At 60.4% G+C, this 54,791-nt stretch carries 59 protein-coding genes and 1 pseudogene (1 of these 60 cut by a window edge); 16 read left to right on the forward strand and 44 right to left on the reverse strand.

From position 1 onward, the window contains the following. The 10 genes from ACD590_RS34625 to ACD590_RS34670 form a co-directional block, all read right to left on the reverse strand. A protein-coding gene (locus tag ACD590_RS34625) for an ABC transporter permease (RefSeq protein ID WP_247264111.1) crosses the window boundary here: on the reverse strand, positions 1-430 show its start. The gene continues 443 nt to the left of window position 1, outside the view; 430 of the gene's 873 nt are visible here — the first part of the coding sequence; it begins with the start codon at positions 428-430; the stop codon falls past the left edge of the window. Positions 431-543: 113 nt separating this feature from the next. Beyond that, the gene (locus tag ACD590_RS34630) at positions 544-1,554 is read right to left on the reverse strand and encodes an ABC transporter substrate-binding protein (protein WP_018446105.1); all 1,011 of its coding nucleotides are present in this window, start codon (positions 1,552-1,554) and stop codon (positions 544-546) included. A 44-nt stretch (positions 1,555-1,598) separates the two neighbouring features. Next, positions 1,599-1,922, reverse strand: coding sequence for an NIPSNAP family protein (locus ACD590_RS34635; RefSeq protein ID WP_003538302.1), 324 nt, complete (start codon positions 1,920-1,922; stop codon positions 1,599-1,601). Positions 1,923-1,927: 5 nt separating this feature from the next. Next, entirely contained in the window at positions 1,928-3,391 is a 1,464-nt protein-coding gene (locus ACD590_RS34640) for an aldehyde dehydrogenase (RefSeq protein ID WP_439004351.1), read from the reverse strand. Between the two features lie 4 nt (positions 3,392-3,395). Next, entirely contained in the window at positions 3,396-4,436 is a 1,041-nt protein-coding gene (locus ACD590_RS34645; protein WP_439004352.1) for an LLM class flavin-dependent oxidoreductase, read from the reverse strand. Further along, positions 4,433-5,368 carry a flavin reductase gene (locus ACD590_RS34650; RefSeq protein ID WP_018246710.1) on the reverse strand — a complete coding sequence of 312 codons (936 nt, stop codon included), beginning with the start codon at positions 5,366-5,368 and terminating at the stop codon, positions 4,433-4,435. The genes ACD590_RS34645 and ACD590_RS34650 overlap by 4 nt, the downstream gene beginning before the upstream one ends. Then, positions 5,365-6,210: an alpha/beta fold hydrolase gene (locus ACD590_RS34655; RefSeq protein WP_247264114.1), complete on the reverse strand. Its 846-nt coding sequence runs from the start codon at positions 6,208-6,210 to the stop codon at positions 5,365-5,367. The genes ACD590_RS34650 and ACD590_RS34655 overlap by 4 nt, the downstream gene beginning before the upstream one ends. Before the next feature lie 15 nt (positions 6,211-6,225). Then, positions 6,226-6,828: an amino acid synthesis family protein gene (locus ACD590_RS34660; RefSeq protein WP_003538313.1), complete on the reverse strand. Its 603-nt coding sequence runs from the start codon at positions 6,826-6,828 to the stop codon at positions 6,226-6,228. Positions 6,829-7,252: 424 nt separating this feature from the next. Then, positions 7,253-7,945 carry a GntR family transcriptional regulator gene (locus ACD590_RS34665; protein WP_028732331.1) on the reverse strand — a complete coding sequence of 231 codons (693 nt, stop codon included), beginning with the start codon at positions 7,943-7,945 and terminating at the stop codon, positions 7,253-7,255. A gap of 201 nt (positions 7,946-8,146) precedes the next feature. Then, positions 8,147-9,508: an FAD/NAD(P)-binding protein gene (locus ACD590_RS34670; RefSeq protein WP_439004353.1), complete on the reverse strand. Its 1,362-nt coding sequence runs from the start codon at positions 9,506-9,508 to the stop codon at positions 8,147-8,149. Between the two features lie 217 nt (positions 9,509-9,725). Between ACD590_RS34670 and tauA the strand changes: the two genes are divergently transcribed. Genes tauA through ACD590_RS34685 form a run of 3 tightly spaced genes read left to right on the forward strand, consistent with a single transcriptional unit; the run spans position 9,726 to position 12,435 of the window. Continuing rightward, positions 9,726-10,739, forward strand: a complete 1,014-nt coding sequence (tauA, locus tag ACD590_RS34675) for a taurine ABC transporter substrate-binding protein (protein WP_210068444.1) — start codon at positions 9,726-9,728, stop codon at positions 10,737-10,739. A gap of 56 nt (positions 10,740-10,795) precedes the next feature. Next, the gene (locus ACD590_RS34680) at positions 10,796-11,584 is read left to right on the forward strand and encodes a taurine ABC transporter ATP-binding protein (protein ID WP_168278218.1); all 789 of its coding nucleotides are present in this window, start codon (positions 10,796-10,798) and stop codon (positions 11,582-11,584) included. Further along, positions 11,581-12,435 (forward strand): ABC transporter permease subunit, encoded by an 855-nt coding sequence (locus ACD590_RS34685; protein ID WP_131702954.1) that lies wholly within the window; start codon positions 11,581-11,583, stop codon positions 12,433-12,435. The genes ACD590_RS34680 and ACD590_RS34685 overlap by 4 nt, the downstream gene beginning before the upstream one ends. 24 nt (positions 12,436-12,459) lie before the next feature. Here ACD590_RS34685 and ACD590_RS34690 read toward each other — a convergent pair whose 3' ends face one another. The 7 genes from ACD590_RS34690 to msuE form a co-directional block, all read right to left on the reverse strand. Next, positions 12,460-13,227 carry a gamma-glutamylcyclotransferase gene (locus tag ACD590_RS34690; protein ID WP_247264117.1) on the reverse strand — a complete coding sequence of 256 codons (768 nt, stop codon included), beginning with the start codon at positions 13,225-13,227 and terminating at the stop codon, positions 12,460-12,462. A gap of 3 nt (positions 13,228-13,230) precedes the next feature. After that, the gene (locus ACD590_RS34695; protein WP_247264118.1) at positions 13,231-13,539 is read right to left on the reverse strand and encodes a hypothetical protein; all 309 of its coding nucleotides are present in this window, start codon (positions 13,537-13,539) and stop codon (positions 13,231-13,233) included. Between the two features lie 11 nt (positions 13,540-13,550). Continuing rightward, positions 13,551-14,132 (reverse strand): RBBP9/YdeN family alpha/beta hydrolase, encoded by a 582-nt coding sequence (locus ACD590_RS34700; RefSeq protein WP_018246701.1) that lies wholly within the window; start codon positions 14,130-14,132, stop codon positions 13,551-13,553. A gap of 70 nt (positions 14,133-14,202) precedes the next feature. Beyond that, positions 14,203-14,352, reverse strand: a complete 150-nt coding sequence (locus ACD590_RS34705; protein ID WP_018246700.1) for a hypothetical protein — start codon at positions 14,350-14,352, stop codon at positions 14,203-14,205. A gap of 13 nt (positions 14,353-14,365) precedes the next feature. After that, the gene (locus ACD590_RS34710; protein WP_018246699.1) at positions 14,366-14,542 is read right to left on the reverse strand and encodes a hypothetical protein; all 177 of its coding nucleotides are present in this window, start codon (positions 14,540-14,542) and stop codon (positions 14,366-14,368) included. A 129-nt stretch (positions 14,543-14,671) separates the two neighbouring features. After that, the gene (locus ACD590_RS34715; protein WP_018246698.1) at positions 14,672-14,869 is read right to left on the reverse strand and encodes a hypothetical protein; all 198 of its coding nucleotides are present in this window, start codon (positions 14,867-14,869) and stop codon (positions 14,672-14,674) included. A gap of 11 nt (positions 14,870-14,880) precedes the next feature. After that, positions 14,881-15,441, reverse strand: coding sequence for an FMN reductase (msuE, locus tag ACD590_RS34720; protein ID WP_247264119.1), 561 nt, complete (start codon positions 15,439-15,441; stop codon positions 14,881-14,883). Between the two features lie 421 nt (positions 15,442-15,862). Here msuE and ACD590_RS34725 point away from each other — a divergent pair, with 421 nt between their 5' ends. Both ACD590_RS34725 and ACD590_RS34730 read left to right on the forward strand, forming a co-directional pair. Further along, on the forward strand, positions 15,863-16,051 hold the full coding sequence (locus tag ACD590_RS34725) for a hypothetical protein (protein WP_439004354.1): 189 nt from the start codon (positions 15,863-15,865) through the stop codon (positions 16,049-16,051). After that, on the forward strand, positions 16,041-16,661 hold the full coding sequence (locus tag ACD590_RS34730) for a helix-turn-helix domain-containing protein (RefSeq protein ID WP_018446120.1): 621 nt from the start codon (positions 16,041-16,043) through the stop codon (positions 16,659-16,661). Before ACD590_RS34725 ends, ACD590_RS34730 begins: the two co-directional genes overlap by 11 nt. A 57-nt stretch (positions 16,662-16,718) precedes the next feature. Here the strand turns inward: ACD590_RS34730 and ACD590_RS34735 are convergent, their stop codons facing one another. Both ACD590_RS34735 and ACD590_RS34740 read right to left on the reverse strand, forming a co-directional pair. Continuing rightward, complete coding sequence (locus ACD590_RS34735; RefSeq protein ID WP_334545341.1) at positions 16,719-17,048, reverse strand: hypothetical protein; 330 nt, start codon at positions 17,046-17,048, stop codon at positions 16,719-16,721. A gap of 282 nt (positions 17,049-17,330) precedes the next feature. Continuing rightward, complete coding sequence (locus tag ACD590_RS34740; RefSeq protein ID WP_439004404.1) at positions 17,331-18,374, reverse strand: saccharopine dehydrogenase family protein; 1,044 nt, start codon at positions 18,372-18,374, stop codon at positions 17,331-17,333. A gap of 103 nt (positions 18,375-18,477) precedes the next feature. Between ACD590_RS34740 and ACD590_RS34745 the strand changes: the two genes are divergently transcribed. Further along, positions 18,478-19,074, forward strand: coding sequence for a TetR/AcrR family transcriptional regulator (locus ACD590_RS34745; RefSeq protein ID WP_028732321.1), 597 nt, complete (start codon positions 18,478-18,480; stop codon positions 19,072-19,074). A gap of 140 nt (positions 19,075-19,214) precedes the next feature. Here ACD590_RS34745 and ACD590_RS34750 read toward each other — a convergent pair whose 3' ends face one another. From ACD590_RS34750 to ACD590_RS34795, 10 genes are all read right to left on the reverse strand, one after another. Then, positions 19,215-20,129, reverse strand: a complete 915-nt coding sequence (locus ACD590_RS34750) for a fatty acid desaturase (RefSeq protein WP_439004355.1) — start codon at positions 20,127-20,129, stop codon at positions 19,215-19,217. Positions 20,130-20,258: 129 nt separating this feature from the next. After that, positions 20,259-20,855: a 2-hydroxychromene-2-carboxylate isomerase gene (locus ACD590_RS34755; RefSeq protein WP_018246690.1), complete on the reverse strand. Its 597-nt coding sequence runs from the start codon at positions 20,853-20,855 to the stop codon at positions 20,259-20,261. Positions 20,856-20,910: 55 nt separating this feature from the next. Continuing rightward, positions 20,911-21,948 carry an LLM class flavin-dependent oxidoreductase gene (locus ACD590_RS34760; RefSeq protein ID WP_439004356.1) on the reverse strand — a complete coding sequence of 346 codons (1,038 nt, stop codon included), beginning with the start codon at positions 21,946-21,948 and terminating at the stop codon, positions 20,911-20,913. A 7-nt stretch (positions 21,949-21,955) separates the two neighbouring features. Next, complete coding sequence (locus ACD590_RS34765) at positions 21,956-22,891, reverse strand: ABC transporter substrate-binding protein (RefSeq protein WP_047620422.1); 936 nt, start codon at positions 22,889-22,891, stop codon at positions 21,956-21,958. A 68-nt stretch (positions 22,892-22,959) separates the two neighbouring features. Further along, positions 22,960-23,904 carry an ABC transporter substrate-binding protein gene (locus tag ACD590_RS34770; RefSeq protein WP_439004357.1) on the reverse strand — a complete coding sequence of 315 codons (945 nt, stop codon included), beginning with the start codon at positions 23,902-23,904 and terminating at the stop codon, positions 22,960-22,962. A 92-nt stretch (positions 23,905-23,996) separates the two neighbouring features. Further along, positions 23,997-25,772: an amino acid ABC transporter permease/ATP-binding protein gene (locus tag ACD590_RS34775; protein WP_439004358.1), complete on the reverse strand. Its 1,776-nt coding sequence runs from the start codon at positions 25,770-25,772 to the stop codon at positions 23,997-23,999. A 37-nt stretch (positions 25,773-25,809) separates the two neighbouring features. Beyond that, entirely contained in the window at positions 25,810-26,367 is a 558-nt protein-coding gene (locus tag ACD590_RS34780) for a GNAT family N-acetyltransferase (RefSeq protein ID WP_026230616.1), read from the reverse strand. After that, a complete protein-coding gene (locus ACD590_RS34785) occupies positions 26,364-27,563 on the reverse strand; it encodes a M20 aminoacylase family protein (protein WP_028732315.1) in 1,200 nt (399 codons plus the stop codon). Before ACD590_RS34785 ends, ACD590_RS34780 begins: the two co-directional genes overlap by 4 nt. 17 nt (positions 27,564-27,580) lie before the next feature. Further along, entirely contained in the window at positions 27,581-28,930 is a 1,350-nt protein-coding gene (locus tag ACD590_RS34790) for an LLM class flavin-dependent oxidoreductase (RefSeq protein WP_439004359.1), read from the reverse strand. A 24-nt stretch (positions 28,931-28,954) separates the two neighbouring features. Continuing rightward, on the reverse strand, positions 28,955-29,947 hold the full coding sequence (locus ACD590_RS34795; protein ID WP_115157801.1) for an LLM class flavin-dependent oxidoreductase: 993 nt from the start codon (positions 29,945-29,947) through the stop codon (positions 28,955-28,957). Between the two features lie 220 nt (positions 29,948-30,167). Here ACD590_RS34795 and ACD590_RS34800 point away from each other — a divergent pair, with 220 nt between their 5' ends. Then, positions 30,168-30,449 (forward strand): type II toxin-antitoxin system Phd/YefM family antitoxin, encoded by a 282-nt coding sequence (locus ACD590_RS34800; RefSeq protein WP_003591561.1) that lies wholly within the window; start codon positions 30,168-30,170, stop codon positions 30,447-30,449. Next, entirely contained in the window at positions 30,449-30,775 is a 327-nt protein-coding gene (locus ACD590_RS34805) for a type II toxin-antitoxin system RelE/ParE family toxin (RefSeq protein ID WP_047620417.1), read from the forward strand. The genes ACD590_RS34800 and ACD590_RS34805 overlap by 1 nt, the downstream gene beginning before the upstream one ends. Positions 30,776-30,857: 82 nt before the next feature. On the opposite strand, the gene ACD590_RS34810 is transcribed toward ACD590_RS34805, so the two are convergent. Next, the gene (locus ACD590_RS34810) at positions 30,858-31,769 is read right to left on the reverse strand and encodes an alpha/beta hydrolase (RefSeq protein WP_115157800.1); all 912 of its coding nucleotides are present in this window, start codon (positions 31,767-31,769) and stop codon (positions 30,858-30,860) included. 459 nt (positions 31,770-32,228) lie between these two features. After that, positions 32,229-33,992, reverse strand: a complete 1,764-nt coding sequence (locus ACD590_RS34815) for an adenylate/guanylate cyclase domain-containing protein (protein WP_439004360.1) — start codon at positions 33,990-33,992, stop codon at positions 32,229-32,231. A gap of 225 nt (positions 33,993-34,217) precedes the next feature. Here ACD590_RS34815 and ACD590_RS34820 point away from each other — a divergent pair, with 225 nt between their 5' ends. Both ACD590_RS34820 and ACD590_RS34825 read left to right on the forward strand, forming a co-directional pair. Next, the gene (locus ACD590_RS34820) at positions 34,218-35,450 is read left to right on the forward strand and encodes a protein-L-isoaspartate(D-aspartate) O-methyltransferase (protein ID WP_439004361.1); all 1,233 of its coding nucleotides are present in this window, start codon (positions 34,218-34,220) and stop codon (positions 35,448-35,450) included. A gap of 10 nt (positions 35,451-35,460) precedes the next feature. Further along, the gene (locus tag ACD590_RS34825; protein WP_168299700.1) at positions 35,461-35,913 is read left to right on the forward strand and encodes a DUF421 domain-containing protein; all 453 of its coding nucleotides are present in this window, start codon (positions 35,461-35,463) and stop codon (positions 35,911-35,913) included. Between the two features lie 82 nt (positions 35,914-35,995). Here ACD590_RS34825 and ACD590_RS34830 read toward each other — a convergent pair whose 3' ends face one another. The 7 genes from ACD590_RS34830 to ACD590_RS34860 form a co-directional block, all read right to left on the reverse strand. Next, positions 35,996-36,760 (reverse strand): FadR/GntR family transcriptional regulator, encoded by a 765-nt coding sequence (locus ACD590_RS34830; protein ID WP_003549481.1) that lies wholly within the window; start codon positions 36,758-36,760, stop codon positions 35,996-35,998. 24 nt (positions 36,761-36,784) lie between these two features. Continuing rightward, entirely contained in the window at positions 36,785-37,849 is a 1,065-nt protein-coding gene (locus ACD590_RS34835; protein WP_247264130.1) for a four-carbon acid sugar kinase family protein, read from the reverse strand. Beyond that, the gene (locus ACD590_RS34840; RefSeq protein WP_028732307.1) at positions 37,846-38,838 is read right to left on the reverse strand and encodes an ABC transporter ATP-binding protein; all 993 of its coding nucleotides are present in this window, start codon (positions 38,836-38,838) and stop codon (positions 37,846-37,848) included. The genes ACD590_RS34835 and ACD590_RS34840 overlap by 4 nt, the downstream gene beginning before the upstream one ends. Then, positions 38,838-39,845: an ABC transporter ATP-binding protein gene (locus ACD590_RS34845; protein ID WP_439004362.1), complete on the reverse strand. Its 1,008-nt coding sequence runs from the start codon at positions 39,843-39,845 to the stop codon at positions 38,838-38,840. Before ACD590_RS34845 ends, ACD590_RS34840 begins: the two co-directional genes overlap by 1 nt. Continuing rightward, the gene (locus ACD590_RS34850; protein WP_018246674.1) at positions 39,842-40,798 is read right to left on the reverse strand and encodes an ABC transporter permease; all 957 of its coding nucleotides are present in this window, start codon (positions 40,796-40,798) and stop codon (positions 39,842-39,844) included. Before ACD590_RS34850 ends, ACD590_RS34845 begins: the two co-directional genes overlap by 4 nt. A gap of 2 nt (positions 40,799-40,800) precedes the next feature. Beyond that, entirely contained in the window at positions 40,801-41,757 is a 957-nt protein-coding gene (locus ACD590_RS34855; RefSeq protein ID WP_003552254.1) for an ABC transporter permease, read from the reverse strand. 129 nt (positions 41,758-41,886) lie between these two features. After that, positions 41,887-43,521: an ABC transporter substrate-binding protein gene (locus tag ACD590_RS34860; protein WP_439004363.1), complete on the reverse strand. Its 1,635-nt coding sequence runs from the start codon at positions 43,519-43,521 to the stop codon at positions 41,887-41,889. Between the two features lie 326 nt (positions 43,522-43,847). On the opposite strand from ACD590_RS34860, the gene ACD590_RS34865 reads away from it, so the two are divergent. The 5 genes and pseudogenes from ACD590_RS34865 to ACD590_RS34885 all read left to right on the forward strand — a co-directional run. After that, positions 43,848-44,753 (forward strand): dihydrodipicolinate synthase family protein, encoded by a 906-nt coding sequence (locus ACD590_RS34865; protein ID WP_439004364.1) that lies wholly within the window; start codon positions 43,848-43,850, stop codon positions 44,751-44,753. An 11-nt stretch (positions 44,754-44,764) separates the two neighbouring features. Further along, entirely contained in the window at positions 44,765-45,949 is a 1,185-nt protein-coding gene (locus tag ACD590_RS34870; RefSeq protein ID WP_439004365.1) for a sialidase family protein, read from the forward strand. A 358-nt stretch (positions 45,950-46,307) separates the two neighbouring features. Then, the gene (locus ACD590_RS34875) at positions 46,308-47,441 is read left to right on the forward strand and encodes an iron-containing alcohol dehydrogenase (protein ID WP_130719351.1); all 1,134 of its coding nucleotides are present in this window, start codon (positions 46,308-46,310) and stop codon (positions 47,439-47,441) included. Positions 47,442-47,472: 31 nt separating this feature from the next. Then, positions 47,473-48,459, forward strand: coding sequence for a 4-hydroxythreonine-4-phosphate dehydrogenase PdxA (pdxA, locus tag ACD590_RS34880; RefSeq protein ID WP_130719352.1), 987 nt, complete (start codon positions 47,473-47,475; stop codon positions 48,457-48,459). Between the two features lie 884 nt (positions 48,460-49,343). Next, a pseudogene (locus ACD590_RS34885) lies at positions 49,344-49,622 on the forward strand (HlyD family type I secretion periplasmic adaptor subunit); the annotation flags it as partial. 15 nt (positions 49,623-49,637) lie between these two features. On the opposite strand, the gene ACD590_RS34890 reads toward ACD590_RS34885, so the two are convergent. Both ACD590_RS34890 and ACD590_RS34895 read right to left on the reverse strand, forming a co-directional pair. Next, positions 49,638-50,120, reverse strand: coding sequence for an RES family NAD+ phosphorylase (locus tag ACD590_RS34890; protein WP_130719353.1), 483 nt, complete (start codon positions 50,118-50,120; stop codon positions 49,638-49,640). Further along, positions 50,117-50,548, reverse strand: coding sequence for an antitoxin Xre-like helix-turn-helix domain-containing protein (locus ACD590_RS34895; protein ID WP_018070805.1), 432 nt, complete (start codon positions 50,546-50,548; stop codon positions 50,117-50,119). The genes ACD590_RS34890 and ACD590_RS34895 overlap by 4 nt, the downstream gene beginning before the upstream one ends. 170 nt (positions 50,549-50,718) lie before the next feature. Here ACD590_RS34895 and ACD590_RS34900 point away from each other — a divergent pair, with 170 nt between their 5' ends. Next, positions 50,719-51,564 carry an alanine--tRNA ligase-related protein gene (locus tag ACD590_RS34900; protein ID WP_247264884.1) on the forward strand — a complete coding sequence of 282 codons (846 nt, stop codon included), beginning with the start codon at positions 50,719-50,721 and terminating at the stop codon, positions 51,562-51,564. A 113-nt stretch (positions 51,565-51,677) separates the two neighbouring features. Here ACD590_RS34900 and ACD590_RS34905 read toward each other — a convergent pair whose 3' ends face one another. Genes ACD590_RS34905 through ACD590_RS34920 form a run of 4 tightly spaced genes read right to left on the reverse strand, consistent with a single transcriptional unit; the run spans position 51,678 to position 54,778 of the window. Then, positions 51,678-52,448: an ABC transporter permease gene (locus ACD590_RS34905; protein WP_439004366.1), complete on the reverse strand. Its 771-nt coding sequence runs from the start codon at positions 52,446-52,448 to the stop codon at positions 51,678-51,680. Further along, the gene (locus ACD590_RS34910; RefSeq protein WP_439004367.1) at positions 52,445-53,233 is read right to left on the reverse strand and encodes an ABC transporter ATP-binding protein; all 789 of its coding nucleotides are present in this window, start codon (positions 53,231-53,233) and stop codon (positions 52,445-52,447) included. Before ACD590_RS34910 ends, ACD590_RS34905 begins: the two co-directional genes overlap by 4 nt. 8 nt (positions 53,234-53,241) lie before the next feature. Then, positions 53,242-54,288, reverse strand: a complete 1,047-nt coding sequence (locus ACD590_RS34915; protein WP_439004368.1) for an ABC transporter substrate-binding protein — start codon at positions 54,286-54,288, stop codon at positions 53,242-53,244. 52 nt (positions 54,289-54,340) lie between these two features. Continuing rightward, complete coding sequence (locus tag ACD590_RS34920; RefSeq protein WP_018246661.1) at positions 54,341-54,778, reverse strand: VOC family protein; 438 nt, start codon at positions 54,776-54,778, stop codon at positions 54,341-54,343. Positions 54,779-54,791: the final 13 nt, after the last annotated feature.

Here is a 54,791-nt window from a genome sequence, read left to right on the forward strand (position 1 = left end):
TTCCGATCAGCATCTTGTTGATCAGCCCCGTCCGCTGCAAAAGCACCATCCAGGCATAGGTGCGGGCAAGCAGGTTGGTCCACATCGACAGGAGCAGGATCGCAAAGATCACCGACGTCAGGCGGCCGGGCATGATCGCCAGTGCCCAGGCGACGGGAAATCCGATCAGCAGCGAAATCACCGTGACGAGACCGGAGACGATGAAGGTGTTGGCGAAAATCTTGAGATAGGTCACGGACCCGATCAGCTGGGCATAGTTTCCAAAGCCCGGAACCGGTTCCAGCACGCTGCGCAACAAGAGCACCGCCACCGGCGCGATGAAAAAGATCGCCACGAAGGCGAGAGCCGGAACGACTCCGCCAAAACCCGTTGCCCTGCGCGCCTTTGGCAGGGGCGCAATTGCGCCGGAGGCATCGCTATACGTCGACATGACAGTCCTTCCCACCCGCCAATTTCCACAGGCGCCGAGGTCCAACAAACGGGCACCGACGCTGCGGGAGGCACGGCGAACATTCGCCGTGCCTGATCATCTCAAGTTTCAGGCTATTTTGCCTGCCATGCGTACCATTTCTCGCCGATGGCATCGCGATTATCAGCCCAATAGTTCATGTCGGCATTCACCTGGCTTGCCGTCTGCTGATCCGGCAGGGTCTTGGCCGTCTCCGGATCCATCAGCTTGGCCGAGTCAACATTGATTGGTGCATATCCGGTGGCCTTTGCAAGGGCGGCCTGCGGTTCGGCCGAGGTCGCCATTGCAATGAACTTCATCGCGGCTTCCGCGTTCGGCGAACCCTTCGGCACGACGAGCGAATCCGCAGCGGTGATGTTCTGTTCCCATGAGGTCTCGGTCTTGATACCGCTCGCCGCAAGCGCGGTCATGCGGCCATTCCAGACACTGCCGAAGGGAGCCTCGGCGGATGCCAGAAGCTGCTGCGACTGTGCGCCGCCCGACCACCAGACGATATCCGATTTGATCGTATCGAGCTTCTTGAAGGCGCGGTCGAGATCAAGCGGATAGAGCTTGTCGGCAGCCACGCCGTCGGCAAGCAGCGCCGCTTCGATCACGCCGGGAGCCGACCATTTGTAAAATGTGCGCTTTCCCGGAAACTTTGCCGTGTCAAACAGGTCCGCCCATGTCTTTGGGCAGGCGCTGACGGCATCGGCATTGCAGCCGATCACGAAGGAATAATAGAAGCTGCCGACCGAATAATCGGTTACGAAGCGCGGATCGAGCTTGGATTTATCGATGACGGAGAAATCGAGTTTCTCGAGCTGGCCATTCTTGCCGGCCTGAGCGGCATAGTCGCCTTCGACGTCGACAACGTCCCAGGTGACCTGGCCAGCCTCGACCATCGCCTTGAGCTTGCCGTAATCCGTCGGCCCGTCCTGTACGACGGTGATGCCGGTCTTCTCGGTGAATGGGCTGGCCCATGCAGCCTTCTGCGCGTCCTGGGTCGTTCCTCCCCAGCTCGAGAAGACCATGTTGTCGGCGTGCGCCGGTCCGGACACAGCCACGAATGCGGCAACCGCCGCGAAAGCAAATGTTGTTTTCATGTTCCCTTATCCTTGTTCTGGTTTGTCCTGTATGCCTTATGCCGTCAGTGCGCCTCGCTCCTGGGAGAAAAGTTAGCTGGCTTCATAATCTTGTTTTCCGCCACCTCGATGAGATCGCGGATCTTGGGCAGGAAGGCCTGCCACCGGGGATCGGCCAAAAGCCTCTGGCGCCTCGCTTCCCGGTCGTCCAGGCTCGCAAAGGCCCAGATGTGGACGATTTCGTTGATCGTCCCGATCTCCGAAAAGAAGTAACCGACGAGCGTGCCGAGATGGCTCTTCTGGATCTCGATCCCCTCTTCCTCGACGACCTTGAGATATTGCGGGATCGTGCCGTTCTTCAGTCGATAGGTGCGGATCTCGTAAAACATCGGCGTTACCTCATCACGAAGGGATCGGGGATCGGATCGTCCGATGTCCTGAGCCAGATCGTCTTGGTGCGGGTATAGTCGAGCGCCGCGGCCATGCCGCCTTCCCTGCCATGGCCAGACAGGCCGAAACCGCCGAACGGCGCCATCGGTGATACCACGCGGTAGGTGTTGACCCAGACGATCCCGGCACGGAGCCCCTTCATCAGCCGGTGCGCCCGGGTGAGGTTCTGGGTGAAGACGCCGGAAGCCAGGCCATAACGGGTATCGTTGGCGAGCCGCAGCGCCTCGGCCTCCGTCTCGAACGACACGACGGACAGGACCGGTCCGAAGAATTCCTCGATCAGGGACGGCGAGGCGACATCGTCGCAATCGAGAATCGTCGGCGGGAAATAATAGCCGTCGCCGTCGATCTTGCTTCCGCCCGTGACGAGGCGGGCGCCGCTTTCAATCGACTTGGCGACGAGGGCGCCGATATTGTCCTGCTGGCGCTTGGTGGCAAGCGGGCCGACTTCTGTCGCCATATCGAGCGGAGCACCGATCCGGATCGCCTCCGCCTTCTCACGCAGCATGGCGACGAACTTGTCCTTGATGCTGCGTTCGACGATCAGCCGCGATCCGGCAACGCAGCTCTGCCCTGTCGCGGCGAAGATGCCCGCGACCTGAGCATTGGCAGCGCTCTCGAGATCCGCGTCGGCAAAGACGATGAATGGCGACTTGCCGCCAAGTTCAAGCGAGGTGGAGGCGAGGTTTTCGGCCGAGTTGCGAACGACGTGCCGGGCGGTTTCTGGACCGCCGGTAAAAGCGACGTGCGCGACCTTCGGATGGCGGCCGAGGGCGGCGCCGCAGGAGGCGCCGAAACCCGTGATGATGTTGACGACGCCGGCGGGAAAGCCTGCCTCGTGCACGAGCCGCGCAAATTCGAGAAGCGGCGCCGGCCCATCTTCCGAGGCCTTGACCACCATCGTGCAGCCGGCCGCAAGCGCCGGGCCGATCTTCACAGCCGACAGGAAGAGCTGGCTGTTCCACGGCACGACCATCGCAACGACGCCGATCGGCTCGCGGCGAAGCCAGACATCCATGTCGGGCTTGTCGATCGGCAGGTAGGCGCCTTCGATCTTGTCGGCGATACCGGCATAGTAGCGATAGTATTCGGCGACATAAGCGATCTGCGCCGATGTCTCGCGGATGATCTTGCCGGTGTCGCGTGTCTCCAGTTCTGCGAGGATCTGCGCGTTGGCGGCAACCAGGTCGGCCAGCTTGTAGAGCAGCTTGCCGCGTTGCGTGGCCGTCAGTTTCGGCCAGGCGCCTTCGCAAAGCGCCCTGTCGGCCGCGTTGACAGCCCGATCGACATCCCCTTCGCGCGCTTCGGGCATATCAGCCCAGACCGCGCCGGAGGCTGGATCGATGCTCGGATAGCTGGCCTCGCCATCCGAGAATTCGCCGTCGATGTAGTGCTGGAAACGCCGCATGGTCTTACTCCTGAAATGCTGGCATGACCTCGGTGATGAAGCGCTCGAGCGACGCCTTCTTGCGCTCGAAGCTCATGCCGGTGTCGATCCAGAAGGAATATTCGTCATAACCGAGCGCTTCATAGGCCTTGAGCCGGTCGATGACGGTCTCAGCGTCGCCAACGACATTGTTGGTGCGCATGACCTGATCCGACAGCATCGCGTTTGCCCTGACCTGTTCGTCCGGGATCCGTTCAATCAGACCCTGGGTAACCGGCTTCTCATTCTTGAACCAGGCGAAGAAATAATTGTAGTAGACGCTGAGTTCATGGGCGGCTTGCGCGACATCGTCCTCTGACGAGCCGACATAGGTGTGACGCAGCAACATGATCTTGGGCCGCTCGATCTCGGGATTCTTCGCGCAGGCATCGTTGAAGCGCTCCATCAACGACTGAACCTCGTCGTCGCCCTGCCAGAGCGGCGTCACCTGAACGTTGCAGCCGTTGGCGACCGCAAATTCGTGCGAGTTCGGATCGCGCGCTGCCACCCATATGGGCGGGTTCGGCTTCTGCAGTGGTTTCGGCGCCGACGTGGTCGACGGAAACTTGAAGAATTCCCCGTCATGCGCGTAGTCGCCGGCCCATATGCCTTTGACCGCCGGGATGAGTTCGCGCATGCGCTGGCCAGCACCCCAGGCATCGAGACCGGGCAGCAGACGCTCGTATTCGAAGGAATAGGCCCCGCGAGCTATGCCGATGTCGAGTCGTCCATCGCAGATGATATCGGCCATGGCCGCCTCACCGGCGAGTTTGATCGGATGCCAGAAGGGGGCAATTACTGTTCCCGTCCCAAGCCGTGCCCGCGATGTGCGGCGCGCCAGATCGGCAATGGTCACGAAAGGGTTGGGCGCAATGGTGAAATCCATGCCATGGTGCTCACCCGTCCAGATCGCGTGCATGCCGCCTTTGTCGGCGATCTCGCAGAGCGCGACGAATTCCTCATAGAGGCTCTTGTGGCTTTGGCTGGCGTCGAGCCGTTCCATATGGACGAAGAGGGAGAATTTCATGCTTTTGCGTCCTTGGCTGGAATTGGGTGTACAGTGCCGCCGGTCTCGTCGCCGAAATAGACTCCGAAATTGCCGATCGAGCTTTCCATCGCAAAACGGTTGACGATATCGGCAGTCGAACTGGTCTTGAACTTTGCCGCAACCAATGCGTCAGGCTTCAGGAACCTGCCGCCGGCAGGCTCGCCCTCTCCGGCAACGGCGTGATAGACAATGTGCTGCTTGCCGTCGCTCTTGCCCTCATAAACCGAATAGAGAAAGCCGATGCTGACCTTCAGCCCGGTTGATGTCTCCAGGTATTTTTGCAGTGCCTCGGTCGGGCTGCCGTCATGGGCGTCGACGCTTGGCAAGGAGAGCACATCCTCGCCGAGCAGCAGAACTTCACCGCGCCGCTCGACAACGGCCGCAAGTTCCATATTGCCTTCGCTTGCCGCGGACACTGCCTTGCTTGCGAGCGTCGGCGTGAAATAACCGCCACGCGCATAGCCGAGACCGTTGCGGCCGCTATTGTCGAAAGCTTCGATGCGCCCCATCAAGATGACGTGGTCGCCAGCCTCGATGACCTGCTCCATGGCACATTCGAACCAGGCCGCCACGCTCGAGAATATCGGGCAGCCTGCCGATCCCCTCGCCCACTCGACCGCCGCAAATCTATCCTCGACCGGTCGCGCAAAGGTGTTCGACACGTCTTTCTGCGTTTCCGAAAGCACGTTGATCGCAAAATGCTGCGCTCCGGTCATGATGGCGAAATTGCGTGACGTCTTGGCAAGGCAGACGAGGAGAAGCGGTGGATTGAGCGAGACCGAGGTGAAGGAGTTCGCCGTGAAGCCGATCGGATTTCCGTCCCCGTCGCAGGCGGTGACGACAGTCACCCCGGTCGGAAAAGCCCCGAATGCATCTCGCAGCGCTCTTGGGTCGACAGTCTGGATTGTCATCGTTCATCCTCCCCGAACGACAGCCACTCAGCGAGCAGCGAATTTACGATATCAGGCGCGGTCAGGTTCACCATATGACGATGGCCTTCGACGATGCGGGCATAGCCCCGCGGCGCAAGCCCTGCCATTTGCGTTGCCATCAAGGGCGTCGAGTTCGGATCATCGGACCCGGTCAGAAACAGGGCCGGACCAGCCACGTCTTTCCAGCCGTCAGCATAGGTCTCGTCTCCGCCCGCGAAGGCAGCGTAGGCAACGGCATATCCCTGGGGATCGACGAGGTTCAGCCATTTTCGTGTCAATTCACGCGCAGTGACGCTGTCCGCATCCTCGCCGAACCAGCGGGCCAGAGGGCCTTCCTTGTCGACGCCCGATACCGGAATGGCCGCGGCGCGCGAAAGCACGGCGGCCTTTGCCTCGGGGTCACGCCTGTAGACACCGTTGAGGTAAGCGACGCGGCTGATACGCTCGCCAAAGGTCGCGGCTGCCCCTCCCGAAACCAGTGCGCCCATCGAGTGCCCGGCAACATTTGCCGGGCCGATTGCCATCTCGTCGAGAAAGCGTCCGAACCAGGCGACGAACTCCTCGAGCCGACTGCCCACCGGCAGCTTTGCGCTTTCCCCATGTCCCGGCATATCGACAGCGATGACGCGATGGCCTGCAGACAGGAATGCGATCTGCGGAGCCCAGGCCTCAAGCCGCATGCCGACGCCGTGAATGAGAACCAGCGGCTCGCCGCTGCCGGCCTCATGATAGGCCGTTCCGCTTGCCGTCGTCTTTCGGGGCAAGGCACCGGCGGCGTTTGTTGCTGCAGCGGTGCGTGTGGTCGATCCGGCCGTCAGCATCTCAGAGCCGCTCCCTCAAACGCCCGCAGGATTGGCAACGTCCTGCCCCAGGTCTTTCAGATCCTGGTAGCGGTCGCCGATGCGGTGATGCGGGCGCCCGCCTATCGAAGCCCCGAGAGCCACGACGATCTCGTCGGCGGCAGGCGCGTCGGGGATCGACGTCTGGATGGTCAGGTAGTGCGAACGGCGGCCCTCATCGTTCTTGTCCATCAGCGGGATCATGATCGGCGCGTTGGCAGGACCGCGTGTGTTGCAGAAGGCGAGATAGGACTTGGCGCCGACGGCCTGGCGATAAAAATTGCCGAAGCGCAGCGTGTGGATGAGCGCCGACCCGTGTTCGATCTCGCCGTCCAGGCCGACGACAGCGGACTTTCCATATCCTTCGACAGCCTCGCCGGACCCGACCGCATCGATGATCATCTTGGTCAGCAACTCGCCGAGCACTGGAGCGCCTGCGTGAATTTCGGGCTTGAGGTCGTCGACAAAGCCGCGCCCTGCCCAGGGATTCTTCACGACCGCAAAGGCGGTAAACAGCTTCAGCGGAACCGCCGCGGCCTTGCCGCCTTCGATCAATGTCGTTTCGATCTGCAGTCCCGTCTTGCGAATTTGAATGGCCATCGAACACCTCATCTCTCAACTTCGTATTATGGTATACCATACTATATGAGTGTCAAGTTGGCTCCTGCATGGATGCAGTTCAGGCCGAGGCGGAGATTTTCAATTTGGCACGCGTGCGCTCTCACGCTTCGAAAGCGCCTCTTCTTTCAGCTTATGGTCGGCAGCCACAGACCCCGCGACGGCAGCGCCGAAGGCGCACGACAAGTCCGGAGGTCACGATTGTCCCAGTTCATATGATGCCGCCTTATGTATTATTTATTATGGCATACCATCTCATTGAGCAAAGTTGGGTGTCAAGCTTGGAGTGCGGAGTCTGCTAAATTCCTAGGAATATGATTGCGCTTACTGGAGTGACATCGACAGATGTTCGGTGCAGGCGCTTTGCCATCCGCCTGCGACGAAGGCCACAGCGAGTCCGCCGCGCCTAGTCGGCAGGCTTCTTCGCCGACAGCACCGCTTCGGCAATCGCGCTCGCGGCGGCGACGTGATCCATCGCCGCCCGGTAAGCCCCCTCGCCGTCACCGCGGCGGATGGCGTCCACGATCTTCGACATCTGCAGCGGCCCTTCGATGCCGCGCCTCTCCGTCTTGATCGTCATCGAGCGCAGGTGGTTTATGCGCACGGTGAGGAGATTGACGACACCCCAGGCAACGTTCCTGTCAACCATCGTGAACAGCGTATGATAGAAGGAAGAGGTGTTCGTCAGCACAGCCGACATGTCGTTATCGCGGTAACTGTTGCGTATCCCGGCCAGCGATTCCTCCAGCGCAGCGACGATCTCGGGGCTGCGGCGCTCCGCGCACAGCCGCGCCGCCATGCCTTCCAGCGCGCCACGGATCTCATAGATCTGCTTGGCTTCCTCGATGTCGAGCTGCGCGACGATCGGCCCCTTGTTCGGCAGATTGGCGACAAGCCCTTCCGATTCCAAATGCCTCAGAACCTCGCGCACGACTGTTCGGCTGACGCCGAGCTGGGCGCAGAGGTCACGCTCGACAAGGCGATCTCCGGGACGGAAATATCCGTTGACGATCGCCTCGCGGACCTTGTCGAGCGCCAATTCCCGCAAGGTCTTTGCAGGACGCTCAACTCTGATTGCGTCCTTCAGAGCACCGCTCATTCTGTACCTCAGTGTTGGACTTTGCACGCTCAACTTCCGCCGCGGCAGCCGAATGCAAGAATCGTATTATGGCGTACCAGATACTGTAGCTGTCGGCGGCCGGCAATTCAACAAGCGCCGTGCCGACCTATAGGGCCGCGCGTCTTTCAGACGTGCAAAGGATGCTGTAGCACTTAGATCTGCTGCTCTAGAAGTCGCGAGCTAGCCTCTTGAAACAATCTCCTCGACCACGGCCTTGGCCTGCACCCGGATATCCGGAACGGCCGTGATCTCCCAGAATTGCCCCGCCGTCAGGGCGCCGACCGCGAATAGTCGGGCAGGCGAGATCCGGGACGAGGCTATCACCTCGGAAGCGGCATCCACCTGGATTCCAAGGCCAAGAGGATCGGGGACGATCAACTCAAAGCGGCTCATTTCCTTCAAAAGCGGTGAATGACTGATCCCGGCCCGCTCCATTCCCGTGCAGTTGACGAGCCAGTCCGCCCTGATCTCGGCGATCTCGCGCGTCGATCTGACCCTGTAGCTGGCAGCAAGCCGCCCCTCCTCGGCTCCGAGCGATTTCAGGAAGCCCGCGTGGAAGCGAACGGTTCCGTCTAAGACCAGCTTCTCAAACCTGTCGAACACGTCAGGCGCGACCCGGTGACGGTGGATGTTCCACCAGGGAAGCGCATGCCTGAGGAAGCGTGCCCGCTCCTTGTTCGAAAGCCGTTGCCAGAGAGCCTGCGTTGCAGGCCTCAGGCCGTCCATCACGGCTCGCCAGTCGGTAACCGTCCTGCTCTTCCCCCGCAGGGTCTTCAATATGCCGCTGATCGTCTCCGGAAGCCTCTCGACGTCGATCGGCAGAGGCACCGGCGGCTTCCACGCGTGTCCGAGCGGTGCGAGCCCGCGCCGCGAAAGCACATCAATCTTGCCGCTGTGGCCATGGGCGCGAAGTGCGAGAACCTGATCGATCATCGTCAAGCCGGATCCGAGGATACACACCGCATCGGATGGTGCGACGCGCCTCAGCCACGAAAGCCGCCATGGGTTCTCGATGATCCGCGATCGCAGCGATGGCGGGACGTCATCCGGAGCGACCGGAAGGCTCGCGTTACCGACGCCGAGGCAGAGCACCACGTTCTTCCCGGCAATCTCGTCACCATTGCCGAGATGGAAGGCCAGTGTGCTGCTGTAGCGTTCCACGTATCCCGCCGCCTTGGCTTTGATGAAATCGACCCGGCAACGGCCGTCCCGCTTTCGAAGCAGCCGTGCAAGCGTGTCGCGGACATAAAGACCGTAATCGCTGCGCGAGGCGAAATCGCCTGCCTGCGTCAGGCGGCCATGGCTTTTCAGCCAGTCGACAAAGTCGTCGGGTTGATGCGGTAGCAGGCTCATGCGGCCGGCGGGAACATTGAGGCGATGGAGATAGAGCTCCGTCCGGTACGCCGTCCCGCGGCCGAAACCGGGATCGTCGCCGACGACGGCGACCTTCGCCGAAGCGGGAAGCTGTTCGATGAGATTGCAGGTAACCGCGATCGCTGAAAAACCGGAACCGACGACGATAACATCATATGTCAAATGCATTCTCCCTGAAGCTCAGAACGTCATCGAGACATGTCGTCATTCAAGCCCCGTGTCGCTCACCGGTCCCTGCTGATCGCACGAGCGGCAGAATCACGAAAACAATTATCTCTATAGTCTATAAATATAGTTTGTTATTTCTCCCGCTAGCCCCTTCCCGACCATTACCCTTTTGAGGGTGAGATCAAGAGCCGAGCGGCTCTGAACAAAGGGGCTCAAGATGAATTTCAGGAATTTGGTTGCCGCAATCGCCGTCGGCGTCGGCACTCTTGCAACGGCTGTTGTCGCTGAAGCGGCGGACAAGAAGGTCGTCGTCGCCTATCAAACCGACGCCTTGCCGTCTTCCGTGGCGATCGCCAATGGCGAATTCGCCAAGGAAACGGGATACGACATCGACTTCCGCAGGTTTAACTCCGGCGCCGAAATCTTTGCGGCGATTGCTTCCGGTGACGTCCAGGTCGGCTATGTCGGCTCGAGCCCGTTTGCGGCTGCGGTATCACGCGGGCTCGAGGTCAAGGCCTTTTACCTCGCCTCCATCTCGGGCATCGACGAGGCTCTCGTCGTCCGTAACGGCTCCGGGATCGAAAGCCTGAATGATCTGAAGGGCAAGAAGCTTGCTGCTGCGCCGGTGTCGACGGACCACTATCAGCTTCTGGCGCTGATCAAATCGCTGGGCCTGACCGAAAAAGACGTTCAGGTCTTCGCAATCCCTCAGCCTGAGATCGTCGCCAGCTATAACCGCGGCGATATCGATGGCGGCTTCGTCTGGGATCCGGCGCTCACCGAACTGAAGAAGAACGGCAAGGTTCTGGTGACCTCCAAGGAGGTGGCAGATAAGGGCGCGCCGACATTCTCGGCCTGGGTCGCGACCTCGACGTTTGCCGCCGACAACCCGCAATTTTTGAAGGGTTTCGCTTCGGTCATCAACAAATACTACGCGTCTTTCGCCTCGGACAAATCCGCCTGGGGTCCCGACAGCGACAACGCCAAGTCACTCGCCAAGCTTCTCGGCGGCACAGCCGACCAGCAGGCATCGGCCCTGAAGAACCTGACGCTACTGACACCTGATGTCCAGGCATCGGATGCCTGGCTTGGCGGCGGCGAAAAGGCCGGTGCCGGCAAGATCCTCAAGGACACCGCATCGTTTCTGAAGGAACAGGGCAAGGTTTCCGATGTGCTGGCGAATTACGGCGCCTTCGTCACCGCAGACGCCCTCGCCGGCGTCAGCAACTGATCCTCCCCAACGCCGGCGCGGCTTGCCGCGCCGGCGTCGAACCTGCGAGCGGCAACATGCTTAAAGTCGATCACGCCAGCGTTTTCTTCGCAGCCCGCGACGGGCGGACCGTTCACGCACTCGATCGCGTTTCCTTCGATATTCCCGAACGGGGCTTCGTCGTTGCGCTCGGAGCGTCGGGATGCGGCAAGTCAACACTTCTCAATGCTATCGCCGGTTTCCTCCCGCTTTCGGATGGCCGGATCACCCTCGATGGCCGCGCGGTCGAAAAACCCGGCGCGGACCGTGGCGTCGTCTTTCAAAAGGACTCGCTGCTACCTTGGAAATCGGTTGTCGACAATGTCGCGCTCGGTTTGAAATTCGCCGGGGTCAAGCGCAAGGAGCGCGAAACCCGCGCGCTGGAGCTTCTCCGGCTCGTCGGCCTCGATGAATTCGCCGGCGCTTTTCCCTACGAATTGTCGGGCGGCATGCGCCAGCGTGTCGGTATCGCACGGGCTCTGGCGACAAATCCCGACATCCTGCTCATGGACGAGCCGTTCGGCGCGCTCGACAGCCTGACGCGCGAGCAGATGCAGGAACTGCTGGTTTCCATCTGGGATAAAACGGCAAAGAAGATTTTCTTCATCACGCACTCGATCGAAGAGGCCTTGTTTCTGGGCACGCAGGTGCTGGTCATGTCACCGCGACCGGGCCGCGTCGTGGCACGCTTCGATCTCGATTTCGTTCGCCGCTTCGCCGAAACCGGCGACGCCCGGTCGATCAAGGCGTCGCCGCAATTTGCCGAGCTGCGCGAGGAGATCCGCGCCATTCTCCACAGCACCGAAGACCTCAGGAGCGCCGCATGAGCGACATAGTGCAGGCCCCGCCGATTGCGGCGGGCAGAGAGGACCGCCCGGTCAAGCTGGTAAAAATGGCAAGCTTCGGAGCCGGCGAGAAATCGACGGTGGCCATCAGCATTGCCACGGCACTCGCCATCCTTCTGCTGTGGTGGCTGGTATCGGCGCTCGGTGTCGTCCCACACCTGTTCCTGCCGCGTCCAGACGAGGTGCTGACACAAATCGGCGCCATTTATCGCGACGGTTACGCCGGAGCGTCACTGTCCGAGCATGTTTTTGCGAGCTTGTTCCGCATCGTGGTCGCCGCTCTCATCGCCGTTTCCGCCGGCATCCCGCTCGGGTTGCTCATGGGCCTGAATCGCTGGGCAAAAGGGGTGCTCGACGCGCCGATCGAATTCTACTGGCCGCTTCCGCCACTCTCCTACCTGCCGCTGATGATCATCTGGCTCGGCATTGGGGAGACGTCGAAGATCACGCTGCTGGTGCTTGCGATGTTCGCGCCGATCTGCCTCTCGGCCCAGGCCGGCGTTCGTTCGCTGCCGATCGAGCGCGTCAATGCCGCACGTTCGCTGGGCGCGAGCCGGCTGCAGCTCTTCCTTGATATCGTCCTGCCGTCGGCCCTTCCCGAGATCCTCACCGGTATCCGAATTGCGCTCGGTGTCGGCTGGGGCACGCTGGTCGCGGCTGAATTGATCGCATCCACGCGTGGGATCGGTTTCATGATCATGTCGGCTTCACAGTTCCTGGCGACCGACGTCGTCTTCGTCGGCATCGGCATCATCGCGATCTGCGCATTCACCTTCTCGGCCGCCATTCGTTTTCTCGAGGCGTTCCTCGTGCCCTGGAAGGGCAAGCTCTGACCAAGTGGCGGCAGGGATGCCTATTCAATGGCTTCCTGCCGCCGCGTTCAGCCCGTGTATAGCGACAAGCTCGGCTGCGACCAGCTTCTGAAGCCGCCATAAATTGCGGTCCCTGATGCCGCGTTCCTCCAGATGCTTCACCGTCAGATACAGATATTCGGCGCAGGAGCCCATGTGTCCGCAGGCTCTCGCAAGCACCTGCGCCACCGTCTCCAGCGGCAATTTGCGGGAAACCCGCTCGCCCTTCGGACCAGCCCAAAAGACCAGCGCACGCACCAGCCCATGCGCGGTCGCGACCGGGATCCAGCGAACCGTCGCAGCGTCTTCGATCGTGCCGACCTCACGGCGGATCAACCGCCTAATCTGGCCAAGGCGATCATCATCGGCAAGCCTGAAGACAATGCCGTTGCAACGTCCACCGCGGTCAAGTGCCATCATCAGGCCCGGCTGTGCTCGCGTTCCCCGCCAGCGGGTCATCTGCAGACAGAAGGAGCGATGCCACCCTCTTGTTGCGCCATGCTGCGATTCGACGGCATCGAAGTCCGGCTTCCATATCAATGATCCATAGGCGAAGATCCAAAGCGGCGCGCCGATAGACTCATCGAGAAGCCGGTTGGCGAGCATCTCCACCTCTGCTTCGGTCAGCGGTGTTCGGTGTGGCTCGGGGCCTACATCGACCGCAGGGCGAAGGCTCAGCGATACGAGCTCGTCCGTTAGAGCCATTCTTGATCCGGTCATCAAAAGTTTGCTTCCCCGGACCGTCACCAGCTTATGCTCCCGCATATCCGTCATGCGTCAGTGCACCGTAAATCTGGCCGCATCGGCCTGGCGCCGCTGCAGGCTGCGTATCAGCATCGCGGCCTCCCTGACGATTGCCGAAAACGTCGCATCATCGGCCTCTGCGATCCTTCCCGTCATCTCGCGGATGGTCGTCGTCAAATGAATGATGGAATGGCGATGCTGCGCATCTCCCGATCCTATTTCGGCATCGGCCATGGCGAGCAGCGCCTGCACCAGCCGCTCCATGGTTTGGCGGCGCCTGGTCCTCGGGTCGGCATTCGGATCTTCGCTAAGGCGCAGCAGGTCGGCGACAATGTCGGACATTGCGATTCCAATCACATTGCAAAGGCCGGGGGCATGGAAACGACATGCCTTCGACCGCGCGTTTGCGTCTTCAAGCCCTCCAGCAATCGGTAGCCGTTGCGCCAGCGGCCAAAGCCGCTGGAGACATTGATGTGTCCGGCAAGGCCGATATTCCTGGTCTCGGCGTTCCACAGGCGGCCGAACAGGGTCAACCGATCGACCGTCATGTAGGCATCGTTCATGCTGCCGACGACGATGCTTGGAAAAGGCAAAGGCGCCGTCGGCATGGCGCCAAACGAGATAAGCCCCGGATGCAGGTTTTCCGTGGCCGGCAGATCGCATGGAGCAACGAGCAATGCCCCTTTGACGCGCCGCGCCGCACTTCGCCCGGCCAAGCGGGCGGCAAGCAGGCATCCGAGACTATGGGCGACCAGATAGGCCTCGCCGGCCTCTTCAAGTGCGCCTTCCAATCGCAGCAGCCAACTGTCAAGGTTCGGATGATCCCAGTCCTGCTGGGCGACGCAACGACTGCCCGGCTGATCCTGCAGCCAGTGCTGTTGCCAATGCCCTTCTCCCGAGCCGAAAAGCCCGGGAAGAATAAGTACATCGATCATCTGACGGCATCCTCTCTGAAGCTGCGCGTCGGTCCTTTTCCCGATCGGGGCAAACATCTGACCTCACTCATCAGACCAGCCCGATCACCAGGGCGAACAGGAATGTGAAGGAGCTGACGATCGTGCAGATTCCGGCCGCATGCCTGAAATGCGACATGACGCTGCCTTCCGCTCTTCTCGCACCGTGCCGACGCAGGTCGGTCTCAACGACAATCGCCATCACGCCGTTCTCCTCAATACCAAAGGCCGGGCATGGTGCCCCAATAATGGAGTTCGTATTCGCGGGCGGACCGGTCGCGCTCGTCGTCCGGCATGAACAATCCGTTTACAGGCTCCCGTGCAGCGGGCGGCTTCAGGCCGAGGATCCGGCCGATCGAAAGCTTCAGCCAGAACTGAAAATCAAGCTTCATGCGAACCTCCTGTCAGGAACCGGTATTCTTCGGCTAGAGCATTTCCGTTCGAATCACGGAAGTGCTCTATCTCTTTGTTTTCATGCAATTCCGGACGCAAAACCGCTGTGCACTTTTGTTGGAATTGCTCTACGAAATCAGCGAATGACGTTGTGCATTGGCGAGAAGAACGTGAAGCGATGCCGTCGGTCCGTAGAGCATCAGCAGGCGGTTCTCCTCGCGTTTGGCGAGACGATATCGTCGGGCGAATTCGAAGACGCTCCACAATTGCTCGCTTGGCCCCGGCCTTTCCTCATCGGTGATCGTTGCTTCCTGAGATCGAGCCATGGTGACGATCCTTACTCGGCTGCCGCCAAGGCCGGGTTTGCGCCCGGAAAGAAAGCCGCCAATTCGCCGATCACGTCGTTAATGCGGGCCAAAAGCGCGTCGGATGAAACTGCATAGTCTGTGAAATCGCGGTCGGACGCATAGACGGCGGTCGGCAAGGTATGGGCCATAAAAAACCCAAACAGCGGCCGCAGTTGATGCTCGACCATCAACGCATGCCGGTCACCGCCGCCGGTCGCCGTGATGATGATCGGCTTGCCCCGAAGTTCGTGCGGGTCGATCAGGTCGATGAGGTGTTTGAAATGGCCGGGATAAGAGCCCTTGTAGGTTGGCGAGCCGATGATCAGGGCATCGGCCCGCACGATCTCGTCGACGACATGCCTGGCCTGCGCGTCGAGATCCTTGCGCCACAAGGCGCTGCCCAGCGACGGACCGACATCATGCAGATCATAGCTCTTGCTCGTAAATCCGTAGCGAATGCTTGCACGTTCGGCGACGTGCCGCACAAGTGCCAATGTCTTCGATGGACGGTTGAAGCTGCCAGCGATGCCGACGAGTTTGAAACCTGACATGGTTTTTCCTCTCTTTGCGTTGCCTCAACTATTGTCTACAAAATTGATAGATTAAAGGAACGTGCGTCTCTCCTTCTTCGCCTGGTTGAAAAAAACGTTCGCCGCCGCTCCGGCACGCATAAGCTGCATGGCGATCGTCACAAGGGATCGCCGGTCCAGCGACCGCTTCGACCTCGCGAGCGGGAAGACGGCAGGAAGGGGAAATTGTTCGGCTTCTTTTGGAGACGCTGGTGTGGGCGGCATCGTGATGTCGCGAGCCTGGCGAGAAACTCGTACAAATTGCTCGCCATAAATGGCTTTGCCGCAAGGTCGAATATAATTGGTATAAGATTTCCGGTTCAGCGGAACGATTGGATGACAAGCCCTGCCTTTTCCTCTGCGGAAAATATACGCTTCTTATAGATTTTAGCGGGAGCTTTTCATGCCAGTGCAGACGGCTGATGTCATCGATTTCCAGGCCTACCGGCAATCTCGCAGCAAAGATGCGCCCGATGCGCTGAAGGCGGCCGCGCCGCCCGTATCCTTTGCGATGCAGCCGGTTCTGATGTGGGTGCCCTATTGGGGCTTTGTCCCGGTCATGGCAATGGGCATTGCGGGATATGGCGTCTGATCAAGCGCTTCTTCCCGACGGCGAAGCGAGAGATGCCGCCGAAGAGATCACGGTTCAGACAGGACAGAATTTGCGGCGCATTCGCACCCGCCGCGGCTACTCCCTGGACCGGCTGGCAAAGATCGCCGGCGTCAGCCGCGCCATGCTCGGGCAAATCGAGACGGGCAAAAGCAGCCCGACATTGAGCATTCTCTCGAAGATTGCACTTGCTCTCGGTATTCCCTGCGCCGCTCTGATCGCCGAACGCGGCGACACCTCGATCATTACAGTACCGCGGGCAAGATCGAAGATCCTCGCCTCTTCGGAAGGGCGCTTCCGGACACGGGCTCTTTTCCCCTTCGAAGGCGAAAGAAAGGTGGAATTCTACGAGCTCAGGATCGCTCCGCACCATACCGAAAGTGCCGATGCCCATCAGCATGGAACGGTCGAAAATCTGGTCGTTGCTCAGGGCACCGTCGAAATCATCGCCGGCAAGCAGGCACCCCATATTCTGGGTGAAGGCGATGCCATCATCTTCGATGCAGACGTGCCGCACATCTACCGCAACATGACGGGAACGGAAGCAATCCTCTACCTAGTCACGACCTATCTCGAAGACGTTCGCGTCTGACACAAAAAGAGCCCCGTCTCCGGAGGCTCTTGGTCGTTTCCTTGAGAGGCGGATGGCTCAGGCGGCCATCATGCAGCACATCATCATGCCGCCGCAGTTCATCATCATCGGCATGCCGCTGGACATCATACGCTTGCAGCATTCCATGAACATGTCCTTGTCCATGCCTTCCATCGGCTTCATTTCGCAGACCATGCCCTCGGCAGTCATGGTGCATTTCATAGTGCCCATCATCATCATCATCGGCATGGAGGCCATCATCGGCATCATCGCGCCGTTCATCATGGGCATGCCTGACATCATCGGCATCATTCCACCCATCATCGGGTTCATCATGGCGGGCATCATGTTGTTCATCATCGGCATCATGTTCATGGCGGGGTTCATTATCTCTCTCCGATCAATATCGTGGCGTTTCGTGTTTCGATGAAACGGGAGATAAAAGAACCAATTGCAGCAAACAATGTAAAAAAATCTTCCCAAATCTTTTCCTCCAATAGAATGGAGCGGTTTCGATGGGAATGTGCAATCTTGCCAAGATAACGGAATTCCATCCGCTATCATCGCCCGAGCGGGACGATCGTTCTGAACAGTCTCCCTGAATACGCCAGGAGAATTAAGTCCCCCACGCCATTGTGAGGGACTTTCTGAAAGTCTGGCGTTTCCGAACTAGGTTTCCGATATCTCGACCGACAGATCCGGGCCGAGCGCCTGCAGGAAGCTAGCGGCATCGAAAACGGCTGCCGGCGCCTTTGCGCCGATATCGCGGATGCGCCCCGAGAGGATACGCTGGACCGCTTCACAGATGATCGGCGCCGTGACGGCGTAGATGTCTTGTCCCTGTGCGACAATCTGACGGCGCACGTCACCCTGCGTGACGATCACTTCTACGGCAAAGCGCTGCGCCGAACGCCCGGATTCGTCGACTGCCTGCGGCGGAGGCGTCGACGAGTCGCGGACATCCCGCAGAGCGACTGTGCTCAAGAAGGTGTGCAGTTCCTTCGTCCGGACGTGCCGGGCGATCAGCGGCACTTCCGAAAAGGGAAGCTCGACGAAAGTCTGCCGACCGAACGGGGCCGGTAAAGTCGACACCCTTTCAGCAGGCGGTTGAGGCACCGGCTCCAGCTGCCCACCGCTGACGGCCAGGCGCCGTGCAGTGTTTCTTTCTCCGGTAACGCGTGTGCCTCTCGTCGGGAGCCAGCTGTCGAGCGCAACTCGAATTTCGATGTCGTCGGCGTGCTCCCACTCGTCCATGACAGCTGCCACGAGCAGGTCGGCCAAGCCGCCATAGAAACCCATGGCCGGGATGACGGCTGTGCCCGCTTCCCGGGCCGCAACCTCATGCCTCTCGAACGTGGCCTGCACACTCGGTTGCTCGGCCGTCACGTCGAGATAATGAATCCCCGCTCGCAACGCGGCACGCACCACTGCGTCGGCGGTGTCCATGAACGGGCCGGCGCAGTTGATGACCGCCGCCGCGCCGGCTAGCGCCCTGTCCAGTTCCCCGTCATCCTCGACCGCTGCTTCGCGGCATTCGATGCCGCGCTCCGCAAAGCCCGCAGCCGCCAGCCGCTCGGCATTCCGTCCAACCGCGATGGGCTTGAGACCGCGCCGCAACAGTTCGGCTACGACAAAACGACCGGTATGGCCGTTCGCTCCCAAGACCGCGATAGATTGGGACGTCTCCGTGATGTCGGCTTCGTAAATGGTCATTGTTTTCTCCATCGCTACAGACCTGTCTGTACCCAATAAAACATACAGGTCTGTAGCGTGTCAATCCGTTTGCTGTTATGCTGGCGACATTGGAGGTACACGAATGTCGAAAAGCGCAACGAACTCCCGTGCCTCTGGCGGCAACGAGGTGCGGGATAGGATTCTCGAGACGGCGTCGGAACTCTTTTACCGGCGCGGCGTGCGTGCTGTCGGTGTCGATCTTGTGGTCGAAAAATCCGGCGTCGCCAAAACCAGCCTCTACCGCCATTTCGGCACGAAGGACGACCTCATCGCGGCCTTCCTCAAGCGCGAGGACCTGGACTTCTGGAGCACCTGGGATCGCGTGACGGAACAGCATTCGGACGATGCCGAGGCCATGCTCGATGCACATTTTGAGTGGATCGGCGAACGGGTCGGGCGGGAAAACTACCGAGGCTGTCCGCAGATCAACACCGCAGCCGAATTTCCCGAAGCGGATCACCCTGCCCGCAAGGTCGCCGAAGCCCACATGCGCGAGATGCGGCGGCGTCTGAAGACCATCGCCGAGGGGCTTGCGGTTGCCGCGCCCGATCGGCTCGCCGGTCAACTCGCGGTTCTGATCAACGGCGCCTTTGTCAGCATGCAGCTCTTTGAGCCCGGCGAGGCCACCGGTTTGCTCCGCGATGCAGCGCACGCCCTGATCGCCGCCAGCCGTAGCTGATCACACTGGACATCCGCTGAAAGTACAAATTGCAGAGCTGTGAAATGGGCAACAGGAAGCCGCAAGACAGGGCGACTGAGCAGCCCCCAAATCCCGGCTTTTCAAACATTATAGTGCCGGGTCCGGCTCAGGTAGAAATTTTAGGAATGATGAGGATGCGTCGGATCGTCGTGCGGCTTCAGGAAAAACCGACGCGCGATGTCCCAATAGCCATCATAGACAAGCCCGCCATTCGAACGGACGAGCGTATCGCGGTTTTTGCGATAGACCGCCGGAAGGCGATACCAGGAGATGCCCGGCCGGCGATGATGGAGAACGTGCAGGTTGTTGTAGAGAAACAACAAGCCGAAGAGATGGCTGTTTTCGACGATGGCGGTGCGTTCCTCATGGCTGTCGGCATATCTGTGCTCGGCATAGGATCTGAGCCGCGTCATCGCAGCACCCGTATAGACGAAAGCAAGATAAAGCCAAAGCGGCATGCCGCAGATGACGGTCGCCCAGAAAAGAACGGCGGCAACGGCGATGCCGTGCACACCCCATATCCGCCGTCGTCCCGGTTCGTTCGCCCGTACCAGCTGCCCTTCCTGCCCAAGGAAACTCAAAAGCATCACCGCAGGGCCGATGGTCAAACGGCCGAACAGGGTGGTGTTCCACCGTGCCAGCAACCTGCCGGTCGCGCCGAGCTGGTCCCAGGTGGCCTTGGTAAAATAGGAGGATTCCGGATCTTCGATCGGATCGGTCAGATATTCGTCGCGATGATGCTCCAGATGGCTTTCCCTATAGATCGGATAAGGCAGCCACAGCGACAGCGGTATCGACCCGATCGCGTCGTTTATGCCTTGGTTTCCCGTCGGATGGCCGTGAATGACTTCGTGCTGAAGGGATCCATGCCAGGCAATCAACCAGCCTCCGGCGATCACGGCCATGATCAGCGGCAATGATTGCCACCACCAGGTGAGCGCAAGAAATCCGCCATGGATGACGAGTGCGAGAATGACGGTCGGCCATTGCGTCGAACGCGACGGAATAATGGCTTGCGAAGTCCTGTCGAGCATGCGTGTGATTTTTCCCCATCAACCACACCAATCTATCGCAGGGCATCAGCGATAGAGAATAAAGCCTATCTATTTTATAGGCTTATTTGAAAAAATCCGTCTCAATCCGATCGGATTGCTCGCTCGAGTCTAAGGCTTGTCACCACGAAGATGGCGTTCAAGGAAGGGCAAATTGTCCTGTCCCCAATAGATCTCGCCATCATAGACATACGTGGGAAAGCCGAAGACGCCGCTGTCGCGCGCATGCACGCGGTCTGCCGACCATTTGTTCTGGACATCATCGTCGGCTTGTCGCCGGAGGAGTGTTGCGCCGTCGAAACCCGCTGATGTCACGATCGCCTCGCGCACGTCGGGCTTGCCGATATCCCTCGCCTCGCTCCAGAAGGCATGCTGCAGGGCGCGGGCAACGCCGATCCAATCCTGTCCGTCGAGATAGGCCGCAATCACGAAGAGGGATGCCGGCGTCGGATCGCTCAAATCCGGGCGATGTTCGAGCCGCAGTTCCTTGCCGCGCACGCGCGCCCAGCGCTTGAGGTCCCGCGTCCAGTAAGCGCGCCGGATCTCCGGGCGATTGCGCGAAAAGATACCGCCATTTTCCTCGACCACCGTCGTCAAATAGGGCGTGATGACGACGTCGTTCTTTGCCGCAAGTTCGGCGAAGACGTCGAAGCCGATGTAGGACCAGGGCGAGCCGATAGAAAAGAAGTACTCTACTGATTTGGTCACTGATGCATGTTCCCTGCGAGGTGATTGTTCTGGCATCGAATGGTCGACGGCATTTTCAGGAAGCGGATCTAACTTCGGATTGGGCTTTCCATCCGAGTTCCGGTGCGATCAGCGTCACGAAGTCGTGGAGAATCTGTCGATACTCCTCGTGCTCGAACTCGTAAGGGAGCTCCAGCCTCAACTCGCCGACCTCAGGCAAGATCGGATCGGCAAAAAGCTGCGCCAATATCTCGTCCGAGGTGCCGACGACATCACGGGCGAACAGGGTGCGCCGCTCGCCCTGCGGTGAAAGGGTTCGCTCATGACGGCCATCGGCATAGTCTCGATACCGGCGCCGCGTTGCGGCATCGGCGCTATCGAAAGGCACGATGACGCGGCCCAGCGCGACCCGGCGCTGCGTCCCGGCGGCGCGATAGGTTTGGATCAGCCGCGATTGCGCGGTGAAGAAATCATCGGTCCCGTCGCCCGTTATCACATTGCCGGTCAACAGGTTGAAGCCATTGCGGCCGGCCCATTCGGCCGAGCGCTGCGACCCGCCGCCATACCAGATCCGGTCGATCAGGCCCTTGGCATAGGGCTGCAGCCGTGGCCGCTGCGGACCGAAGGGCGTCTTGATCAAGGTCTGCTCGTCGCCCAGATAAGTGCCACGCAGATTGTCGGCAAAGCGCAGCACGCGATCATGCGAGAAATCGTAACCCGTCCAGTCGCCGTCGAAGGCAAGCGGAGCGATCAGCTCGGCGTGCAGCGGCCGGCCGGCGCTGACGCCGATATTCAGCCGCCCGCGCGACAGAACATCGACGGTGGCGAGATCTTCGGCCAGCCGGTAAGGGCTCTCGTAACCGATCGGGATGACCGCGGTTCCAAGCTCGATCCGGCTGGTTCGCTGCGTCGCCGCCGCCAGGAAGGCGCTCGCGGAAGAGATTCCAGGCTCCAGGTGCCGCTGCCGGACCCAGACACTGTCGAAGCCCAGATCTTCGCCATATTGCAGCTGCTCAAGCGTCTGCTCCAAGCCCGACAAAGGATCGCCGTCGGGATAATTGCCGGGTGTGAGGAAGCCGATATGGCTGATGGGTATGTTGCCCACGCGTGCCATCCGATGATCAGTATTTCGGCAGGCCGGGCGGGTTGGTCTCGGATGCCGGCAGGGCTTCCTCGGAGAGATGCCAGTGGTCGAGTATCTTCGCGTAGGTGCCGTCCTTGATCAGACCGTTGGTGGCAATGGTGAGCGCATCGGCCAGTCCGCTTCCTTTGCGAGTGGTGATCGCGACGTCCGAGCGATCCGGCCAGCCGGCGCTCAGCGTGCCGACGCGTTTGATGTTCTTGTCGCGCGCGGCGATGAAGACGAGCTGTGCATGCGGCTGGACGATGACATCGGCCCGGCCGGAACGCAGCGCGAGAAGGCTTGCCGCCTCGTCGTCGTAATATTGCAGCTCGATCGGTTTCAGGCCCGCTGCGACATCTTCCTCGCTCCATTTCACCAGGATACGCTCCTGGTTGGTGCCGGCCCCGACAACGATCCTGAGGCCCGCCGCATCCTTGGGCTCCTTGATCGAGGTGATAGGACTGTCGGATTTTACGAAGAAACCATGCAGGCCCTGGCGGTAGGTGGAAAAATCGAATTTTTCCTTGCGCTGCTCGGTGACCCCAACATTGGAGATGACGGCATCATACTTGCCCGAGGCGAGGCCGAGCGGCCAGTCGATCCAGGCGACCGGCACGATCTCCAGTGTCAGGCCAAGGCTGTCGGCGATGGAATAGGCATAATCGGGATCTGCCCCGACCACGGTCTTGGCGTCCGTGGCATAGGTCGCAAGCGGCGGGCCGCCGGGGCTGACGGCGATGGTGAACTTGCCAGGTGTGACGAACTTGAATTCCCTGGGGATTGCGGCAATCGCCGCATCGTTCCTGGCGGCGTGAAGCCGGCCTGGCTGCTCTGGGCTGAGGTCGAAATCCTCGGCTGCATGAGCTGCGCCGAAGAAAAGGGCCGACGCCATGGCGGCGATCAGCAGGGTCCGGAATGCCGGAAAGGCAATCATCGTCTTCAATCTCCAAATTGTCAGGCAGGAATGGCCGGCAGCATTGCCGCCGGCCCAATAGGGATCGATCAGGAGCCGCTCTTCGGCAGGCCCGGTGGGTTGGTCTGGGCCTTGTCGATCGCCTCCGGACCGAGGTTCCACGTATCGAGGATCTTCCGGTAAGCACCGCTGGCGATCAGGTCGTTAACGACACCGGTCAAGGGCGCGGCCAGGCCGCTGCCCTTGCGCGTGGTGACGGCAATTTCTGCGGTGATCGGCCAACCGCCGCTGACGGTGCCGACGAGCTTGGTCTTGCCGTTGATCCCCGCCGAATAGGCCTGCGTCGCGTTCACGCTGAAGACGGTGTCTGCTCTGCCCGACTGGACGGCAAGATCCTTGACCGCATCGTCGTCATAATATTGCACCTCGATCGGCTTCAGGCCGGCGGCGACATTCTCACGATCCCATTCCAGCAGGATCTTCTCCTGGTTCGTGCCGGCATCGGTGATGACCTTCAGACCGGCAATATCTTTCGGCTGCTTGATCGAGGTGATCGAGCTGTCGGACTTGACGTAGAAGCCAAGCTCGTCCTTGCGATAGGTCGAGAAATCGAATTTCTCCTTGCGCTCTTCCGTGACCGTCACGTTCGAGATCACCGCGTCGAACTTTCCGGAGGTCAGCCCCAACGGCCAATCGGCCCAGGCGACGGAAACGAGTTCGAGCTTCAGGCCCAGGCTGTCGGCAATCGCCTGCGCCAGATCGACGTCGTAACCGATAACCGTCTTGGAATCGGAGGCATAATCATGCAGCGGAAGATTGCCGCTCGAGCTGATGCCGACGGTGAAGACGCCACTTTCGACGAACTTGAAGTCCTTGACTTCGGCAATGCGCTTCTCGTTCTTTTCCACCCGCAGCCGGTTGGGCTGCTCGGGGCTGAGATCGAACTTCTGCTGCGCCTGAGCGGAACCGAAACCGATCGCGGCAATGGTGACGGCTCCCGCTATCAGAAGCCTTGCCCTATCTGTAAATGTCATGCCCCTTCTCCATTTCATCTTTAGGTTGTGGTTATTGTTATTCGGCCGGAGCAGCCCGTCGCGGCCCGGCATTTCGCCAGCGCTATCAGGCGCTAGAGAACCTTGGCGAGGAATTCCCGCGTACGGGGATGTTCCGCTTGTGCGAAGATGCGGGCCGGCGGGCCAGCCTCCAGGATGCGGCCGCTTTCCATGAAGACGACCGTGTCGGCGACTTCGCGGGCAAAACCGACCTCATGGGTGACGATGACAAGCGTCGTGCCGGTGCGGGCAAGTTCCTGGATGACGTCGAGCACTTCGCCGACGAGCTCCGGATCGAGCGCCGAGGTCGGCTCGTCGAAGAGCAGCACCTTCGGGCGGAGCGCCAGTGCGCGGGCGATCGCCACACGCTGCTGCTGGCCGCCGGAAAGCTGGCGCGGATAGGCGTTGACCTTGTCGCTGAGGCCGATACGTGCCAGCAGCTCCTGCGCCAGCTGCACGGAGTCCTCACGGCCGATGCCGCGAACCTGGATCGGTGCCTCGATGAGGTTTTCGAGCACGGTCAGATGCGGGAAGAGATTGAAGCTTTGGAAGACCATGCCGATATCGGCGCGGCGTTTGAGGATATCCTTCTCCTTGAGCTCGTAGAGCGTATCGCCCTTCCTGCTGTAGCCAACGAAATCGCCGTCCACCGAGATAAACCCCTCATCGACACGCTCCAGGTGGTTGATGGCGCGCAGAAGCGTCGACTTGCCCGAACCGGACGGACCGAGGATGGCGGTCACGCTGCCGGCGGGAAGGCTGAGCTCGACATCATCGAGCACTTTCAGCGAGCCGAAGCTTTTGGAAATGCCGTGAATGCGCACCGCGCCGCCTGCGGCCCGCAGCGTCGCCGCATCCCGGAAACCGATCTTGCGCACGGTGTCGGTCGCCGTATCGAGGACAGGCAGCGGACGGCGGAAACGCTCGAAAAATGCCTGGAAGGGCAACGGCGTCGGATTGCGCACGGCGCCTTTGGAGAAGTAGCGTTCGATATAGCGCTGAGCGATCGACAGCACCGTCATGATGATCAGATACCAGACGGTCGCGACCATCAGCAGCGGAATGACTTCGAGATTGCGGCGGTAGATCACCTGGACCGTATAGAAGAGCTCCGGCAGCGCCAGCACGTAGACCATGGAGGTGCTCTTCGCCAGTCCGATGAGTTCGTTAAAGCCGGTCGGCAGAATCGAACGCATGGCCTGCGGCAGCACGATTCGGAAGGCCTGGCGGCGGCGCGGCAGGCCGAGTGCTGCGGCGGCCTCCAACTGTCCGTGATCCACCGAGAGAATACCGCCGCGCACGATCTCGGCGAAGAAGGCCGACTGGTTGAGCGTCAGGCCGAGAAAGGCGGCTGCAAAGGGCGTCAGCAACTGCACTGTGGGATAGTCGAGGAAGACGGTATCGGTGAAGGGAATGCCGATCTGGATCGTCTCATAGAGGTAGCCGAGATTGTTCAGGATCAGCAGCAGCACGATGACCGGGATTGAGCGCAGCAGCCAGATATAGCCCCAGGAGAGACCGGAGAGCAGCGGCGACTTGGAAACGCGGGCAAGCGCCAGGGCCGTTCCGAGGATGGAGCCGGATATGGCGGCAAGCACGGTCAAAAGCAGCGTCCTGCCGAGACCGACGAGGACTGGTTCGGCAAAGAACCATTCAGCAAAGACGCCCCAACCCCAGCGCGGATTGGTGAAGATGGAATAGAGCACGACGACGATGACGATGGCAGCAAAGATCGTGCCTGCCAGGCGGCCCGGATGGCGCGCCGGCACGATGCGGTAACGGGAATGATCCTTCGATTCTGCCGTCCTGCTGCCGGCGTCGATGCCGGCGAAATCCGTCGTCAGTGCCATTGTGCTTCCCTTTTATGATTGTCGGTCTTTGCCGTTTTCAGAAATTTGCACCGGCCACGCGCAGGCGCGGTTCGGCATCTTCGTGAGCAGGTTCAGCGAGATGAGTGATGTCCTTCTCGAAGGGCAGGCTCTTGTAGATCTCGGGATCGGCGGATGTGTCGAAGAGAGCGGTGTAGCCGTAGTTCAGATAGAGGCCGACGGCCTCGGGCTGGCGAAAGCCGGTCGTCAGATAGATGCGGGAATAGCCCTGGCGAGCGGCCTGGGCCTCCAGCTCCACCAGCACCTTGCGGGCAAGGCCCTGACGGCGCAGATCGGAGCGCGTCCAGATGCGTTTGAACTCGGCCGTGCGGTCGTCATAGTTCTTGAAGGCACCACCGCCGATGGTTTCACCATCACGGATCAACAGGAGAAAATTGCCCTGAGGCGGCGCAAAAGCCTCAGGAGGATAACGGTTGAGCTCGGCCGCAGCACCTTCGGCATTGAAATAGTTGCCGTAACGGCTGTCGTATTCGTAGATCAATTCATCGATCAGCGGCTTGGCGCGCGGGTCGAGAGGGCTAGTATACAGAAACGTATCGCTCATATCGTTCATCACCCGTTGTCATCAGTGAGGAAGGTTTCGGCGAGCCGCACCCAGTAGCGGGCGGCGGGCGCGATGATCGCGTCGTTGAAATTGTAGTGGGCGCTGTGGAGAGGAGCGCTGTCGCCATTCCCGACGAAGAGATAGCTGCCGGGATTTGCCTGCAGCATGAAGGCAAAATCCTCGCTTGCGGTTCTCGGCCGGAAATCCTTCTCGACCGCCGCGGGGCCGAGTGCGTCGTAGGCGACGTCGCGGGCAAAGGCCGTCTCCGCAGCATGGTTGATCAGCGCCGGAAAGCCGAGGCGGTAATTCACATCCGCCTCGGCGCCGAAGCTTTCGGCTTGGGCGCGTGCAAGTGCCGGAATGCGCTCTCGCAACAGCTGGCGGACCGTCTCGCTGAAGGCCCGCATGGTGAGCTTCATCTCCACACTTTCGGGGATGACGTTTGAGGCGGAGCCGGCATGGATCGAGCCGACGGTCGCGACCGCCATATCCTGCGGGTCGACATTGCGCGAGACGACGCTCTGCAGGGCGGTGATAAAGGAGGCCGAGGCGAGCACCGGATCGACGGCGCGGTGCGGTTCGGCGCCGTGGCCGCCCTTGCCGATGATCTTGATCACCGCCTGATCGACCGAGGCCATGGCGGGGCCGCTAACGAAGCCGAATTGTCCCGCGGGAACACCCGGCCAGTTGTGCAGCCCGAAGACCGCATCGACAGGAAACCGTTCGAACAGGCCTTCCGAGATCATCTTGCGGGCGCCGGCGCCGATTTCCTCAGCGGGCTGGAAAATCAGCCGCAACGTGCCGCTGAAATTGCCGCTTTCGGCGAGATAACGCGCGGCAGCGAGCAGGATCGACGTATGCCCGTCATGGCCGCAGGCATGCATGACGCCGGGGTTGCTGCTGGCATAGGCAAGACCAGTTGCCTCCTCGATCGGCAGCGCGTCCATGTCGGCGCGGATGCCGATCCGCTTTTTACCCTCGCCGCGCCTGAGGGTGGCGACGATGCCGGTTCCGGCAATGCCCGTCGCCACCTCATAGCCCCAGGAGGAAAGGCGGGATGCCACAAGCTTGCTGGTCCTGAGCTCCTGGAACGCAAGCTCCGGATATTGATGCAGATCGTGGCGAAGCGCGATGATCTCGTCGAGATAGGTGGCGATGCCCTTGTCGACAGGATCGTTGCTGCTTGGGTTCTGAGCGATGATGTTCATGACGGTTCGTCGGCGCCTCAGGCGCCGACAGCCTTTCCGCGCTCGACCTGATCTGCGCCCGCCGTGTAGCGGCTTTCACGGAAGGGCAGGCCCAGATGGTCGCGCAGCGTCTCGCCCTTCAGGACGGGATCGAAATAGCCGCGCTCCGTGAGGATCGGCAGAACATATCTCGAGAAATCGTCGAAGCCCTCGGCGATGACAGGGAAACCGAGGATGAAGCCATCGGCAGCGCCATGGTCCACCCAGCGGATGATTTCGTCGGCAATATGATCGGCCGTGCCGATGAAAGCCGTGCGCGGCGTTGCCGAATCGAGCGCGACCTGGCGGAGCGTCAGGCCTTTCTCCCGCGCCGTCTTCTTGATGCGGTCGGTGGTGGCGCGGAAATTGTTCCTGCCGATATCGCCGAGTTCGGGGAATGGCGCGTCGAGCGGATAGACACTGAAATCATGATGATCGAAGAAGCGGCCGAGATAGAGCACTGCCTCCTCTGTCGTGACGAGGTTGCGAATCGCCTGATACTTGGCTTCCGCCTCGTCCTGCGTCGCACCGACGATCGGCCCGATACCAGGATAGATGCCGACTTCCGCGGCGCTGCGGCCATGGGCAATCACGCTGTCCTTGAGCTGACGGTAGAAGGCCTGCGCATCCTCGAACGGCCCACCATTGGTGAAAACCGCGTCGGCATGCTTGCCGGCGAGCCTGATGCCGGAATCCGAGGCGCCGGCCTGGAAAACGACAGGTTGGCCCTGCTTGGAACGGCCGATGTTGAGCGGCCCCTCGACCCGGAAGAAACGGCCCTTGTGGTTGAGGCGATGCATCTTCGTCTTGTCGACAAAGACGCCGGTCTCACGGTTGCGGAGGAAGGCGTCGTCGTCCCAGGAATCCCACAGGCCCTTGATCGCATCGATATAATCCTCGGCGATCTCGTAGCGCAGTTCGTGCTCGGGATGTTCGCGGCTGTAATTGCGGCCGGATCCCTCGAGCGGCGAGGTTACCGCATTCCACCCTGCCCGGCCGCCGCTAATGAGATCGATCGAGGCGAACTGGCGGGCGATGGTGAAGGGATCGCTGTAGGAGGTCGAAACTGTGCCGACGAGGCCGATCTTCGAGGTCGAGGCGGCGAGCGCCGAGAGAATGGCGATCGGCTCAAACCGGTTGAGGAAATGCGGGATGGACTGCTCGTTGATGTAGAGCCCGTCGGCGACGAAAGCGAAAGCGATGCCGGCCGCCTCCGCCTTGCGCGCGGTCTTGACGAAGAACTCGAAATTGACGCTGGCATCGGCCGGTCCGCTTGGATGTTTCCAGGCATTCATGTGACCGCCGGGACCTTGCAGCATGATGCCGAACGTGACGTGTTTTTGAGCCATGGGATCAGTCCTCCTTGGAAACGATCAGGCGACGAGGGAAAGCCGCTCTTTGGCGAGAAGCTCGATGGAAGCCAGGCGCTCGGCAACCGAAAGCGCCGGCGTGTCCAGCACGAACTCCTTGACCCCATAGCGGCGGTGAAGTTCGTCCAGCTCCTTGCGGATCTGCTCCGCCGTGCCATGCAGCACGCTAGGCACCTTCTCCTCGATGCGGTAATCGGTGACGCCGGCCTGGCGGGCGAATTCGGCCGCCTGCTCCTCGCTGCCGACATTGACGGTCTGGCCGTTCGGCAGGAACACCTTGACGATGCGCAGATTGCCGACGCGCTCGCGGGCATAGTCCTCGCTTTCGGCGGCAAAGGCGGCGAGTGCCAGGATCGGGCGCTTGCCGCCGGATGCCCGCTCATAGGCCTCGAAGGTCCTGCGCAGATTGTCAGGATCGCCGTTCAGGTGACCGGCGAAAACGAGTTCCCAGCCCTTCTCGGCAGCGAGTTCGGCGCTTTCGACGGTGGCGCCGAGCAGGAAACGCTCAGGCGCAGTCGGCGGGAAAGGCGTTGCCTGCGCGCCGTCGTAATTCGGGTCCGCAGCGAGATATGTGTTGAGATCGGAAAGCTGGCTCGCGAAATCCGGCTTCCTGGCCGGATCGACGGCAAGCTGCAGGGCGCGCGTCGAGAGAGGAAAACCGCCCGGCGCCTTGCCGACACCGAGATCGACGCGGCCGGGCGCAAGCGATGCCAGAAGATTGAAGGTCTCGGCAACCTTATAGGCGCTGTAGTGCTGCAGCATGACGCCGCCGGAACCGATGCGGATCCTCGATGTCCTGGCGAGAAGATAGGCGATCAGCGCCTCCGGCGCCGAGCTTGCCAGATTGGACATGTTATGATGCTCGGCGACCCAGAAACGGTGATAACCGAGCTCCTCGGCCCGAGTGGCAATCTTTACCGTCGCCCGCAGCGCATCCGCGGCCGTCAGCCCCTGTTCGATGGGGCTTTTGTCGAGAAGACTGAGGAGGTAGGTCATGGCACCACGATCCGATCCCTGGTTGCAAAGTTTAGTCTATAAAATCAGTAGACAATCTTCATTATAAGAAATGACATTCTCTTTCGAACGCGTTGAGTGAAAAAAGCGGCCGCACCCAAGATGGAAAATCGGATGCTGGGAATGTGTCTCGCCGCCACCGAAAGGCTTCTTTCAATCGACCACTTGATGGTCTATATTCTGGTCGAAAGGGAGTAGCCGCATGAAGCTGTCAGAACAGGTCAAGCCGATCAGCTATCTCAAGGCGCATGCGCCGGAGATCATCCGGACATTGAAGGATAACCCGCAGCCGGTCGTCATTACGCTTCACGGAGAAGCGAAAGCCATCCTTCAGGACGTCGGCCAATATGAAGAAACCCAGGAGACACTGGCGCTCCTGAAGGTACTGGCGCTCACCAACCGGCAAGTCGAGGAGGGTAAACTGCGCCCTGCTGCGGAATCCTTTGCGCGCATCCGCAAACGTCTGGCGGACAGCCAATCCTGATGCCATATCGTGTTCTTTTCGCCGAGGATGCGGAACGCGACATCGAAGATCTCTATCGCTTTATCGCCGGTCGCGACGGCGCCGAGACGGCAGAGCGCATTCTGACGGACATCGAGCGCGCGTGTGCCGAGCTTGAAGAATTCCCTGCCCGCGGAAATATTCCGAAGGAGTTGGCGGGGATCGGAATTTCCGAATATCGGGAACTGCACCATAAGCCGTGGTGCATGATCTATCGCATCATGGGCACTGATGTCGTCGTCTACTGCGTGGTAGATGGACGGCGCGACATGCAGAGTTTTCTGGAGCGAAGGCTCATCCGCGCTTAGCCACACGCTGCTCACACGGAGGCTGAACACTGTCCAACCTTCCGTCCGGCCGGCGCATTTGGCCGCAGAAGCGCCATCAGCATCAAGCCGATCGCGAATTCTCCGTTTTCGCTTCCCTGTCGGTCAAACTCTGGACGGCGAACGCAATGCTCACCGCGCGATTCACGACCGCCGCAAGAACGGACATGTGGGTCTCGCCGGCATAAAGCTCGAATTCGGTACGCAATCCGTCGGCGGCCCCGTCTAGTCGCTCCGCCATCTCCCGCGCCAGGAGGACAGTCCGCTCGATCTTCCTCTTCTCCAGACGTGCCGCCGCATCCTCGTTCCGGTACTGGAAGGGTGCCAGCTCATCGCCTTCGTATTCTCCGGCAGACAAATGCAGGAAGGGTGCATTTCCCGGTATGACTTGACGGCGCGCCTCATTCTTGAGGATTTCGCTGTTCTCCCAATAGATGGTCGGGCTGGCCGCAATCCAATTGGCAAACAGACCTGGACGCTCGAACAGGCCATAGAGAGTAAAGAGGCCACCGAAGGAATGTCCGAAAAGCGATCGGCGCATCGGATCCAGGATCACCATCTCTGCAATGCGCGGTATAAGCTCGTTCTCGATGAAATCGAGCAGCTTACCGGTCCCTCCAATGACAACCGGCGGACCGCCCTCAACGAAGGGCGGATAGGATTTGACCGGCGGAGGCCCCAGGTCCCAAGACCGGCGGAGCGGATCATAGGGCTCGTCGCACGGGTAGCCGATCGCCGCGATCACCCCCCAGCCGACATTCGTTCCCGTGGGATAAGGTGCCTGCGTGACCAAGCTGGCAACCGCGAAGGGGAAAGTGGCGTTGCCGTCGGTCATAACGAGAAGCGGCCATCCTTTCGCCGGCGGGCTCTCTGCCGGAATGGAAAGGAATATGCGATAGGGCTCGCCGCCCGCGGCAGGAGCCAGATCGAAAAAACACGTTCCGGGCATCGAATAGACGCTGGTAGGATTAGTCATGAGCATGTTTTCTGATGTTTGAAGAAAGGGATAGGGAAGGGAAACTGATGTCGGTGTGGTTCATGGGCGGGTTTCAGAGCTTTCCAGGTCGGTGCAACTCTTGCTGATATCCTGACTTTCACGAAAGCGCATCATGGCGATCACGGTTCACGTTTACACAGGCTGATCTAACCTAGTTCCAGGCATGATTTGAAGACCCGAGGCTATCGCGCGACGGTCCCGCTGTTCGATGGCCGGCCGCGACATTCAACGCGGGGTGCGATATTCCAACTTTGCAGAAACAGGACATTTCGACTTTGCGGCTACAAGATAGTGTGGAACCTAAGTTGTTGTAATAACATAGATATATTATGTTCCGTAACATGCATTTACGCCACTTCGTTGCTTCGCCGGGGCAGGCTCCATTTTCAACCGTAAGCAATACTTCTCTCTCGAGGTCAATTTTTCGGAGAGCAGACTTCAATCGCCAGACTTGCGCATCCCGGCCATGCGCATGCCCTCGATTAGCACTTCGATTCTGTGCGGGTCGATGGCATGTTGGCCACGACGGATGCGTGCGAGGTTGACGCCGGGCGAAATGCTCTCAAGCGCAGCAAGGTGCTTGCGCGCTTCATCCATGTGTCCGAGGTAAGCATTGGCGGCGATCAGCATCCAATGATTGGCGTCGTACCCTGAATTGACCGCTTGCGAGCGCATCGCCCAATCCAGTGCCTCCTCGTAGCGCCCCTCGGCCATACGGACATGCGCCATGCCGGTCAACTGCCAATGCGTCCCGAGTTCATTCGGGTTGAGCCGCAGCGCCCGTTGCAGATAGTCAGCGGCCTCGCCGAGATCGCCACCCAACAGCGCTCCGACGCCCGCTTGTTGCAGGACCATCGCGTTGTTGGGATTTTCCGAGATCGCCCGCCGCAGCAAGGCAATCCCAGTGTGATAGTCGCCCCCCATGTGGATCAGCACGAAGGCGCCATAGCTTAGCACCATCGCGTCGTCGCGGGCAATCGCCAGTGCCGCCCGGGCCACCGCTAGCGCACGTTCCGCATCGGCGTTCGACGCTCCGGGAAACTGCATGGCTACCCGCAACAGATAGGCTTGACCGGTCATCGCCAGGGCGGGTGCGAATCCCGGATCGAGGGCAATCGACCGCTCCAGCAGCACGATCGCCCGCGCATTGGCGTCGGGCCGCGAGACAAACACATCCGGTAATGCCTGTAGATAGAGATCGTATGCATCAAGGCTCTCGGGCCGCTCACGGCGTGAGCGATCGATTTCGGCTCGCTGGATTTTTGGTTCGACCACCGCGACCACGCTTTCCGTGATCCGATCCTGTACGTCGAACACGTCCTCGAAGGCCCCGTCGAACTTGTCCGCCCATATATGCGCTCCTGAAATTCCATCCACCAATTGTGCGCTGATGCGCAGCCGGTTGCCGGCTCGCCGGCCGCTTCCTTCAAGGACGTAGCGAACGCCCAGTTCCTTGGCTATCTGTCGCACGTCGACGGCATGGCCTTTGTATACGAAGCTCGAATTGCGGGCGATCACCGCGAACGACTTGAAACGGCTGAGGGCCGTGATGATGTCCTCGACGATACCGTCGACGAAGTATTCCTGTTCGGGGTCACCGCTCATGTTTTCAAACGGCAGGACGGCGAGCGACGGAAACATCCCGTGGGCGACAGGTGGGATCGTTGGCGCGGGCGCAGTGTTCAGAGCATAAGCGCGCACCGGCCGAGCGATGTTCTTGAGTGTTTTCTCTCCCAAGTCGCGAAACCGCACGGTCACCCGGTCCCGCACGTCGTCGAACACCTTGCCCGAGATGCAAACTCCGCCTGGCTCGGCCAGTGCTTCCAGCCGCGTGGCGATGTTGACGCCGTCGCCATAGATATCGCTGCCATCCCCGATGACGTCGCCCAGATTGATGCCGATGCGCAGCACGATGCGGCGGTTCTCGGGCATCGGCTCGTTGGCCTGCGCCATCTTGTTCTGCAGTTCGATCGCCGCGGTGACGGCGTTCACCGCACTGGCGAACTCCACGAGCACCCCGTCGCCCATCACCTTGACGATGCGCCCGCCATGTTCACGCACCGTGGGGTTGAGAATCTCAGTCCGAAGCTGCCTCAGTGCCGCCAGCGTTCCATTCTCGTCGGCACCCATCAGCCGCGAGTATCCGACGACATCGGCGACAGCGATGGCGGCAAGTCGGCGTTGGACGGGCAATTCAGCCATCTACGGTGACATCGCTTCAATATTTGTTTCCGCTAATGTTATTCTTGATGCCGGGAGAAGTCCAATAAAGCGCCGCTTATTCCGGCATTGAAGGTCATTAACTCGTGGAGGACGTCTTTGCTGAAAACCTGCGCCTCTCAGGAACTCCCCGGTCGCCCATTTGTTTTACATTCTGCACCACCCGGAAGTTTTCCAAGGTGCAGTCGGCGACAGTGGAACTGATCCATGGACATGACGCGCATCCGAGATCGCATGGTGGAGCACCACGTTACGCGTCGTGGCATTCGCGATCCAAGTGTGACCGAAGCGATGCGCACGGTGCCGCGCGAAAAATTCGTTCCTCCGGGCTCCGAGGAATTCGCCTATGAGGATGCGCCCCTGTCGATCGGCGAAGGCCAGACAATCTCGCAGCCGTTTATCGTGGCTTTGATGCTCGAAAAGGCCAAACTGGATGCCGGCGACACGGTGCTCGAGGTCGGAACAGGTTCCGGCTACGCTTCAGCCCTTCTGAGCCGGATAGCCAGGCATGTCTACTCCATCGAGCGCCATGAAATACTGGCGCTCGAGGCCAAGGAACGGTTCGAGAAACTGGGATACCGCAACATTGACGTTCGCGTGGGCGATGGCAGCAGGGGCTGGGCGGAAGCCGCCCCCTTCGACGCCATTATTGTTTCTGCGAGCGCACCAGAGGTGCCATCCGCCTTGAGGGAACAACTGGGGCTCGGAGGGCGGCTCATCATTCCGGTCGGCCGCGGTGATGGGCAGCGCCTGAAACGCCTCACGCGCACCGGCGCCACCGCATTCGAGGAAGAAGATCTCGGCGGGGTACTCTTCGTTCCCTTGATCGGCGAAGACGCCTGGACCGCTTCCCATCCGATGTATACGGCGACGGCCCCCTCATTGCCGGGAACGGTTGCCCCCGAGCCAAGCTCTCCGCAAGACGTACAGGGAGGGGGAATCGGAAAGATAGACGCATTGCCCGCGCTGCCGGAAGGCGTGCTCGATCATAGCGAATTTCAGCAACGGTTCTGGGCTGTTCAACGTATTTCCTGGATCGTGTTCACGCTTCTTCTGCTGACCTGCTTGCTGGGTCTGCTTGGAAGAGGCGGTCCGCTTTCGCGGCAAACACTCATACTGCCCGAAGGATCCGTGGATTTTCCCGTCATCTCCCGATGGAATGCTCCCGAGGAAATGACCGTGAACTTCACGCCGTCATCCGAAGACAGGGTATTCACGATCGATGCGACCTTTCTTCAAACCTTTTCGGTCCAAGGCATCGATCCGCCCCAAAAGGCGACCTTCGCGCGCGCGGGCCGGATAGGCTATGTGTTCCCCGCCGACCCGGCCGGGCCGACACAGATCGTTTTCCGTCTGCAAACACAACTCCCCGGCCCTCTTCGCGCCACCATTGGTATGGGCGGGGAGACCCGCACCCAATCCACTTTCATCTTTCCATGAGGACGGCACGGTGGATGCGGTATTACGCGGACTGGCAATCTATTTCACCCTGCTCGTGATCATCCGCTTGTCGGGAAGACGGACATTGGCCCAGATGACACCGTTCGATCTGGTGATCGTGCTGGTGATCTCCGAAACCACCCAGCAGGCGATGCTAGGCGATGACTTCTCGATCACCAACGCCGTCATCTTGATCCTCACGCTGTTTACGACCGACATCGGCCTGTCTTACGTGAAGAGTTGGTGGCCTCGCGCAGCTCATATCATCGATGGTGTTCCAACCATTCTGGTGACGGATGGCGTCTACGATGAAGGCGCGCTCAAAGGCGCCCGGCTGCAGAAGGAAGATGTCATGCAAGCGGCTCGAAGCCAGGAAGGCATCGAGAGCGTGACGGAGATAAAATTTGCGATCCTCGAAGTGAGCGGCAACATCAGCATCATCAAGAAGCAGAAATCCGGCTGACAATTGACGACGAAGGAGACATCCCGAGTTAAGGGCATGAACTCTCTACCATTTTTGAGTTGATAGCCGCTTGGAATGCGTGTCAGAAGGATAGGTCGAGCACCCTGCCCTCGAACAGACGGTCCCGGGAGCCTTCGAGATGCGCCTTCATCAGTCTTTGTGCATCGTCAGGCCGGCCATCGGCGATCGCCTTGTAGATGGCGTTGTGCTCTTCATAGACCTGTTCCAACCCTTGGCGAGGGCCGAGCAAAGAGAGGCCGTGGAGATGCATTCCAACGGCGATATGGGCCTTCAGCGCATCGATCGAGGCCGTGTAATAATGATTGTTGGCAGCCTCCGTCACCGCGCGGTGGAAGAGAAAATCGGCGTCGGTGCGATGAAGCTGGTGGCTGGTCGCCTCACGCAGATCCGCAAGCGCGCTGGCGATCTTCTGAATGGCCTGCTCATTGCGGCGTTTGGCGGCAAAATAGGCCGCCGCCGGCTCGATCGTCAGGCGGAACTCGTAGCAGCGCTGGATGTCGGCGATCGTCTTGACCGGTGAATAGGCAAGCTGCGTCGTCGGCGATCCATGCGCACTGACGAAGGTGCCGGCGCCCTGCCGGGCATAGACCATGCCCTGATCGCGCAGGCGCGCCAGCGCATCGCGGACGATCGGCCGCGACACACCCAGCATGGAGGCAAGCTCATGCTCGCCGGGAAGGCGGGAATCCGGCGGATAATTTCCGCCGCGGATACGCTCGAGCAACTGGTCGAAGACGCGATCGACCAGCTTGACGGCCTTGCCGCGTTCGGGCTTGCCCGGTGGGCCGGCTTCCGCGTTCAAAGATTCGCCATTCACTTCAGCCACGTCATTCTCCCCGGCGGTATCTTACTATGCCGCCCGATTCCAAAGAACCAGTCTTAGCAAACTATCGGGATTGCCGAAGCCCCCCGACTTCACGGCGCACCGAAAATGCCGCCCGTCGGCTGCCGTGACTTCGAACCACGGCACGCCAGCTTCGATTTCGCCCTTCGGCACCAGCACCCTGACATCAAGCGCCTGGAAAACGGCAAGCGCCGTATCGCCGCCTCCGACCATCAGCATGTCAGGCCTCGTATCGTCGATGGCCGTTTTGACGCCAGCCGCAAAATGGCGGGCGACAAGTGTTGCATCGGTTGCCATATCGCCGGTGCAGCGCAGCAACGCCGGCAGCGCCATGCCCTCCCCGCCTTCGACCTGCCCCATCGGCGCGTCAACCACCATACGCAGAACGCCCGAGGCTTCGAGCCGGTCCATTTGGGTAGCGGTAATCGGGTCGCGCGAGCCAAAGGCGAACAGGGTACGCCGGGTCGCCGCAAACTCCGGCACCGATTGCCGCCCCGTCTCGCCGAGTTGACGGGCAAGTGCGGAACCCAGACCCCGTGCGCCGACCGCAAGCGTCAGCCGCCAGTCATGATCGGCAACGATCTGGTCGAGATCACTATCGTCCTCCGCATCGGCAACGGCAACATTGCCCGCACGGCCCTCGAACAGATCGGCGATCGGCAGTGGCTTGTCGACGCCGCGGCCGACGACGCAGCCTCTACAGGTCACACGCTCCTGATCGGGAATAGCGGGCGCCACGAGGATAGTCTCCAGGCCGAGCGCATCGGCCAGCGCTAGGCTTTCCGCCGCGACATTGCCCTTCAGCCGCGAGTCGATCTTCTTCATCACGACCGCGGGCTTCACGCCATGAAGTGCCGCGGTCGCGAAGCGGACCCTCTCGGCAGCTTCCGGTTCGCCGAGCGCGCGAGAGGCGGTATTGATAACAACAACGTCACAGCCAGTGGCGATCGCATCCTCTGCGGCCTCGACATCGACGGCGACCGCAACCGAAAGGCCGGCTTCGACGAAGGGCGTTCCGGTATCGAGCGCACCCGTCAGATCATCGGCGACGATAACGGCCTTCAGCGTCATGCGGTCTGTCCGGTGTTGACGGCGTGACAGGCGACGAGATGGCCGGGCTTCGCCTCCTTCCACGCGGGAATGACCTTGCTGCAGACATCCATGGCGATTGGGCAGCGCGTGTGGAAACGGCAGCCCGACGGCGGGTTCAGCGGGCTCGGCACGTCACCCTGCAGGATCTGGCGCTGACGTGTGCGCTCATGCTCGGGATCGGTCTCCGGAACGGCCGACAGCAGCGCCCTGGTATAGGGATGCAGCGGATTGTCGAAGAGTTCCTCGCGGGTGGCAAGTTCAGCGAGCCGCCCGAGATACATGACGCCGACACGGGTGCTGATATGGCGCACGACGGCGAGATCATGGGCGATGAAGAGATAGGTCAGCCCGTATTTTTCCTGCAGATCGAGCAGCAAGTTGATGATCTGTGCCTGGATCGACACGTCGAGCGCCGAAATCGCCTCGTCGCAGACGATGAATTTCGGCTGGCAGGCGAGCGCGCGGGCAATGACGACGCGCTGGCGCTGTCCGCCGGAAAGCTCGTGCGGGTAACGCTGGGCAAACCGCGTGGACAGGCCGACATCGGTGAGCAGCGTTGCCACCCTCTCCTTCAGTTCCGCCTTGGTGCAAAGCTTGTGGAAGAGGATCGGCTCGCCGATCGCCTCGCCCACCGTCATGCGCGGATTGAGTGTCGAATACGGGTCCTGGAAGACGATTTGGAGGTCACGGCGGAAGGGCCGCATCTGTTTTTCATCGAGCGTCGCGAGATCCTGGCCCTTGTAGACGACCTTGCCGCTGGTCGCCTTGTAGAGGTTGAGAATGGTAAAACCGGTCGTCGACTTGCCGCAGCCGGATTCGCCGACCAGGCTCAGCGTCTCGCCTTCCATGATGTCGAGATTGACATTGTCGAGCGCATAGACGGTCGCCGAACGCTCACCAAAGGCGCCGAGCTTGACGTGGAAATGCTTGACCAGGTTTTCGACCTTGAGCAGCGGTTGAGCACCCATCATGCGGCCTCCTGCATTCTCTGGACGACGAAACAGGCAGCGCGGTGATTGCTGCTGCCGCTCAGCGGTTCGAGCTGCGGCACCTTTTCGTGGCAGATGTTTTCGGCAAGCGGACAACGCGGCGCAAACGGACAGCCCTTCGGCCGGCGGCCAGGCTCCGGCGGCGTACCGCCGATCGAGCTCAGCCGGCTTGCCGGCGGGTCCGAGAGCTTCGGGATCGATGACAGCAGGCCGCGCGTATAGGGATGGCTCGGGCGGGCATAGAGCTCGTCGACCGGCGCATCTTCGACCACCGTGCCGGCATAAAGCACGGCGACGCGATCGACGAGGCCGGCGATCAGCGCCAGGTCATGGGTGATCCAGACGACCGACATGCCGAGCTTGGTCCTGAGATCCTTCACCAGATCGACGATCTGGGCCTGAATGGTGACGTCGAGCGCCGTCGTCGGTTCGTCGGCAATCAAAAGCTTCGGATTGCAGGCAAGGCCGATTGCGATCATCACGCGCTGGCGCATGCCGCCGGAAAGTTCGTGTGGATAGGCCTGCAGGCGCTCTTCCGGGCCAGGAATACCGACAAGGCGCAGAAGCTCAACCGCACGTCTGCGGGCCTCCGCCCTTTTCATTCCGCGGTGATAGATCAGCGGCTCGCAGATTTGGTCACCGACGCGCATCACCGGATTGAGCGAGGTCATCGGATCCTGGAAGACGAAGCCGATCTCGCCGCCGCGCACCTTGCGCAGCTCTCTATTCGACATCGTCTGCAGGTCGCGGCCGTCGAATGTGGCCGATCCCTTGGTGACATTGATCTTGTTTGGCAGGAGCCGCATCAGGCTGAGCATCGTCAGGCTCTTGCCGCAGCCGGACTCACCGACGACGCCAAGGGTCTCGCCCCTGTCGACATGGAGATCGATGCCGTCGACGACGATGGCGGGGCCGTTGCGGCCATCGATTTCGACTGTGAGGCCCCTGACATCGAGCAGGCGGTTGGTGTTTTTCGTGTCCATCATTTGCTGCCCCGCGGATTGAGCGCGTCGTTGAGACCGTCGCCAAGGAAGCTGAAGGCAACCGAGGCAAGGCCGAGCACGGCCGCCGGAGCGGCGAGAAGGTGGGGATAATGTTGCCAAACACGCAGGCCGTCTGAGATCATGTTGCCCCAGCTCGGCGTCGGCGGATTGACCCCGACGCCAAGGAAGCTGAAAGCACTTTCCAGCACCATCGCCGTACCGAGACCGGCGCTGACCGAGACGATCAAGGGCCCCAGCGCGTTCGGAATGACATAACGCTTAATGATGATCCAGTTCGATAGGCCGAGCGCCTGGGCCGCGGTGATATAGGGCCGGCTGCGGATCGACAGCACCTGGGCGCGGACGAGACGGGCGTAAGGCGGCCAGGAGATCAGCGCCATCGACCCGAAGACGAGAATGAAATCCACCCACATAGTTTCGCGGTAGAAGGGATTGAGGGTCGCGAGGTAACGCGCCTCCATCCATTTGCTGATTGGTGACTTCAACGACGCGTTGATGACGACGACGAGCAGCAGGTTGGGAACCGACATCGTTACGTCGGTTAGCCACATGATGGCGCGATCGAACGGATTGCCGAAGAAACCGGCGACGGCACCGAGCACGAGACCGATCAGCACGGCAAAGACGGTGACGATGACGGCGACGAGGAAAGCGGTGCGCGTGCCGAAGACCACACGGCTGAAGACGTCGCGGCCGAGATCGTCGGTTCCGAAGAGGTGGCTCATCGACGGCAGGACGTTTCGGGCGTTGAGATCCTGGCTCAGATAATCATAGGGAGTGAGGTAAGGCCCGAAGATCGCCGTGAAGGCGAGGATCACGACGACGACAAGGCCGAAGATGGCGAGCCGGTTGCGCTTCAACCGATACCAGGCGTCGCGCCACAGGCTGACCGGCTCTTCGACGGTTTCGATGGTGGAAAGAGGGATGGCGGACATGGTCAGCGGCTCCTTCTTGAATCATTGGCGCGTGGATCGAGCAGCGGATAGAGCACATCCACCAGGAGGTTCGAGACCATCACCAGGAACGATCCGATCAGCGTGATCGCCAGAATGACGGGATAATCGGAATTGATCAGCGCCTGCACCGTCAACCGGCCGAGGCCCGGCAGGCCGAAGACGAGTTCGACGAAGATTGCGCCGTTGACGATGGTGATCATGATCAGGCCGAGTTGCGTGACGACAGGCGTCAGCACCGGCCGCAGGATATGGCGTAACGCCACGATGATCTCGGGCACGCCCTTGGCGCGGGCGGTCCGGACGAAATCCTCCGACAGCACCTCGATGACGGCGGCACGCGTCTGGCGAACGATCAACGCGATCGGCTGGAAGGAAAGAACGAGCAGCGGCAGCAGGATACGGACATCGAGGATGCCGCCCCAGCCGTAGGGCACGCTCGCACCCGGCAGCAGCACGATGAGGCCGACCATCAGCAGCGGACCGGCGACATAGGCCGGGATCGCCCAGAGGAAGAGTGCGGAGCCTAAAATCGCATAGTCGATGCGCGAATTCTGGTTCAGCGCGGCGATCATGCCGAGCGGGATCGCGACGACGGCGGTCAGGATGATGGAACAGAGGGCAAGCTGGAAGGAGACGGGTGCGGCGGCCGAGACCATCGCCCAGACGGAACGGCCCGATGTCAGCGAGTTGCCGAATTGGCCGTGTAGCAGGTTCCAGATGTAAAGGCCGAACTGGACGATGAAGGGTTTGTTGAGGCCGGCACTTTCGCGAATGGCTTCGATGCGCTGCGGATTATAGGCAACGTCGCCCGGCGCGCGCAGGAAGATCAGCTTGATCGGATCGCCGGCGCCATAGAAGGCCAGCGCGTAAACCGCCAGCATCACCACGAGAACGGACGGAATCCAGATGGCAAATCGGGTTAGCACGTAGCGCAGCAAGGCCACCTCCCACCTGTTGTTCGATGCGTTCCCGCTTTTGGCTGCGATCGCATCTCTTTTTCTTGAAACTTGCGCGAAGGCCTTGCGGCCTTCGCGCGGTTTATTGCCGACAGGGACGGTTTCCGCCGATCAACCGATGGAAATGTTCCAGGGTTCGACGACCTGCCAGTCAAGGTTCTTTTCCAGGCCCTTGACGTCCTTGGTGGCCCAGCGCGACATCGCCTGAGAATACCATGGAATGAAGGCCCAATCCTCACGGAACGCCTTCTGAGCTTCCTGTGCGAGAGCAATGCGCTGCGGATCATCCGCAGCCTTGGTCGTCGCTTCGGCAAGGGCACTGTCGACCTTGTCGTTCTTGTATCCGCCGAGTTTGTTCTGCGCGTTCGACGAGGTCGAGGCGATGCTGCCTGCCAGATAGGAGACGGCATCCGGCACGCGTGTGCCGACGTCGTCGCGGAAGATCTGGACCGAGTTCTGATCCGGACCGGCATAGGAGTCCTGCTGCGGCTTCATGTCGACGGCAGTGATGCCGAGATTCTGGCGCCACTGCTCGGCAATGAACTGGGCGGCAGCCTGAATGGCTGGCCCCGAGATGCCGACGAAGAGGATCTTCGGCAGACGCTCCGGACCGCCGTAGGTCGATTCCGCAAGCAGTTTCTTGGCAGCCGCCGGATCATAGGGATAAGGCTCGAAGCCGGAATTGTCCGCACCCGGAACCGAGTTGAGGATCTGGTCCGCCTTCTTATGCGGCCCGTCGGGATAGGAAGCCTTGAACAGGCCATCGCGATCGACGGCCATGATCAGTGCCTGGCGAACCTTCGGATCGTCCATCGGCGCACGAGAGATATTGAACCAGAAGTGCTGGCTGGTCGGGATCAGCGGGCCGGCGGAAAATTCCGGGCCGAGATCCTGAATGATGGTCGAGGTGATCAGTTCGGTATGGGCGTTGAACTCGCCCGACTTGATGAGCGAGGTCGCGGTGACATTGTCCTCGATCGAGGTGATATCAATACGGGCAAGCTTTGGCTTCGGTCCGAAGAAGTTCTCATTCGGCTCGAAAGAAAGCTTGCCGGCATCGATATCGAGGCTCGTCAACTTGAAGGGTCCGGAGAAGACCGGCTTACTGTCAGGCTTGTACCAGTCGATGATCTCCTCGCCGTCGCTGCCGCGCGACTGGGACGCCTTGGTGATCGGCGCGATGTGGTTTGCAAGGCGCATGAAGAAGATCGGGTCTGCAGCAGCGAGCGTCACGACGACCGTTCCCTCGTCGGGTGTCGCGACACCTGTGAGCTCGTTGCCGGAGCCGGCGGCCATTTCGGCGTAACCCTTGACCCTGCTCAGCACCTGGTCGGCGCGCTGGTTCTTGGTGTTCGGCATCGAGGAGACTTCCCACGACCCCTTGACATCGGCCGAGGTGATCTTGCTGCCGTCGGAGAAGACAGCCTTCGGGTCGAGCTTGAAGGTCCAGACAGTGTTGTCGGCCGATTCCCAGCTGGTGAAGACGTAGGGCTTGATATTGCCTTGGCTGTCGAAATACATCGGCGATGCCCACCAGATCGAATTCCAGCGGAACGTCCTGCCGCCGCCGCGCAGCGGCGACCAGTCCTGGTCGAAGGCCGGATTTGCGACCTTCAGGACCTGGCCTTCATCGGCCATAACGATGCGGGCATTCATCCCGAATACGGTGAGGCCGACGCCGGCTGCAAGGCCGAGCTTCAGCGCGTTACGACGTGATATATTGGTTTTATCCGATTGATCAGACATGGCATTCCTCCCAGAGTGAATTCGGCAGCGCTCTCCCTGCACCTGCCAGGCGCAGCACAATCCGTTCCGTATCGTTCTCTCGTTATTGTAAATATGTCAACAAAAAATCGCAATTTCGATCCCAACAAAATTTTCCTCTAAAAATATATAAGTTATAACAGATAGATAACTTTTCGAAGCTGCATCACAGCATTTTGTCTTCTTGACAAAAGCGCGGCGATGGAAAAGTTCTTTGCACTCCATCGCGACAGACGAATGACAATTGGAATGCGCAGCCGGCCGGTTCGAACACGGATCCCCAGACAGGACGCGCCGAGGAGGGCGAAATGAGCCATCACAGGATTACAGGCGTTTTCAGCGCCTCCGCAACGCCACTGACGGCGGACAACAGGCCGGATTTCGCACTATTCACCGATCACTGCCGGCAGTTGCTGGCCGAGGGATGCCACGGCGTGGCGCTGCTCGGAACCACGGGCGAGGCCAATTCCTTCTCCGGAGCCGAGCGCCGCGCCATTCTGGAAGCAGCACTTGAGGCCGGCATTCCTGCTGACAGGCTTCTGCCAGGCACGGGCGTCGTCGCCATTCCCGAGACCGTGGAACTGACCCGGCACGCGCTGTCGCTTGGCGTCACCAAGGTGGTGATGCTGCCGCCCTTCTACTACAAGGGCGTCTCTGACGACGGTCTCTTCGCCGCCTATTCGCAGGTGCTGGATAAGGTGGCCGACACGCGGCTGCAGGTCATCCTCTATCATATTCCGCAGGTCTCAGGCGTGCCGCTGTCCATTCCGCTGATCGGACGGCTGATTGCGGCGTTCCCGGAAACGGTCGTCGGCATCAAGGAATCTGCCGGCGATTTCAACAACATGCAGGCGATCATCGGCGCCTATCCCGGTTTTTCGGTGCTGGCGGGCGCCGACCCGCTGTTGCTGCCGCTGCTGAAAGCGGGCGGCGCCGGCTGCATCACCGCAACCTCCAATCTCGTGGCGAATTCGTTGCGCACCGTCTACGACCACGTCCATGACGAGGCGCGCGCCGCCGACGTCGAGACGGCACAGGCCCGCATCAATGCCTATCGCACGCTTTCCAATTCCTACGTCCAGATCCCGACCATCAAGGCGATGGTGGGGCTGAAGACCGGCAATCCCGCGTGGAAGCGCACGCGCGCGCCGTTGATGCCGCTCGGCGATGCTGACTATGCCGCGCTCGCCGAAAGCTATGCCAAGCTGCCTTGAGGAGATCCGCCATGAACTTCACCGGCCTGCCTCCGGAAGCCGTTCCGGCCCTGATGACCGGGGCCATCACCCCGCACCCCATTGTCGAGGGTCGCGCGGAGGCCTATCTGCCCTCCCCCTGCATCCAGAACCATGCCGCAAATCTCGCCTTTCTGCCCGACGGCACGCTGACCTGCGTCTGGTTCGGCGGCACGATGGAGGGCATGGGCGACATTTCGATTTACATGTCGCGGCTGACACTTGGCTCCGAGCGCTGGTCGGAACCTGAAAAGATGAGCGACGACCCGGAGAAATCCGAACAGAACCCGTTGATTTTCAACGCTCCGGACGGAAAAGTATGGTTGCTCTATACCTCGCAGACTTCCGGAAATCAGGACGGTTCTGTTGTCAAATGCCGGATTTCAAGCGATGGCGGCCAGACCTTCGGCCCGGTCCAAATCCTCTGCGACAGCCCTGGCACCTTCGTTCGCCAGCAGATCGTCGTGAACGGTCGGGGCGACTGGCTGCTTCCGGTCTTCCGCTGCGTCGGCCTGAACGGCCAGCGCTGGAGCGGCGATGCCGATACGGCAGCCGTGCTGATGTCGCGTGATAGCGGCGCGAGCTGGCAGATGCGGGATATTCCGGACAGTCTCGGCGCCGTGCACATGAACATCCTGCCGCTTGGCGGCGACGAGATGATCGCCTTCTACCGCAATCGTTTCGCCGAAAACATCCTGTCCAGCCGATCATCCGACGGCGGCGAGACCTGGAGCGCACCCGAGGCCGCTGACCTGCCGAACAACAACTCCTCGATCCAGGCCGCAATCCTAAATGACGGAGCAATCGCAATGGTTTACAACCATTCGAATGCCGCCATGTCGGATGCGCGGCGCCAGTCCCTCTATGACGAAATCGAGGGCGGCGAAGCTGAAGTGACCGCTGTTGTTGCGGGCAACCTCCGCAAGGCCGTCTGGGGTGTTCCGCGTGCGCCGCTGAGCCTTGCGATATCAAGGGATGGGGGCAAGAGCTTTCCGCATCGCGTGGATCTCGATACCGGCGACGGGCTCTGCCTGAGCAACAATTCGAAGGATTCGCTGAACCGCGAATTCTCCTACCCCTCGATAGTCCAGGGCGGCGACGGCACGCTCCATATCGCCTACACCTATTACCGGCGCGCCATCAAATATATCAGCCTCGCCACGCAATCCCTGCCCTGAGCAATACGGCAGCCGGAAAATTGTAAACCTGCGTCCGACCGCATGCGGCAAGATGCAGGATGGCAACGGCTGAGGGTTGACTGGCGGCAGAAATTGACAACAAGATCGGATTATTCGCCGCCGTCGCAAGATGATGGCCAGCCGTGCCTGAAATGCCGTTTTCATCGATACAGTTCTTATAACACATTGATATTCTTATCGATAGTTGCATGTCTACGCTAGCCTGAAGCGCGACAAGATCGCGCATCGAAAGATAAAAAATTCCGCCCTTTGGAATGCTGGCTTGACATTGATCTTACAACTTTACATTAAAGAGGGCGAGGATATTGCCGCAAGATCTTGCAGGGAGGACTGGTTCATGGCCAGCTTGGATTCGCCAATCACGATAGTTCGGCCGCATCTGATCGAATTCGGCGTCGGCACGGCGGGAAAGCTGGGCAAATGGGCTGATGAAAAGGGCTATCGGCGCACGCTCGTTATCTCCGATGCCTTCAACGCTTCGCGCATCGACGTGCTGGAGCTGAAGGGCGAGGTTACGGTCTTTGCCGACGTGACGCCCGAACCGGATACAGCCAATCTCGAAAAAGTCCTGGCGGCGGCAAACGCCGCCGAGGCCGAACTGATCGTCGGCTTCGGCGGTGGCAGCGCCATGGATCTGGCAAAACTTGCGGCAGTGCTTGCCGGCTCCACCCAGACGCTGCACGAGGTCGTCGGTCCGAACAAGGTGCACGGGCCGCGCAAGGTGGCGCTCGCCCAGGTGCCAACGACATCGGGCACCGGCAGCGAGGCCGGCATTCGCGCGCTCGTCACCGACCCCGCGACGATGGCAAAGCTTGCGGTGGAAAGCCTGCATATGTTGGCAGACATCGCCGTCATCGATCCGGCACTGACCTTCAGCGTCCCTGCCCGCACGACGGCGGCAACCGGCGTCGATGCCATGGCCCATTGCGTCGAGGCCTTCACCAACCGCAAGGCCCATCCGATGGTCGACATCTATGCGATCGAGGGAACGCGCCTCGTCGGCAAATATCTCGCCCGCGCCGTCAAGGACGGCAACGACGCCGAAGCACGCGCCGGCCTCTCGCTCGCCTCCCTCTACGGCGGTTTCTGCCTCGGCCCGGTCAATACCGCCGGCGGCCATGCGCTTGCCTATCCCCTCGGCACGCGCTGGCATGTGGCCCATGGCGCGGCCAATGCGCTGATTTTTCCGCATGTTCTCGCCTTCAATACACCGTCCGCGCCTCAGAAAACCAAGGCGGTGATGGAAGCGCTTGGGCGTGAAATCTCCGGGAACATCACCTCCGTCTTCGATGCGGCTTACGCCTTCTGCGCCGAACTCGGCATCGAGATGAAGCTTTCCGGCCTCGGCGTGCCGGAAACCGATCTCGACGCCATGGCCGACGACGCCTTTGCCATTCGCCGTCTGCTCGATAACAATCCGCGAGATCTCTCTCGCGCCGACATTCGCGCGATTTACGCGGCTGCCTTTTAAGCGGTAAGGTTTTTTAGAAGGGACTCGATCGATGGACAGGAATGCGAAAGTCGCCGTGACGCTCGGCGATCCGGCCGGCGTCGGCCCCGAGGTGATCGTCAAGGCCTTGGCAGCCCTTCCGAGGGAAGAGCGCCGTGATTTCGTGATCGTCGGCAATGTCGAAGCGCTGGAGCGCGCCGACCGCGTCACCGGCGCCGGGCTGCGGTTCGGGCCCGCCGATGCACCCAGTGACGACAGGATCGCCGTCGACGAGGTCGCGCTCGGCGCGGCCCTACCCGAGATCGGCAAGGTCAGCCCCGTCGCCGGCGATGCCTCGGTGCGCTATATCACCCGCGCCGTCGATCTCGCCATGTCGGGGCAAGCGGATGTCATCGTCACCGCGCCGATCAACAAGGAGGCGATGAACCTCGCCGGCCATCACCATGACGGCCACACCGGGCTTCTCGCTCATCTCACCGGCTCGAAGAGCTCCTTCATGCTGCTTGCCTCCGAGCGGCTGAACACCATCCACGTCTCCACCCATATCTCGCTGAAGGGTGCGATCGAGCGCGCCAAGACCGAGCGGGTGCTCGCCACCATCGAAGCTGGCCACAAGCACTTCCTGCGGCTCGGTCGCAAGGCGCGCATCGCCGTCGCCGGCCTCAATCCGCATTGCGGCGAAAACGGCCTGTTCGGCACCGAGGACATGGAATTCCTGGCGCCCGCCGTTGAGCAGGCGCAGGCAAAAGGCGTCGACGTCGTCGGGCCGATCTCGGCCGATACGGTGTTCGCCCGCGCCTATAACGGCGCCTTCGATCTTGTCATCGCCCAGTATCACGACCAGGGCCATATCCCGATCAAGCTCGTCGCCTTCGACACCGCGGTCAACGTCTCGCTCGGCCTGCCGATCGACCGCGTCTCGGTCGACCACGGCACCGCCTTCGACATTGCCGGCACCGGCAAGGCCAACCACGTCAACATGCTCTCGGCCATCGCCTATGCCAGGCTGATGGCCCGCTCGCCGCGGCGAGAAGCGTGATTGGAACCTCCGAGGAGTGCGGACGCAGCAGAGCCGCTATTCTATAATCCACCAAAATTTAGAGCTTTGCCGCGTCGCGCCCCTTACACACAGGAAATCCAGCGCGATAACTATTTTGATACATCAGCGGGCATTGACACTCTACTAGAGTTAGGCATTCGTAAAAATCGCCGGCGAACGAATTGCACGCCATGCGTTAATAAAATCCCCTTATGGCCCCATAAGCCTTAGGTCGATCAAGATATTGATAGGTATATTTGGGGAATTTATGCCTTCTTTTAGTCTGCCTTGGGTCATCGGACCGGTTCCAATCGTAGCCACGATATGGTCGGCCTATGTGACCACCGCAGCTCTAGTACATCGAAGAGAAATGACTGGAGAGCGTTTTGTCACTGCTTTTTTATTTCCATTAGGAATCATTTCCGCAAGTTCTATGCTGTTTTTGTCAAGTTACGATCTACGAATCGTGTTAATTGCGGGGCAGTTCCTCATAACCATATGCTTCGTATCAACATATCTCCTTGAGAAGAATCTTCGTGGTGATTCGACATTAATGCCATCCGGAGAAATTACTATTAAACATCTATTTTTTACCCTTTATTTATTCGCCATTATCTACTTTATTTATTGTCTGATTACATTTAACGCTCCTATTTTTAACGCTTGCTCGATTGCTAAATGTTACGTACTTGAGTTGCTGTTTGGCGGGAAGGCTTATAAATTTTCTGTATTGTACTTTGTAAATTTAATTGGGTCTTTGATATTGTTGGGAATTATTTTAGTTTTATTCCTGGTCATCTCAAAAATGCAAACGCAGAAATAATCACGTAACGAATTCTCGAGGAATTAAATGGCTGACATTTTGGATTGGGAGGTGTGATAGACGGGTCGCGACTGATGCCGTTCCTCAACCGGATGCGCAGCAGGTGGAAAGCCAGCCGGCAAAGGAGCTGCAGAGCGTGATCCCGATCGGCAATGCACAACGCGTCCAGAACCTGGTCTTTCCGATGGATGTCGCAAGCATCGACATCGACAGAACGCGCGTTGCGCTCTCACCGGGCATGTCCGTCACCGTTGAGGTCAAGACCGGCAGCCGGCGCATTCTCGAATATCTCTACTCGCCGCTGGCTGAAGTTGCTTCGGAAGCGATGCAAGAACGTTAGCCTGCCCCGAACCCATCACATACCGAACAAACGGCGATCCCAGAAGACGGGTTGGTGGAGGCTTGTCGTGATTGAGAGGAATTCCGGGTGGGCGGGATTGATCAATATGTTGCGGTCGACGCGGGCGACGACGCTTGGGACCAGCAAGATGGCGCTGCGTTTTTCCTGGCACCAGCGTTCGCCAAAAGCCTTGCTGACGGCGGCCGGCATGCTGTCCCAGCCGGGCAGCGCGGGCTCGGAGAAGACCTCGTAGCTTAGCCCACGCGGCAGGGTGATTGTGACATAGTGCTGGTTGGGCGGCAGCCGCCCGCTGCCATGGACGAGCTTTTCCAGCAGCGCTGTCGAATAGTGTTCACTCGTGTAGATGATCGGGCTGCCCGAAGTGTTCCACCGCCCTGGCGCGATGGTCGAGCCGGTGGCGTCGAAGATCGGATAGGTTCCACTGGGATCTCCGATGCGGACGGATGTCAGCGTGCGGTCGAGATGCTGTGCGTTCACGCAGCACTGCCGTATTTCAGGCTTCCGAGGATATCGAGCACGAGTTCGCCGCCGATCTCGCTCTGGATGACCACGTCGATCGGCCGCCTGTCCTCCAGCATCGCATGCGGACGAAACAGGAAATCACGTGCCTCGGTCTCGGTCTGCCAGACATCGAGCGCCGATCCCCAGACGCGCGCCAGACGCGCGAGCTTTATGCCCTCGTCGGAAGAGAGCCGATGCTTGGATTTGCGCCGCTCATAGGTGGCCTTTGGAACGAGCCGGTATTTGAACTGGGTATCATCAGGCGCCAGGAGGAGCGCCATGCGATCAAGCGCCTTGACCGGCAAACCTTCCTCGATGCTGGAGAGCAGGCCGAAGGCCGAACGCGACGCCGGCTCCCTGGCGGGCAATCCGAGAACATCGGCGATGACTGCAAATCCCATCATGGTCATGGTCCTTTTCACTTGATGTTATATTTAGTCTCAAGTGAGACAATGATCAATAGCGCCGATCCGGCTTATCTCCGATAGCAGCGGATTGCCCTGCGCGCCGGAGACCTCTATATTTTCCGAAGGCACGAACAACGAAGGAGGTTGCCTATGTCACCGCGGGACGCCTGATCCAGCAATATCAAGACTTCTGCCTTTCCAAGGGCATTGATTTCATACGCATCGAATCCGTACGGCCGCATGACGATACCACGCTCTTCTGCAGCGCTGGAATGCAGCAGTACAAGCCCCTCTTCTCCGATCCCTCCCATAGTGGAACCGTCGCAAACAGCCAGGCCTGCCTGCGCATGGGCGACCTCGACGAGATCGGCGACGGAACTCATCTTCTCCATTTCACCATGCTCGGCCTTTTCTCGTTCAGGGAAATGACCGTCGGCAGCGCCATCGATTTCTGGCTCGAGTTTCTGGGAACGCTCGGGCTCGTGCCGGATCATGTGACGATCCATCCGGATCGTCTGGTGGAATGGACGCCGCTCTATGGCGGGCGTGTGCCCATCGTGCCGGATCCGGAATGCATGTGGGGCGATGGCAGCATCAGCGGATACTGCACCGAGTTCTATAAGGACGGCGTCGAGATCGGAAACATCGTCAATCCGCTTGGAAGCTGCATCGACGTCGGCTTCGGCCTCGAGCGTCTCGACATGATCGTCAACGGCACGCCGCAAGACGATGCGCTCGGAGAGCTGTGCGAGACGGTCATGACAATCGTGGAAAGCGGCTACCGGCCGGGCAACAAGGAGCAGGGATACGTCTTGCGAAAACTGCTCCGTCGCATCCACAAGATGGGCGGCACGCTCGATCATCCCTTCTTCACAGAAGAGGTCGAGCGCCAGAAGCGGCTGCGCGCCAAATATCTGCGTCTGCGTGACCGGCATCCAGAGATGAGTCCCGACTGGTGGTTCGACACTCACGGCATCGATCTCTCCGACATCCGGGAGACCGCGGACGAGTAGCAAGGCGCAAGGCCTCCCGCAGAGAACAGCGGGAGGCCTTGCCATATCCTGGAAAGCGTCAGCGTTTCGGCCGCCTCCAGTTTGCCCAGGCGGCGTTCGTTCGCGCCGAGGTTTCAGCCTTGCCCCTGATGCAGCCGACGGAAAATCCGCTCGATCTGGGCAACAGCGGCATAAAAGACGATGCCGGAGAAAGAGGCGAGCACGACGGCGGCAAAAAGCCTTTCCGCCTGATAGTTGAATGTCGACTGGATGATGACGGCACCCAGCCCCTGGTTCGAACCGATCCACTCCCCGACAATCGCGCCGATCACACAGGTGGTCGCCGAAATGCGCAGCGACGCAAAGAGTAAGGGGGCAGACCGTGGGGCGCGCAAGCGCCAGAAGGTCTCCCACCCGTTCGCCGAAAGCACGTGCATCAGGTCAAGCTCGCTCGCAGTCGCCAGATTGAGGCCCCGGGCGGTATTCACCAGGGTTGGGAAGAAGCAGATGAGAGCGGCGATGATGACCTTTGGCAGCATGCCGAGGCCGAAGATCAGGATGATGATCGGTGCGAGCGCCAGCACCGGGATGGTGTTGAAGAGCAGGACAACGGGAAAATAGGCGGCCTGGAACCGCGGATTATAGACAAAGGCAACCGCCAGGATCACGGCGAGACTATTGCCCAGGAGGAAGCCGAGGCCCGCCTCGCCCCATGTCGGGATCGCATTCGACAAAAGGAAGCGCCATTCGATGCCAAGCGTGCGCAGGATCGCCAGCGGCGTTGGAACGATATAACCGGGAATACCGAGCGCCGGCACCAGCCATTGCCAGGCAAGGAGCAGCGAAAGGGCGCCGATAACAGGAAGGCCGATCGCCTCGGTGAATGACAACGGACGGTGCCTCATGCAGCCGAACTCCCCCGCTGCAGCAATTGGCGCAGATGGGCTGCGGTCTCCTGGACATCGAGGCTCTCGCGCCGACAGAGGCCACGCTCGTCTTTCAGCGGCGTAAGATCGATCAGCGCCTGGACACGGCCTGGATTGGCCGCCAGGACCAGCACGCGTCCGCCGAGATAGATCGCCTCGATGACGCTGTGGGTCACGAACAGGATGGTCGTGCCGGTCCGGCGCCAGACGTCTAGAAGCTCGTCGTTCAGTCGTTCGCGGGTGATCTCGTCGAGCGCACCGAAAGGCTCATCCATGAGCAGGATATCCGGCTCGCATTGAAGCGCGCGCGCTATGGCGACGCGCTGGCGCTGGCCCCCGGACAATTGATGCGGATAGCGGTCGGCCAGATGCGACAGGCCGACCAGTTCGATCCAATGGTCGGGCCGCGGCTCGACCGATCGCGGGACGCTCTTCTTCCCCACCTGCAGCGGCAGCGCGACATTCTCCCTCACGGTCCGCCAGGGCAACAGCGTTGCATCCTGAAAGACGAAGGCGACCTCGCGCCTCCGGCGCGCCTCCGACGCTGTCCTGCCGAGCACCGACAACTGCCCGTCAAGCGGCGGAAGAAGATCCGCCACCGCACGCAGCAAGGTCGACTTGCCGCAGCCGGAAGGACCGAGAATGGTCAGAAACTCACCCTTGCCGACGCTGAGGTCGACGCCGGACAGAATGCGGGTCGTCTCGACAGCGCCGGCATAACCGACAGCCAAATCCCTGGTTTCGATGGCCGCTGCTTCAGGCAAATCCGCTCTCACGCAATCTTCGGACGGTCGCCCGCCGTCATGTCGAGTATCGCAGTCGTATAGCAATCCTCCAGCTTCGGCGCGCCGCTCTTGAATTGGCCGATCTTGTCGTAGACGGAAATCTGCTCGGCAAGAGCGGCCGGATCGAAGCTGCCCCAGCCATCCTTGCCTGTTGTCGCATCGAAGCTCAGCGACAATATACGCGGCACCGTCTGCAGCTCCACGGCAAGATCGAGTTGCGGATAGGCCTCCACCGTCAATTTGACTGCCTCTTCAGGATGTTCATGCGTCCAGGCCCAGCCCTTGGCGACGGCACGCAGCACCTTTGCCAGTGTCTCGGCATGGCCGGTTATGGCATCGTCGGTGGCGAAATAGACGTTGGCATAGGACGGCAGGCCCGTGTCCTTCATCATCAGATCGATGCGGTCGGGGCCGATGATGGAAAGGGCCTGCGTGTTGGTGATCCATCCGGTCACGGCATCGACCTGGCCGGTCATCAGCGGCGTCATGTCGAAGCCGATATTGGTGATGGTCAGGCTCGAGGGATCGATATCGTTCTTCAGCAGAATGGCATCAAGGACATAACGGGCCGTCGGCTGGATGCCGATGCGCTTGCCGACCATATCCTTGACGGTGCGGATCGGCGCCTTGGGCAGCGAATAGAAGGCGAAAGGCGCCATGCGGAAACCGCAGGCGAAGATCTTGATCGGCACGCCGGATGACCGGGCAAGAAGGAGCTGCGCCGAATCCGAGAATTGACCGAGCTGCGCATCACCCGTGATCACAGGCGGCACCGTTGCCGAATTGGGACCGCCAGGGGAAAACTCGACGTCGAGACCCTCGGCCTCGAACAGGCCTTGCTTGACTGCGACGATATCGCCTATCTGTCCGTTGCTCATCAGCCAGTCATATTTGATGACGACCTTGGATGCGGCGGCATTCGATTGACGCGGCACGAACACGCTGATCCCTGCCGTTGCTGCAGCAAGGGCAAAGGCTCCGCCCTTCAGGACGGTACGCCTGCCGACCACGAATTGTTTGTCATCCCCGTTCATATTGCTTGCCTTCCCCTTGTTGGATTGTTGGACGACCGGCCGATTGCGCTTGCTATTGCGGGTCGATGTCACCGATCGGGCCGCCTGCGGACCACGCATAAATTTCCCAGAGATTGTCGTCAGGATCGGCGAAATAGACGCATCGCGCGTTCCAGACATAGTCCTGCGGCGGTGCGTGGAAGAGCACGCCCGCAGCTTTCAGCTCCGCATAGGCGGCATCGACCTGCTCTGGCGAGGCGAGCTCAATGGCCGCGCAGGCCTTGTGCGCACCTGGAGGGGCGCGGCGGCTTGAGACGCCGGTATTCTCGGCGATATGTTCGATCTCCCACAGCGCCAGCGTCACGCCCGCTCCTTTGAAATCGGCAAAGCCCGGAGCCCGGCGGCGAGGTTTGAAGCCAAGCCGGTCGACATAGAAGGACGATGCTTTGTCGATATCCTCGACCAAAAAGCAGATGTCGGTAATCGGATTGGTTTGCGCAAAAGCGGTCATATGGGGCCTCCTG

Source organism: Rhizobium sp. 862_C5_N1_2 (assembly GCF_051811205.1).
Taxonomy (GTDB): Bacteria; Pseudomonadota; Alphaproteobacteria; order Rhizobiales; family Rhizobiaceae; genus Rhizobium; species Rhizobium leguminosarum.

What these genes read in the sequence shown, in the direction of transcription:
- ACD590_RS34630 (WP_018446105.1), bottom strand. Translation starts at nt 1,554, where the DNA reads ATGAAAACAACATTTGCTTTCGCGGCGGTTGCCGCATTCGTGGCTGTG.
- ACD590_RS34635 (WP_003538302.1), bottom strand. Translation starts at nt 1,922, where the DNA reads ATGTTTTACGAGATCCGCACCTATCGACTGAAGAACGGCACGATCCCG.
- ACD590_RS34640 (WP_439004351.1), bottom strand. Translation starts at nt 3,391, where the DNA reads ATGCGGCGTTTCCAGCACTACATCGACGGCGAATTCTCGGATGGCGAG.
- ACD590_RS34645 (WP_439004352.1), bottom strand. Translation starts at nt 4,436, where the DNA reads ATGAAATTCTCCCTCTTCGTCCATATGGAACGGCTCGACGCCAGCCAA.
- ACD590_RS34650 (WP_018246710.1), bottom strand. Translation starts at nt 5,368, where the DNA reads ATGACAATCCAGACTGTCGACCCAAGAGCGCTGCGAGATGCATTCGGG.
- ACD590_RS34655 (WP_247264114.1), bottom strand. Translation starts at nt 6,210, where the DNA reads ATGCTGACGGCCGGATCGACCACACGCACCGCTGCAGCAACAAACGCC.
- ACD590_RS34660 (WP_003538313.1), bottom strand. Translation starts at nt 6,828, where the DNA reads ATGGCCATTCAAATTCGCAAGACGGGACTGCAGATCGAAACGACATTG.
- ACD590_RS34665 (WP_028732331.1), bottom strand. Translation starts at nt 7,945, where the DNA reads ATGAGCGGTGCTCTGAAGGACGCAATCAGAGTTGAGCGTCCTGCAAAG.
- ACD590_RS34670 (WP_439004353.1), bottom strand. Translation starts at nt 9,508, where the DNA reads ATGCATTTGACATATGATGTTATCGTCGTCGGTTCCGGTTTTTCAGCG.
- tauA (WP_210068444.1), top strand. Translation starts at nt 9,726, where the DNA reads ATGAATTTCAGGAATTTGGTTGCCGCAATCGCCGTCGGCGTCGGCACT.
- ACD590_RS34680 (WP_168278218.1), top strand. Translation starts at nt 10,796, where the DNA reads ATGCTTAAAGTCGATCACGCCAGCGTTTTCTTCGCAGCCCGCGACGGG.
- ACD590_RS34685 (WP_131702954.1), top strand. Translation starts at nt 11,581, where the DNA reads ATGAGCGACATAGTGCAGGCCCCGCCGATTGCGGCGGGCAGAGAGGAC.
- ACD590_RS34690 (WP_247264117.1), bottom strand. Translation starts at nt 13,227, where the DNA reads ATGACGGATATGCGGGAGCATAAGCTGGTGACGGTCCGGGGAAGCAAA.
- ACD590_RS34695 (WP_247264118.1), bottom strand. Translation starts at nt 13,539, where the DNA reads ATGTCCGACATTGTCGCCGACCTGCTGCGCCTTAGCGAAGATCCGAAT.
- ACD590_RS34700 (WP_018246701.1), bottom strand. Translation starts at nt 14,132, where the DNA reads ATGATCGATGTACTTATTCTTCCCGGGCTTTTCGGCTCGGGAGAAGGG.
- ACD590_RS34705 (WP_018246700.1), bottom strand. Translation starts at nt 14,352, where the DNA reads ATGGCGATTGTCGTTGAGACCGACCTGCGTCGGCACGGTGCGAGAAGA.
- ACD590_RS34710 (WP_018246699.1), bottom strand. Translation starts at nt 14,542, where the DNA reads ATGAAGCTTGATTTTCAGTTCTGGCTGAAGCTTTCGATCGGCCGGATC.
- ACD590_RS34715 (WP_018246698.1), bottom strand. Translation starts at nt 14,869, where the DNA reads ATGGCTCGATCTCAGGAAGCAACGATCACCGATGAGGAAAGGCCGGGG.
- msuE (WP_247264119.1), bottom strand. Translation starts at nt 15,441, where the DNA reads ATGTCAGGTTTCAAACTCGTCGGCATCGCTGGCAGCTTCAACCGTCCA.
- ACD590_RS34725 (WP_439004354.1), top strand. Translation starts at nt 15,863, where the DNA reads ATGCCAGTGCAGACGGCTGATGTCATCGATTTCCAGGCCTACCGGCAA.
- ACD590_RS34730 (WP_018446120.1), top strand. Translation starts at nt 16,041, where the DNA reads ATGGCGTCTGATCAAGCGCTTCTTCCCGACGGCGAAGCGAGAGATGCC.
- ACD590_RS34735 (WP_334545341.1), bottom strand. Translation starts at nt 17,048, where the DNA reads ATGAACCCCGCCATGAACATGATGCCGATGATGAACAACATGATGCCC.
- ACD590_RS34740 (WP_439004404.1), bottom strand. Translation starts at nt 18,374, where the DNA reads ATGACCATTTACGAAGCCGACATCACGGAGACGTCCCAATCTATCGCG.
- ACD590_RS34745 (WP_028732321.1), top strand. Translation starts at nt 18,478, where the DNA reads ATGTCGAAAAGCGCAACGAACTCCCGTGCCTCTGGCGGCAACGAGGTG.
- ACD590_RS34750 (WP_439004355.1), bottom strand. Translation starts at nt 20,129, where the DNA reads ATGCTCGACAGGACTTCGCAAGCCATTATTCCGTCGCGTTCGACGCAA.
- ACD590_RS34760 (WP_439004356.1), bottom strand. Translation starts at nt 21,948, where the DNA reads ATGGCACGCGTGGGCAACATACCCATCAGCCATATCGGCTTCCTCACA.
- ACD590_RS34765 (WP_047620422.1), bottom strand. Translation starts at nt 22,891, where the DNA reads ATGATTGCCTTTCCGGCATTCCGGACCCTGCTGATCGCCGCCATGGCG.
- ACD590_RS34770 (WP_439004357.1), bottom strand. Translation starts at nt 23,904, where the DNA reads ATGACATTTACAGATAGGGCAAGGCTTCTGATAGCGGGAGCCGTCACC.
- ACD590_RS34775 (WP_439004358.1), bottom strand. Translation starts at nt 25,772, where the DNA reads ATGGCACTGACGACGGATTTCGCCGGCATCGACGCCGGCAGCAGGACG.
- ACD590_RS34785 (WP_028732315.1), bottom strand. Translation starts at nt 27,563, where the DNA reads ATGAACATCATCGCTCAGAACCCAAGCAGCAACGATCCTGTCGACAAG.
- ACD590_RS34790 (WP_439004359.1), bottom strand. Translation starts at nt 28,930, where the DNA reads ATGGCTCAAAAACACGTCACGTTCGGCATCATGCTGCAAGGTCCCGGC.
- ACD590_RS34795 (WP_115157801.1), bottom strand. Translation starts at nt 29,947, where the DNA reads ATGACCTACCTCCTCAGTCTTCTCGACAAAAGCCCCATCGAACAGGGG.
- ACD590_RS34800 (WP_003591561.1), top strand. Translation starts at nt 30,168, where the DNA reads ATGAAGCTGTCAGAACAGGTCAAGCCGATCAGCTATCTCAAGGCGCAT.
- ACD590_RS34805 (WP_047620417.1), top strand. Translation starts at nt 30,449, where the DNA reads ATGCCATATCGTGTTCTTTTCGCCGAGGATGCGGAACGCGACATCGAA.
- ACD590_RS34810 (WP_115157800.1), bottom strand. Translation starts at nt 31,769, where the DNA reads ATGACTAATCCTACCAGCGTCTATTCGATGCCCGGAACGTGTTTTTTC.
- ACD590_RS34815 (WP_439004360.1), bottom strand. Translation starts at nt 33,992, where the DNA reads ATGGCTGAATTGCCCGTCCAACGCCGACTTGCCGCCATCGCTGTCGCC.
- ACD590_RS34820 (WP_439004361.1), top strand. Translation starts at nt 34,218, where the DNA reads ATGGACATGACGCGCATCCGAGATCGCATGGTGGAGCACCACGTTACG.
- ACD590_RS34835 (WP_247264130.1), bottom strand. Translation starts at nt 37,849, where the DNA reads ATGACGCTGAAGGCCGTTATCGTCGCCGATGATCTGACGGGTGCGCTC.
- ACD590_RS34840 (WP_028732307.1), bottom strand. Translation starts at nt 38,838, where the DNA reads ATGGGTGCTCAACCGCTGCTCAAGGTCGAAAACCTGGTCAAGCATTTC.
- ACD590_RS34845 (WP_439004362.1), bottom strand. Translation starts at nt 39,845, where the DNA reads ATGATGGACACGAAAAACACCAACCGCCTGCTCGATGTCAGGGGCCTC.
- ACD590_RS34850 (WP_018246674.1), bottom strand. Translation starts at nt 40,798, where the DNA reads ATGTCCGCCATCCCTCTTTCCACCATCGAAACCGTCGAAGAGCCGGTC.
- ACD590_RS34860 (WP_439004363.1), bottom strand. Translation starts at nt 43,521, where the DNA reads ATGTCTGATCAATCGGATAAAACCAATATATCACGTCGTAACGCGCTG.
- ACD590_RS34865 (WP_439004364.1), top strand. Translation starts at nt 43,848, where the DNA reads ATGAGCCATCACAGGATTACAGGCGTTTTCAGCGCCTCCGCAACGCCA.
- ACD590_RS34870 (WP_439004365.1), top strand. Translation starts at nt 44,765, where the DNA reads ATGAACTTCACCGGCCTGCCTCCGGAAGCCGTTCCGGCCCTGATGACC.
- ACD590_RS34875 (WP_130719351.1), top strand. Translation starts at nt 46,308, where the DNA reads ATGGCCAGCTTGGATTCGCCAATCACGATAGTTCGGCCGCATCTGATC.
- pdxA (WP_130719352.1), top strand. Translation starts at nt 47,473, where the DNA reads ATGGACAGGAATGCGAAAGTCGCCGTGACGCTCGGCGATCCGGCCGGC.
- ACD590_RS34895 (WP_018070805.1), bottom strand. Translation starts at nt 50,548, where the DNA reads ATGATGGGATTTGCAGTCATCGCCGATGTTCTCGGATTGCCCGCCAGG.
- ACD590_RS34905 (WP_439004366.1), bottom strand. Translation starts at nt 52,448, where the DNA reads ATGAGGCACCGTCCGTTGTCATTCACCGAGGCGATCGGCCTTCCTGTT.
- ACD590_RS34915 (WP_439004368.1), bottom strand. Translation starts at nt 54,288, where the DNA reads ATGAACGGGGATGACAAACAATTCGTGGTCGGCAGGCGTACCGTCCTG.
- ACD590_RS34920 (WP_018246661.1), bottom strand. Translation starts at nt 54,778, where the DNA reads ATGACCGCTTTTGCGCAAACCAATCCGATTACCGACATCTGCTTTTTG.